Here is a 56,012-nt window from a genome sequence, read left to right as displayed (position 1 = left end):
CAGTTTAGCAGTGACTTGTGCGTGCTTGAAACGGAAACGTCGCAGGTCGATGCGCCCATTTGCGTCAAATTCTACGCCTTCCGCTTCCAGTAAGTGACGTTGGTGTAATTCGCCACCGGGGTACGCACGTCCTAAACTGATCGTGCCTTTGGCGTTGATGACCCGTTGCCAAGGTACATCGCTGAATTCGGGTAAAGCGTGTAGTGCGTAGCCGACCAAGCGTGCATGACCGGGCAAACCTGCCAGCACCGCAATGTCTCCGTAAGTGGCAACGTAACCTTGCGGTATTTGGCGTACTACGGCGTAAATGCGCTGGTGTTTGCTGACGGTGTTAGCGGTATTCATGGAGCAGGGTGTTGCATGATTTCCACCGCATTGTCGTCCGGGTCGCGGCAAAACAAGGCTTGTCGACCGGATTTGCTGCGGCTATAGGCAATATTGGCTGTTTCCAAACGCTGGGCAAGCTGATCCAAATCGTCACACCACAATGCCAAATGGCGGTCACGCCCGCCGTGCGCGGGGCGGATTAACCCGCTTTCGGGGTTGGGGACTTCGAGTAAGTGAATTTGTTGTGCGGCATTAATGTGCAGCCACGCGCCGGGATAACCCAAGTCGGGGCGGCTATCATCTACGTCTAAGCCTAGCAAATCGCGGTAAAAACCCAGCGCGGTTGCGGTGTTGCTCACGATAATGCTGACATGGTGTAAGGCAAGAATACGCATATGAATTCCGAAAGGGCAGGTAAATGCTAGAACGGCTTGCAACAAGATGTGCTATAAGATTAACGCATATTCATCAATAACAGATCAAGGCGCGAAATGATGACAAGGATGTTCAGAAGTAGCAACTTTGGTAGATCGGCACAAACTAGCCACGGTACACCTAATGTAGCAACCTGCCCCCAATGCGGTGGGACAGCACGAGTCGCCCAGCAATCTTGGCTGCGGCGGTTATTCAGTGCGCGTAATTGCGGGCTATTCCGCTGCCATGCGTGCGGAAACTTGTTCCGCAGCACGGGTTAGAACACGCAGCTTACGCTACCTTTTCCCAAGTATCTTTCAAGCCGATGATGCGGTTAAATACTGCGCTGTCGGCATTCGTGTGTTTGTTATCAAGGGTAAAGTAGCCTTCGCGCTCGAACTGGAAGCGGTCTTCTAAGCCAGCGGTTGCTAGACTTTTTTCGGCTTTGCACCCACTGAGGATCACCAAACTGTTGGGGTTCAGGTAATCGAGGTAGTTTTTACCACCCGCATCCGGGGCTACGTCGGTAAACAGGCGGTCGTATAAACGCACTTCGCAATCCAGATTGTCGTGCGCGGCTACCCAGTGGATGACCCCTTTGGCTTTCACGCCATCGGCTGGATCTTTGCCCAATGTGTCTTCAATCACGCGGGCATGGACTGCAATAATATTGCCCGCTGCGTCTTTTACGGCTTCATCGGCTTCAATCACATAAGCATTACGCAGACGCACGCGCTTGCCTTTTACCAAACGTTTGTACTGCTTGTTGGCTTCTTCGCGGAAGTCGTCTTGGTCGATGAAAATTTCGCGTCCGAACGGCAACGCCCGCGTTCCCATGTCTTCACGTTGCGGATGCACGGGCGCGGTAATGGTTTCGGTTTGACCTTCCGGGTAATTGGTCAGGATCACTTTGAGCGGGTGTAATACACACATAGCACGCGGCGAGTTGTCGTTTAAATCGTTGCGAATCGCGTGTTCCAACATGCTGATGTCGACCACGCCTTCGACCTTGGTTACACCTGCCATTTCGCAAAAATCACGCAACGCTTTGGGGGTATAGCCGCGCCGACGCATCCCCGCGATGGTGGGCATACGCGGGTCATCCCAGCCAGCGACGTGGTTTTCATCCACCAATTGCTTGAGTTTGCGCTTGCTGGTGACGGTGTAATTGACGTTGAGGCGCGAAAATTCGTATTGATGCGGTTCCGCAGGCACAGGTAAATTTTGAATGCACCAGTCATACAACGGGCGGTGCGATTCAAATTCGAGGGTGCAAATCGAATGGGTAATGCCTTCAATCGCGTCACTTTGCCCGTGGGCGTAATCGTAAGATGGGTAAATGCACCATTTATCGCCAGTTTGGTGATGGCTGGCCTTTTTGATGCGGTACAACACCGGGTCACGCAAATTGATATTCGCGGAAGCCATGTCGATTTTGGCACGCAAACAGCACGCGCCTTCCTCAAATTCGCCCACCCGCATTTTTTCAAACAGCGCGAGATTGTCTTCAACAGAGCGGGTGCGGAACGGGCTTTCCTTGCCGGGTTCGGTCAGTGTGCCACGGTATTCGCGCATTTGTTCGGCGTTTAAATCGCACACAAAGGCTTTGCCTTGTTCAATTAAATACACCGCCCAAGCGTGTAACTGATCGAAGTAATCCGAAGCGTAATGCACTTCACCATCCCACTGATAACCGAGCCACTGCACATCGTGCTGGATGGAGTCGACGTATTCTTCCTCTTCCTTGGCAGGGTTGGTGTCGTCCATCCGCAGGTTGCATTTGCCGCCGTAGCGTTGCGCCAACCCAAAATTCAGCCAAATGGATTTGGCATGACCCAAATGCAGATAACCGTTGGGTTCGGGCGGAAAACGGGTACGAATTGCGGTGACTTTACCGCTGTTAAGGTCTTCTTCGATGATTCGTTCAATGAAGTTGAGGGGTCTGACAGTCTCGCTCATGGCTCTAGCTTCTTGTGTGTTATTTCAATGGGGGAATTAGACTATTAAGCGTGGGTGATGTCCAGTCACGAATTTCTTGAACAGTTCGGTTGCTGGTGGGAGTTAGTGTTTAGCTATAGGGGAAAACTGTCGTGTCACCACCCCGGCAAATTTCTTCTGCCACCTCAGCCGGAACATGTACCGCAGCATGTAGGCTAAGCAACGGCTCAAGCGTACCCCACGCTGCGACTAGCGCAATCAGTGGACTGGTATTGATAACGATGATTTTCTGTTCAAGCATTGGCGAGGTCTGCCTCCAGTTCATCCATCGGCAAATCCAGCATCGGCACGCCGTAATGGTGCAGGTTCAGCAAAAACGTTACTCGTTCCATGCCCGCCAGTTGAGCCGCCATACCAGACGACAGCGGAATGTTCCCCTATCAAAAAACCTGCGCGGATTTGCCCACATTTTACATTGCACACTTCTGGTGCAAGTGGGAATATAAAACCTACACTTCATACGGAAAAGGAGACGCGCATGACCACCAAAATCTACCTGCCTGAAAACGAGATGCCAACCCATTGGTACAATGTGATTGCTGATATGCCCAACCCACCTTCGCCCTATTTGGGGCCAGACGGCAAGCCAGTTCCGCCCGAAGCGATGTTAGCTATTTTCCCTGAAGCCTTGGTCATGCAAGAGGTCAGCACCGAACGCTGGATCAAAATCCCCGACCCGGTGCGTGAAGCCCTGACCATGTGGCGACCATCGCCGCTGTATCGCGCTCATCGCCTTGAAAAGCTCCTCAACACCCCCGCGAAAATTTACTACAAAAACGAAGCAGTTAGTCCGGCGGGTTCGCACAAACCCAACACGGCGATTGCGCAAGCCTATTACAACCAGCAAGCAGGCATCAAACGCTTATCCACCGAAACGGGGGCGGGTCAATGGGGTTGTTCATTAGCCTTGGCGGGGCAAATATTTGGTATTGACGTGCGGGTTTACATGGTCAAAATCAGCTACGAACAAAAGCCCTACCGCCGTTCCATGATGCAAACGTGGGGAGCAGAAGTTTTCGCCAGCCCCACCGATATGACCGCATCTGGGCGTGCCATTTTGGCGGCACATCCCGATTCCAATGGCTCATTAGGGATTGCCATTTCCGAAGCGGTGGAAGAGGCCGCCAGCCGCGCGGACACCAATTACGCCTTGGGTTCTGTCCTCAATCATGTATTGCTGCATCAAACCATTATCGGGTTGGAAGCTAAAAAACAACTGGCGATGGTCGGTGATTACCCCGACATGATTTTCGCGCCTTGCGGCGGTGGTTCCAACTTTGGTGGTGTTGCGTTCCCGTTCTTAGCCGATAATGCAGCGGGTAAAAATGTGCGATTGGTGGCTGTCGAACCCACGTCCTGCCCAACGCTGACCAAAGGCATTTACACCTATGACTACGGTGATACGGCTGGTCTGACTCCGTTGATGAAGATGTACACCTTGGGGCATGATTTTATGCCGCCGGGAATTCACGCAGGCGGTTTGCGTTACCACGGCGAATCCGCGCTGGTGAGTCAGTTGTATCACGAAGGTTTAATCGAAGCCGTCGCCGTTCCGCAACTGGAAACCTTTGCTGCCGGGGTGCTGTTTGCGAAAAGTGAAGGGATTATCGCCGCTCCTGAATCCTGCCACGCGATTGCCGCCACAATTCGTGAAGCGCAAAACTGCGCAAAAACGGGCGAAGCTAAAACCTTGTTGTTCAACCTCTCAGGTCACGGGCATTTCGACATGACCTCTTATGACCGTTACCTGCAAGGTGATTTAACCGACTTCGATTACCCGGAGGAAGCGATCAAGGAATCACTCGCTCATTTGCCGAAATTCGGTTAGTCAGGCTGCGGCAAAATCCCTCGGATTTGCCACCAACCCCGCCACAATGCGCTACAATCCACCGATTGTACGCAGTGGAGGTGGAACATGTCGGTAGTGGCTTGTCGGGTGACGAAAGAGGGGTATGAGATAGCGGCGGACTCAATCACGGTGCGTGGGCATACGCAGACACGCGGGCAAAATACCAGTCATTCCAAGTTGTTTGAAGTGAATGATTTGGTGGTTGGTGCGGTGGGTTCGGCGGAAGAGAGCAGTTTATTGCGCCTGTTCGTGTTGACGCGCAAGCCAGCGGCAGCGACGGAGCAGGCGTTGCTGGAGTTTTTGTCTGAGTTTTCCGAGTGGAAAAACAAGAAAGCCAATCACGCCCGCATCGAGAATTCCTACCTCATTGGTTTTGAGGGGAAAGTCTTCGCGGTCGAGCATTGGCTTATCGAAGAAGTGTTGACCTATGAGGCGATTGGCGCGGGCATGGATTTCGCACTCGCCGCCCTGCATTTAGGACATTCCGCGCAAAAGTCGGTGGAAACGGCGATTGAGTTATCCATTTTCTGCGAATCGCCGGTCGTGGTTATTAGCAAAGTACACGCCAGTTAACCACGCCAGCTTGGGGGAATTATTCCCCCAAAATCACGCGCCCGAACAGCGAAGGGTTGCGCCAGGCTTCATCTTCCCGCGCTCGCCATGTGAGTTTGCCTTTGCGCTGTGGTGTGCCGTCGTTGTCATTGACGTGTACATCCAGCCCAATGCGCATTCCGGGGCGCGGTGACATTCCCACCGCATTCCAAGGTAGCGTGATTTCCAGCACATAGCCTTCCCCTTCACGAATAACCCGCTGATTCATCGCAATGCGTTCTTGCGGCGGGGAATTTTTACCAAGTGCGACTTTGCCGTTAGCCATGTCAAAGATAAAGTGGAAGTCGTTGCGCCCGTCGTATTGGCTGTTTAATGAGCCATCAGCATCCAAATACACTTCGACGGAATCGTTATTCCAAGGCACGGGTGTATTGGCGACAAAGCGGTTATCTTCCACCCCAATGCGCAGGTAAAGGTTATTTTGATCCCAGCTTGCCTGCCATAACGCCGCGAGGTCTTGCGTGCCGTCAATTTTGCCGTGTGCCACGGTGCGCAATACGTAATGCGCCGCGCCTTGCCAAGGGTCTGCTCCATTACGCCGCAAATTAATCAGTGCGTTACCGCCGTTGACGTAACGTTCAGCGGGGGAAGCCCGCATTGACACTAACAGCCGTTGCGCTGCTGGGGGCGGATTGACGGGGGCGTTGCCGCTGAACTCTTGTTCCGGTGTGGTATTGCCCATCGGGAACGGTGGCGGTTCGCCATGCACTGGCTCGTGTTGTGGGGCAGTGGCATCCAGCGGTTCCGACTGAGTTTTCATCGCCTCCAACGTGGTGGCGGGTTTGGTGTGGCGCACCAAGGTATTGCCGGAACACCCTGCCCACCAGCACGGATTGCTGCGTGAAAAATTGATCATCGCCTGGTGTTTCGGTGCTTTTCCATCGGGTTGGGTAATAAACTCTTTCGCCCCAAAGCTGCCGTATTTTTGGTAAATGCGTGGTGAGGTGTAATGCACAAACAATTTACCGCCCGCTTGCCGCCAGCCTTCCAGCAAGCGTTTGTAAATCACCCCCATCTGTGGGTGGCGATTGGCTTGGTAAAACAAGTTATTAGGGTGTTGATCGTTGGATTTGGTATTCCAGTCAACCAAGTGTTGCCCGCCTTCGTAAGCGATTAAATCGACCCCAAAACTGCGGGTAACATCCGCCTGTTTACGAATCAACTCAATCTCATTGGGTAACGAATGCGGGTATTTCGGGTCGGTCATAATGCGGAAAATATCGCTGACGCTACGGGCTTGACGCAATGCATTGGTGTCGCCGTACACATACGGGGCAACCGCGTAAGCATCGGTGGAGCGATACGCGCCATTGTGACTTAAAATGGTTTTGCTCATTTGAGTGCTGCCCACTAAGCCACCCATCACGCGCACCAAACGCTCGTTACTGCCAAATAATTGTTCCCAGATACGGAACACTTCCACTGAGCGTTGTGAGTAGAACTTATAAGCTGCCTGTTGCGGGTCGGGGTCAAGCCCCAAACGCTGCCCTTGCTGCTTGACGTAAGCGTGTTGGTTGAAAATGCCGTTCCAAGCTTCGTTGGTGTATTCCACATACACTTTCAGCGAGGGGTCGAGATGCACTTTCACGTAATCGGCAAAGCGGCGGATAAAGTCGTCACTGGCGGCGTGCGGCAATGAAAACCACGGGTCGGCGTGCAACCGGTTCGCCAGCTCCACCATCACTTCCATCGGTGCGCCGCGTATGCCTTCCGCGCCACCCCACGTGGATTGGTCAATGCTGGCGCGGTCTTCCCACGCATACACCGGGTTACGGGTAATGCCGCTCATATTCATAAAGCGGATCACGCGGAAATCACGCATGTATTTCAGGTAATCCGGGTTGAAAATGATTTTGCTGGAATGCTGCTCAAACGACCAGTAATCGCCTTGGCATTGCCCTGCGCTGGCGACGCGCTGAAACGGGTTGCTCGCACAAATCCCACCCTGCGGCAAAATACGGATATTGCGTAAATGGTTGGCGGGGTTGGTGGCTTTGATGTACAGCGTGGCACTGAGTTCATTGTCGGTGCCGGGGTCAATCAAAATCACATCGCGCCCCGGTGTGTGTTCCACCAGCGAAGCGTCGTTGCCGTATTCGAGCTTGCCTTCGCCTTCGTAGAGTACGCTGTAAAAGCCACGCGGAATCGTGCCAGCAGGGAGTTTATTGAGGATGCGTGTGCCCGCTTGCCCGCCGGGTGCAATGCTGCGCGGCCAGCCGTAGCGGTCGTATTGCACTTCGCCTTTAGTGAGAGGGCGTGCTTCACGGAATGGCAGCGACATTTTCATTAAATCAATGAACGGCGCACTTGCGTCATCTTCCATGATTTCGTTGGTATTCGTGCCCAGTGCCGATGTGCTGTTGTAAAACGCATTCGCATGGTGTGTTGCTGTTAAGCCCAACAGCAGCAAGAAGGGCGCAAGGATGCGACTCCCCCTTGGGCGGCGTAATTTTGCCATCATTGATTGTGACCCCAGTTTTGTTTTTACCGTTTGACACTTTGCTTGCCCTCGCCGTGTCAAATCAGCTCCCCAATGTGCAAGATTAGAAGCGTTTCGCGCCCGTTTAGTTCCGTAATGTTGCCTTAAGACAGAAAGTTTGTGCTACGCGATGAATCCGCCAACAATTTTCGCTATTATTCCATCCTTTTGCTGACAAGCGACTGAATCGGATCTTAATACAATGCAAAAGCTGATTATCGAAGGCGGGCTGGCTCTGGATGGGGATGTAGAAATCTCCGGCGCGAAGAATGCCGTTTTACCGCTGCTGGCTGCCACGCTGTTGGCAGAAACTCCCATGACTATTCGTAATGTTCCGCGCCTCAAGGACGTTTCCACCTTGGCTGCGGTGATTGCGGGCATGGGCGTGACTGTGGAGACGGATGAACACAACAATGTCCATACCGACACTTCCACCATCCAGCATTTTGTCGCGCCGTATGATTTGGTGCGTACCATGCGTGCCTCCATTCTGGTGTTGGGGCCAATGGTTGCACGTTACGGTGAAGCCGAAGTGTCCCTGCCCGGTGGTTGTGCGATTGGTTCGCGCCCCGTCAATATCCACCTCTCTGGCTTGGAAGCGATGGGGGCGAAGATCGTGGTCGAAGAAGGCTACATCCGCGCCACCGCTAGTCGCCTCAAGGGTGCAAAAATCGTCATGGACATTGTGACCGTGACGGGGACAGAAAACCTGTTGATGGCAGCGGTCTTAGCGGAAGGCACAACCGTTTTGGAAAATGCGGCGCGTGAGCCGGAAGTGGTTGACCTTGCCAACTGCCTGATTGCAATGGGCGCAAACATCAAGGGTGCTGGCACAGACAAAATCACCATCGAAGGTGTAACCAGCCTCAAAGGTGTCGATTATTCCGTATTGCCAGACCGCATTGAAACCGGCACGTTTTTAGCAGCGGCAGCGATCACGGGCGGGCGTGTAAGGACTTTAAAAGCAGCACCTGATACACTCGATGCTGTATTGCACAAATTTACCGAAGCGGGTGCATTAGTCACTAGCGGTGCGGATTGGATTGAAGTGGATATGCGTGACCGCATGTTAAAAGCGGTGGATATTCGCACTGACCCGTACCCGGCATTTCCGACCGATATGCAGGCGCAATTCATGGCAATGAATGCAGTATCACGCGGCATTGGGGTAATCGTTGAAACTATTTTCGAGAACCGCATGATGCACGTGGCGGAATTGATGCGTTTAGGGGCGAATATCCGTTTGGAAGGTAACACCGCGATTGTGGCGGGGATGCCGTCATTAACGGGGGCGCAGGTCATGGCTACCGATTTACGCGCGTCTGCGTCCTTGGTGCTGGCGGGTTTGGCGGCGCAGGGCAAAACTACGATTGATCGTATTTACCACACCGACCGTGGTTACGAACGCATCGAAGAAAAACTTTCCCGACTGGGTGCGCGTATCCAGCGGGTCAATGGATAAGATTGTGAAAGATACCTTGACGATCGCGCTCTCGAAAGGGCGCATATTTAAAGATACCGCGCCGCTGTTAAAAGCCGCCGGTATCGAACCCTTGGACGACCCTGAAACCAGCCGTAAACTGATTCTCGACACCAATCGTGAAGACGTGAAACTGGTGATTATCCGCGCTACCGACGTGCCGACTTACGTGCAATACGGCGCGGCTGATCTCGGTGTGGCGGGTAAAGACGTGCTGATGGAACACGGTGGACAAGACTTATACGAGCTGGTCGATTTGAAGATTGCGCGTTGTAAGCTGATGGTGGCGGGTTTTGCTGACCGTCCGCTACCGGAATCAGGCTTGAAAGTTGCGACTAAGTTTGTGAATTGCACCCGTCAGTATTTCGCCCAGCAAGGTCGTCAGGTCGATGTCATTAAGCTGTATGGGTCAATGGAGCTGGCTCCGTTAGTAGGGTTGGCGGATTGCATTGTGGATGTGGTGGATACCGGCAATACCTTACGCGCCAACGGTTTAGCCCCGCTGGAGCACATGGCAGACATTACTTCGCGCCTGATCGTCAATAAAGCCTCATTGAAATTGAAACATGCCCCCATCCGCGAGTTGATTGCTCACATTCAGCACGCGGTCGAACAAAGGAACGCCTCATGAAATACCAGACTGATGATTTGCGCATTATTGGTATGCACGAATTAGCTCCCCCGATGGATTTACACCGGGAATACCCGCTGACTGATGCGGCAACCGAAACGGTTTATCTTGCACGTCAGACTGCGCATGATATTTTGCACGGTAAAGATGATCGTTTGCTGGTCGTTACCGGGCCTTGTTCGATTCATGATGTGGATGCGGCGTTGGAATACGCGGCACGTTTGCAGCATTTGCGTCATTCCCTGAAAGATCAGTTACACATCATTATGCGGGTTTACTTTGAAAAGCCGCGTACTACGGTTGGCTGGAAAGGTTTGATCAATGACCCGGATATGGATAACAGTTTCCACATCAACAAGGGTTTGCGTACTGCGCGTAAGTTATTGCTGGATTTGAATAATCAGGGTATGCCAGCAGCGACTGAATATTTGGATTTAATCAGCCCGCAATACATTGCTGATTTGATCAGTTGGGCGGCGATTGGGGCGCGGACGACCGAAAGTCAAGGGCATCGCGAATTGTCTTCGGGGATTTCCTGCCCGATTGGGTTCAAAAATGGCACCAATGGTAATCTGAATATCGCAGTGGATGCGATTGGCGCGGCGTGCCGTCCGCACCATTTCCTGTCAGTTACGAAGGAAGGGCGCACGGCGATTTTTGCTACCAAAGGCAATGAAGACTGCCATGTGATTTTACGCGGCGGGCGCGAGCCGAATTACGATGCTGCCAATGTTGCCGCTGCGGTGGAAAGCCTGAAAAAGGTGAATTTGCCACCGTATTTGATGGTCGATTTCAGCCATGCCAATAGCTACAAAGATTACCGCCGTCAACCGGATGTCGCGACGGATGTTGCAGCGCAAATTGCAGGCGGTAGCAAAGCGATTGCCGGGGTCATGATCGAAAGCCATTTGGTCGAAGGCAATCAAAAAGCTGACGGCAAAAAGCGCGAGGAATTGGTTTACGGGCAAAGTATTACCGACGCTTGCGTTAACTGGGATACGACTGACGCGATGTTGCACCAGTTGGCGGAAGCTGTTGAAAAACGTAGAGGGGTTTGAGTATGTTAACGATCAAACAGTTAAATGCGGGTGACGCGAACTTCTGGCAAGACTTGGACGCGATGCTGGCGTGGGATAGCGTTTCCGATGACGCGGTTTTCAACACGGTTAACGGCATTCTCAAAGACGTGCGCAAACGCGGTGATGACGCGGTGGTGGAATACACCAACCGTTTTGACCGCATGAGTGTGGCGGGTATGGCGGAGTTGGAAATTCCGTTGGCGCGTTTACAAACTGCCTTGACAGCGATTCCGGCGGCGCAACGTGCGGCATTGGAAGAGGCCGCGCAACGCATCCGGGCGTATGCGGAACACCAGAAAATGGACTCGTGGAGCTACACCGAAGCTGATGGTACATTGCTGGGTCAACAGGTCACGGCGTTGGATCGGGTGGGTTTGTATGTGCCCGGTGGTAAGGCGGCGTATCCTTCCTCGGTGCTGATGAATGCTGTGCCTGCGAAAGTCGCGGGCGTGCCAGAGTTGATTATGGTCGTGCCAACCCCGGATGGTGAAGTCAACGAATTGGTGTTGGCGGCGGCGGCGATTGCGGGTGTTGACCGGGTATTTGCTATCGGCGGGGCGCAGGCAGTGGCGGCGTTGGCTTACGGTACGCAAACCGTGCCGCAGGTGGATAAAGTGGTCGGCCCCGGCAATATTTATGTGGCAACCGCGAAACGCATGGTGTACGGCACGGTTGGTATCGACATGATTGCGGGGCCTTCCGAGATTCTGGTGGTGTGTGACGGTAAAACCAACCCGGACTGGATTGCGATGGATTTATTCTCGCAAGCCGAACACGACGAAGACGCGCAATCCATTTTGGTATGCCCGGATGCGGATTTCATCGAACAAGTGAAAGCCAGTATCACACGCTTGCTGGAAGAAATGCCACGCAAAACCATTATTTCCAAATCGCTGGAAGGTCGTGGGGTGTTGATTCAGGTGCAGGATATGGATGAAGCGGTGAAAGTCGCCAATTATATCGCGCCGGAACACTTGGAGCTTTCAGTGGAAAATCCGCGCGAAATGGCAGCGCAAATTCGTCACGCCGGAGCGATTTTCATGGGGCGTTACACCGCAGAAGCCGTGGGCGATTACTGCGCGGGGCCAAACCACGTATTGCCGACTTCGCGTACCGCACGTTTTTCCAGCCCGTTGGGGGTTTACGACTTCCAGAAGCGTTCTTCGTTGATTGATTGTTCTGCGCAAGGGGCTTCGGCACTGGGCAAAATCGCTTCGGTGTTGGCACATGGCGAAGGCTTGACGGCACACGGGCGTTCGGCGGAATACCGGATTATTGAGTCGTAAGCACGGTGATAATACGGCTAAAGGCTATTCATGCCATTACTTGATTGGCTGAATAAACCCGCATCCCTCCAGACGGCGCGGCATGTGCCATACCGTTTGCTGGAATGCGTGCCTGCGTTGGGTTATGGCGCAATGCCGAACCCTAATTTGCTGATTCAGGGCGATAATCTGGAAGCACTCAAAGCGTTGTTGCCGTTGTATGCGGGGCGGATTAAGTGCATCTACATCGACCCACCGTACAACACGCGCTCCGCGTTTGAGCATTACGACGACAACCTCGAACACAGCCAATGGCTGTCGATGATGTACCCGCGCCTCGAACTCCTGCGTGACCTCCTCGCCGAAGATGGCAGTTTGTGGGTGTCCATCGACGACCACGAAGGCCACTACCTCAAAGTCATGCTCGACGAAATTTTCGGGCGCAAAAACTTCATCGCCAACGTCGTTTGGCAAAAGCGCATTTCACCTGACAATGACGCAACATTTCTATCAGGAACAAGTGACCATATTGTTGTGATGTCGAAAGATATTTCGCGCTGCACCATGAATCGTTTGCCCCGAACAGAAGAACAGGATGACCGTTACCAGAATGTTGATAATGATCCACGCGGCATTTGGACAAGCAGCGATTTAACGCGCAGGGAATACCGTGAGCGAGATTATTACCCGATAAAACTTCCATCAGGACGTGAGGTTTTGCCTGCTCGTGGTCGTAGTTGGTCAATTCCGCGAGATAGTTTTGAAACGCTGATTCGGGAAAACCGGATTTATTTCGGCCCGAATGGTGATGCGATGCCTCGGCGCAAGCGGTTTCTTACTGAAATTCGTGGTGGGCTTGTGCCTACCACTTGGTGGAGTGGTGATGTTGCCAAAAATGAAGATGGCAAACGTGAATTGAAAGCACTCTTTCCTGAAGAAAGAAATGTGTTCGCAACACCGAAGCCGGAGCGGTTGATTGAGCGGATTTTGCATATTGCGACGAATCCGGGCGATTGGGTGCTGGATTCGTTTTTGGGGTCAGGCACGACCGCAGCGGTAGCGCACAAAATGGGGCGGCACTACATCGGCGTAGAAATGGGCGACCACGCGGTGACGCATTGCCAGCCGCGCCTGCAAAAAGTGGTGGACGGCGAACAAGGCGGCATTTCCAAAGCCGTCAACTGGCAGGGCGGCGGCGGATTCACCTTCTGTCGCCTCGGCGCAACCGTATTCGACGAGTACGGCATGATCGACAAAGCCATTCGTTTCCCCACCCTCGCCGCCTACGTCTGGTATCTGGAAACCCGCACCCCGTGGATCGCCCCAGACACGCTTTCCCCCTTGCTTGGCATCCACGACGGCACAGCGTATTACTTGCTCTACAACGGCATCCTCGGCGACCGCCGCCCGCAAAGTGGCAACGTCCTCACCCAAACCGTGCTGGACGGGTTGCCCAAACACCCCGGCAAGCGCGTGATTTACGGCGAAACCAGCCGCTTCGGGGCAGGGCGACTGGCAGCGGAAGGAATAACGTTTAAGCAGATACCGTATGATGTGCGGGTGGGGTGAATTAGCTGATTCCTGTAAAACTGGCTATCATGAGCCAATAGATTGTAACCGAGGAAATGACGATGCAACTCACGATTGAATTGCCTAACGACATCGGCAACAGGGTAGCCCAGCTACCGAATCGAGATAATTTTATTCTCAATGCCTTACAACTTGCGCTGCTGATGTTGGGGGATAAGCGTAACTTGGACGAAATAGCGACGGAAATGACCGCCGAAGCCAAACGAAATGGGTTAACTGACGAAAAACTGCAAGAGCTGCTGCAAGACTGACTCGTTGTCGAAAAGGAAAATAAATGCCTGCTTTTGTTGTTGATACCAATATTCTTATCAGCTACGCCTTGTCAGTCCATTCCACGCCCGGTCAGGCTGTTCAAAAAGCCTTTCGGCAGGGAAGGGTTATTTACAGCGCAGCAACCTTGCAAGAGCTTATTGCTAAATTGGCGTTGCCCAAATTTGACCGTTACGTTAGTACCAAAAATCGCGCAGCGTTTATCCAGCGATTTGCGCTGCAAGCCCAACAAATTGAGCCAACCCTTGAGGTGAGAGCTTGCCGCGATCCGAAAGACGATATGTTTTTGTCATTAGCGGTGGCTAGTCAAGCGACATACTTAATCAGCGGTGACAAGGACTTGCTGGATATGAAGGTATTTCAGAGTATCCCCATCGTGACGGCGAAAGCATTTCTCGATCTTTAACCCACAGCAGGTTTAAGCAGATACCGTATGATGTGCGGGTGGGGTAATTTGGTAAAGTCTAAGAATATCAAGGGACAATAAATGCCAACACTATTAGTTGAGGAGGGTTTCAGGTTCTTCTTCTATGCGAACGAACATGACCCGAAACACATTCATGTGATGAAAGGCGACAGTTTCGCTAAAATCGAGTTGGGTACATTGCTGGTGACAAATAGCCACATGAAACCCAAAGAGCTTAAAAAGGCACTTGCCATTGTTGAAGCAAACCAAGATGAATTCGGGAGAAGGTGGGATGAGTACTTTAACCAAGGGTAAATCAGTCAGATTCGACGAACGTTATTTGCATGTGGAGCTTGATGATGGGCGGGTAATCCTAACCCCCATGACCTGGTATCGGGAGTTGCAGCAGGCTTCTGTTATCCAGCTAAAAAACTATAATTTTATCTGTCAGGGTACGGGCATTGAATGGCCTGATCTGGATTACCAATTGAGCATTGACAGCATGTTGATGACACAGCCGCAACGCCAAGCTGCCTGATGTTCGAGCTAAAAAACTACCAAAACGAAACGCTGCAAATCCTGCGTGAATTCCTCGAAGAAGCCCGCCTCATGCCCGTGGAGGAGGCGTTCACCCGCGCTCAGCAACGCCAAAACCGCCAGCCGCTGCCGTATTTGCACCACAGTTTCGCGCAAGTGCCGTATGTGTGCCTGCGCCTGCCTACGGGCGGCGGCAAAACCGTGCTGGCTTCTTACGCCGTCGGCATCGCCAAACGCGCCTATCTGGAACAAGATTACCCGATTGTGTTGTGGCTCGTTCCCACCAACACCATCCGCGAACAAACGCTGGAAGCCCTGCAAAAACCGGGACACCCCTACCGCGCCGCACTTGAAGATGAGTTCGGCGTAGACCGTTTAATGGTGCTGGACATCGGCGACGTAACCCGCATCCGCAAGCAAGACATTGGCAACAAAGCCATCATCGTGGTCGGCACACTTGCCACCCTGCGCGTCGAAGACACCAGCGGACGCAAGGTCTACGCCTACCACGAAGATTTCGAGCCACATTTTGCCGGAATCAGCCCCCATGACGCACGTTTGGAAAAAGTCAGCGAAGCCGACCTCAAGCCCAACGGTTTGACTGCTGCGAATCTCGGCAAAATCAAATATTCCTTCGCCAACCTGCTGGCACTCAAACAGCCGCTGGTGATCATGGACGAAGCCCACAACGCCCGCACCAAACTCACCTTCGACACCCTCAAGCGCATCCACCCCGCGTGCGTGCTGGAACTGACCGCCACGCCGGATACCAGCCGCGAATCCGCTTCCAACGTGCTGCATCACGTTTCCGCCTCGCAGTTGAAAGCCGCCAATATGATCAAGTTGCCGATCATGCTCACCGAGCACCACGAATGGGACGGCGCGGTGCGTGACGCAGTGTTGACCCGCAAACAACTGGCGCAAGAAGCGGTAAAATCCGGCGATTCCGTGCGCCCGATTGCCTTGTTTCAAGCCGAAAACAAAAGCGGCGAAGTTACCTTTGAGGTGCTGAAAACCTTCCTGATCGAACAACTCGGCATTGCCGCGCCGCAAATCGCCATCGTCACCGGCAACCAGCGCGAACTTGACGGCATTGACCTGTTCAACCCCGCCTGCCCGATTGAATACATTATCACCGTGGAAGCCTTGAAAGAGGGCTGGGATTGCTCGTTTGCCTACGTGTTCTGCTCGGTCAAAGACGTAAAATCCAGCAAAGACGCGGAGCAATTGCTGGGGCGCGTGTTGCGGATGCCGTATGCTCAACGCCGTCAGCACGAAGCCCTGAACCGCGCTTACGCCCATCTGGTTTCCCCCAACTTTGCCAAAGCCGCTGCCGCCCTGACCGACAAAATGGTGCAAAGCATGGGTTTCGACCCGCTGGAATTGCCGCAACACCTGCAACACGGCAACCAGTACAGCCTGTTTGATAACACGGAATACCCGTCATCACGCCCTGCGATTGCCGAAGAATTCAGCGAATTCATCCTCAACAACGGAGAACAACTCGCGGTTACGGGCTTGATTGACGAACCGACCGCAACGCTGATCCTGCAAGGCTTCACCGGCAAACAAAAGGCGGAAGTCCAGCAACAGGTGGAACAGCACAACCTGCGCGTCAAAGCCCAGCTTGCCCCGGCAATGCGCGGCGAAGTGTTCGCCCCATTGCCCTTGCTGTGTGTGCGCGAAGAAAACCAACTGCGCCTGCTCGAACCCGAATCCTACCTTTACACCAAAGGCGGTTGGTCATTGCTGGATTTCCCGGTGGAACTGCCACAGTTTGAAATCCGTGAGTCCGGGCGCGTGTTTGAAGTATTCCTGCAAGGCGGTCACGTCAGTTACAAACTGGCAGAGCAGGGCGAAACCCCCAATCTCAACCTGATCGAACTCGACATTGACGACACCGTGCTGGTGCGTTGGCTGGATCGGGAAGTGCGCCAAGCCGATGTTAGCCCAAGCGAGATGATCCGCTGGCTGGTGCAATTGGTTGGGCATTTAACCAAGGTGCGCGGCTTTTCCCTCACTGCTTTGGTGCGCAGCAAATTCCTGCTGGCGCGTGCCATTAAAGACCGCATCGCGTTTTGCCGTCACAAGGCGGCGGAGCGGGGTTTCCAGCATTGGTTGTTTGAAGATTCCAGCTTGTTAGGCGTGTCAGAAACGTATCAATACACCTTTAAACCCGATGTGTATCCGGCACGAGTGCCGTTTTACCGGGGCAAATATGCGTTTACCAAACACTATTACCCGGTGATCGAAGACCTGAGCAGTAGTGGCGAAGAATTTGAATGTGCCCAAGCCCTCGACCAGCATCCGCAGGTCAAACACTGGATACGCAACTTGGTTAACCGCGAAGCGGCATCGTTCCGTTTGCCCCTTGCTCGCGGCTATTTCTACCCCGATTTTATCGCCGAACTCCACGACGGGCGTACTGTGGTAGTGGAATACAAAGGTGAATACCTGCAAACCGCTGACGATGCCCGCGAAAAAGCGGCGGTTGGTCAACAGTGGGCGCAACAAAGTGGCGGATTATTTCTGCTGGCCTTGGCAAAAGATGCGCAAGGCAAGAACATTTACCAACAACTTAATCAGCTTTTTCATTAGGAACACACATGGCTTACAGCGGTAACACCGGACTCACCCGAATCATTAAAGCAGCCCAATATTCATGGCAAGGTTTCCGTGCTGCCTATAAACACGAGGAAGCATTTCGCCAGGAGGTGTGGTTAATTATCCTTGCCATTCCGCTGGCTTTGTGGTTTGGCGAAAATAGTGTGGAAAAAGCCTTAATGATAGGCAGTGTTTTGCTGCTGTTGATCGTGGAGTTGTTGAATTCTGCGGTGGAGGCAGTGGTGGATCGTACCGGAATGGAACCTCATAAACTCTCAGGACGTGCCAAAGATATGGGGTCTGCTGCGGTTACTTTGGCTATTTTAAATGCAATCTTAATCTGGATTTTCATGCTTTCTTGATCTAGGTCAAATTAGAGGCGCGATGCTTTATATACCCCAATGGAGTGTGTGTTTTCACGCAGTATTAACGTTTTCTTAAGTGGTTTTTTGCTGTATGCTTGCCGAGTTATACAACTTTTCCATTTTTCAATCTTGTTACTTGAGGGCATACGATGGCTCATAGTGCTGCACTCTCCTCGGAGCAATACAACTATGATATCGTGAAGAAATTCGCGATAGTTTCAATTATCTGGGGTATTCTTGGCATGACTGCCGGGGTCTATATCGCGTCAGAATTGGCATGGCCTTTCCTGAACTTTGATGTGGCTCAGATCACTTTCGGGCGGTTGCGTCCGCTGCACACCAGTGGTGTTATCTTCGGTTTCGGTGGTAACGCACTGTTTGCGACTTCTTACTATGTTATCCAACGTACTTGCCAAACTCGTTTAGCAGGCGGCACTTTCTGGCCTAACTTTACCTTCTGGGGCTGGAACTTATCTGTTTTAGTGGCTGGTTTGTTGTACCTGCAAGGTTACACTCAAGGTCGTGAATACGCAGAGCCAGTTTGGTTCGTTGACATTGCGATTACTGTGGTTTGGGTCGTTTACTTCCTGATCTTCACTATCACCTTGATGAAGCGTAACCAGCCTCACATTTATGTGGCTAACTGGTTCTATATGTCGTTCATCTTGGCAACGGCATTGCTGCACATTTTCAACAACTTGGCAGTGCCCATTAGCTTGACTTCGCCTGTTTCTTACAGCTTGTTCTCCGGTGCGCAAGATGCAATGACACAGTGGTGGTATGGTCACAACGCAGTAGGTTTCTTCCTGACAGCGGCATTCTTGGGGATGATGTATTACTTCGTACCTAAGCAAGCTGGTCGTCCGGTTTATTCTTACCGTTTGTCTATCATCCACTTCTGGGCATTAAGCTTCATGTATATGTGGGTAGGTACTCACCACCTGCACTGGACTGCAATTCCTGACTGGACGTCTACCTTGGCAGCGACGTTCTCTATCCTGCTGTTGATGCCATCTTGGGGTGGTATGATCAACGGTATCATGACCCTTTCTGGTGCATGGGATAAATTGCGTACTGACCCAATCATGATGTTCATGATCACAGCATTGTCGTTCTACGGTATGTCTACGTTTGAAGGCCCGATGATGTCATTGAAGAGCGTTAACGCGCTGTCTCACTACACTGACTGGACTGTTGGTCACGTTCACTCCGGCGCATTGGGCTGGGTGGCTATGATCTCTATCGCTTCCTTCTATCACATGATTCCACGTCTGTGGAACACTACGCTGCATAGCATGAAGTTGGTTTACACGCATTTCTTCTTGGCGACTATCGGTACTATTTTGTACATCACAGCATTGTGGGTATCAGGTATCGGTCAAGGTTTGATGCTGCGTGCATTCGATGAGTACGGCAACTTGGCGTACACCTTCGTTGAAACCGTCGTCTTCATGCATGGCCCATTGGTTGCGCGTGCGGTAGGTGGCTTGTTCTTCCTGTCTGGTATGTTGATTATGGCTTATAACATCTATATGACCGTAACCCGTGCGAAGCAAGAAGAGAGCGTTTCTGTTGCTGCTGCGGCTAAAGCGTAATTAAGGGAGAGTTGAGATATGTTTAAACATGAAAGTATCGAAACGAACTCTGGGATGTTGATCGTCCTGACGTTGGTTGCGATTAGTATCGGTGGTTTGGTTGAAATTGTTCCATTGCATTACATCAATGAGACAGTCGAAGACGTGAAAGATCCGGTAACGGGTTTTGACGTGGTTCGTCCTTACTCACCATTGGAACAACGTGGTCGTGACATTTACATCCGTGAAGGTTGCTACACTTGCCACTCTCAGATGATTCGTCCGTTCCGTGATGAAGACCTGCGTTACGGTCACTATTCACTGGCGGCTGAATCCAAGTACGATCACCCATTCCAATGGGGTTCCAAGCGTACTGGCCCGGACTTGGCGCGTGTTGGTGGTAAATACTCTAACGAATGGCAAGTACAGCATTTAACTGCACCTCGTTCGGTTGTGCCTGAGTCCATCATGCCTAACTACCCTTGGTTGCAGAAAACGGCATTGGATACCTCTGACATTCAGGATCGTATGATTGCGTTGAAGCGGGTAGGCGTGCCTTACTCACAAACAACTACTGAATACGAAGCCAATGTGAAGAAGTTTGGTGAAGCGGTTGCGAAAACCCTCGACATCAACACGGCAGAAGCTAACTTGTTGGCTCAAGCGCAAGCGGGTAACTACGATGGCAATCCGGCAAACGTCAGTGAAATGGACGCGCTGGTTGCTTACCTGCAAGTGTTGGGTACGATGGTTGATTTCAGCAAGTTCGATGAAGATCACTTCATCCAATTCCGTTAATTTGTGCTACTGGATAGTGGCTTCTGCTGACAAAGTGAGGATCAAATGCTGACAGAATTCTGGACATGGATCTTAGATCTAGGTAATAGCAAAACTGTTGCGTTGCTGATTTTTTTCACGACCTTTGTGGGCATCGTCATTTACGTGTATTCCAGTCGGAAACGTAGCGAGCGGCTTGAGTCGTATCGCTACGTCCCGCTGATGGACGAAGACGAGGCAGACCGTAGGGTAAAAGCCGCAGAAGCTTCCCAAGCTAAAGGTGAGAAATAGTTATGGCTACTCCTGTAAAAGACCCGTTAACCGGCGCGGAAACTACCGGGCACGTTTGGGATGATACGCTGCAAGAATTTAACAACCCGCTGCCACGCTGGTGGTTGTGGACATTCTACGGCACGATCATTTTCGCAATTACTTATTGGGTTATGTACCCGTCTTGGCCGATTGGCAAGACTTACCTGAAAGGTGTGGGTAATGAAATTACCTATAAAACCGATGCAGGCGAAGAAAAGTCTACTCACTGGAACATGCGTGCGCTGTTGGCTCACGATATGCAAAACGGTGAAGCAGCACTGAAGCAGAAAGAATATTTGGACAAGGTAGGCGCGGCTTCTTATGAGCAAATCGCCTCTGACGCTGATATGTCTTCTTTCGTGCGTTCTTACGGCGTGGGCATGTTCGGTGACAACTGTGCGGCTTGCCATCAGGCAGGTGGTCAGGGTGTTGTCGGTCAATTCCCTAACTTAGTGGATGATGACTGGTTGTGGGGCGGCGATACCACAACGATCGAAACCACTATCCGTAACGGTCGTTTGGGTTATATGCCTGCTTACAGCAACGTGTTAGACAATACCCAACTGGGTCAGGTTGCTAACTACGTGTTGAGCATGTCCGGTGAAACGGTTGATGCGGCAGCAGCGGCTGAAGGTCAAAAAATCTTCCAAGGTGAGACTGGCGGTTGCTATATGTGCCACACCAAAGAAGGTAAAGGTCTGCACGCTCAAGGTTCAGCAAACCTGACTGATAAAGTCTGGACGATTGCGAATCTGCCAGCGGCTGAAACCCCAGAAGCTAAGCTGGAAGCTGTGAAAGCGGTTATCCACAATGGTGTTAAACGTCAAATGCCAGTATTCGGTGCGGATGGTCGTAACCTTTCCGATACTGAAATCAAAGTATTGACTGCTTACATCAAGCAAATGTCATCCGCAGCAGCAACACAGTAAACTTGCTATTGTCGATGATGCTAAAAAGGCCGGGATTCCCGGCCTTTTTGCGTTATTTTGAGCATACGCAAGGTAAAAGGCATAAACTACCGTATGATGTGCCAGATGAAAAGCGTGATGGGATAACCACGAATTATGAAGACCGAATCAGTTATTGAACCTAAATCTACTCTGCAACCGCGCTCGGTTGAAGGGCGTTTCCGTAATGCTAAAACGGCTATTTTAGTATTTGCCTATGCTGTATTTTTCTTATTGCCGTGGGTGCGTTGGGAGCGTGCAGTAGGCCCTGATCAGGCAATTTTGTTTGATATTCCGGGTCGGCGTTATTACATGTTTGATTTGGTTATGCACGCTCAGGATATTTTCTGGTTAACGGCTTTGCTATTTTTGGCAGCGGTTTTATTGTTCTTTGTTACCACATTGTTTGGGCGTGTTTTCTGTGGTTATTTTTGTTTCCAAACGTTATGGACAGACGCTTTCCGCTTTTTTGAAAAGTTTATTCAAGGTGATCGTGTAGCGCGTTTACGTTTGGATAAGCAACCCTGGAATGCAGAGAAACTCCTGAAAAAGGGTTTAACGCATCTTTCATGGTTGATGCTGGCTTTATGGACAGGTATCAGTTTCGCTTTGTATTGGGGTGATGCCTTTGAATTGACCACCGCATTCTTTACCGGTACTGCACCGTCAGCCATGTACGGCACGGCGATTATTCTGATGACGACGACCTACCTCACTGCCGGGTGGGCGAAAGAGTATGTGTGCTTACATATGTGCCCGTATTCACGTTTCCAAAGCGTCATGTTTGACCAGGATACCATCATTGTTTCCTACGATATGAATCGTGGTGAAGGTAGTGCAGGGCGTGTGAAACCCATTAAAGAGATGCGTGACCAGCAAGTGCGTCAGTCGGCGGGGCATGGTGATTGCGTTGATTGCGGCTTGTGTGTGCAGGTTTGCCCAACAGGTGTGGATATTCGTAAAGGTTTGCAAATCGGTTGTATTCACTGCGCGTTATGCATTGATGCCTGCGACGGTATTATGGATAAACAGGGCTGGAAACGCGGTTTGATTCGTTACACCTCTGAACACGGTTTGGAAGGCAAGAAAACCCAGATTTTGAAATTGCGTACTGTAGGTTACGGTTTGGCGACATTATTAGCCACGGTATATCTGGTATGGAGTATCGGCAGCAGTAAATTGCTGGAAGCCACCGCCGTACAAATCCGTAGTCCATTATTTGTGCAGTTATCCGACGGTCGTATTCAAAACAGTTTTGAAGTGAAAGTGAATAACAAAGCGATGGAAGCGGCGCGTTATCAATTGGTGTTGGATAATTTCCCCGGCGCGGAATTGGATTTAGGGCAATTCAGCGATATTCAGCTTAAGCCAGACACCAGCATACGCATTCTGGCAAAAGTCCGTTATAATAAGCTGCCCGGTGATACACAGAAAAACCGCGAATTCCAGTTCAGGCTCACGCCGTTGGAAGGCAAGGTTAAAGAGGCTGTGATCATTCCTTCGCACTTTATTACACCGTGATGGTTGAATGGAAAATCAAAGCTTATTGCTGACACTAGGGGTGGGCGTATTTGCATCGTCCGCCTTGTTTTTTATCTTTCACAAAGGATTCGGTTGGGCAGGTCGCTTGGCTGCCTTGTTGAGCATCCTGATCGTACAAAGTATCTACATCCCGCTGGCTGCGATGAATTGGGCGGGGTTGGATGTGTTCGCTATCCACTTTGGCTTTTTCACGATGGCAGCAGCGTTGCCCGGTATTATTGCTGGTAACGGTGATGCGCAGCCTGCATCCGTTGATGCTAATGGCAAAAAACGCCGTTTCCACTGGGTTCCATTAACGATTGCAGGGTTTTTCGTGATCTTGGCAACCGTGGATGCAACCATTATTACCTTGGCAAACAAGGGTGCGAGTGCTGAATTTATTCGTCAGTTTTTGCCTGAACCGCGCCGCGAAAGTGCCGTCAATGTCACTTCCAGCTTCCCCGGCACAGTCTCAAACAATTTCCAGAAAAAATACGATCAGTACAATAATTACCTGTCACAGCTTAAAACCCAAACTGAGCGCGGTTGGAAAATTGGCGAAGGTTGGTTAACCAAACCCTACATCAATCAGCCGAGTATGTTTCGGATTAAAGTAACCGATAAAGCGGATCAACCAGTGACGGGTGGTAAGGTACAATTGTCTTTCCTGCGCCCTGCGAATAAAGCGTTGGATCAGCAATTTCAGTTACAGGAAACCGTGCCCGGTTATTACGAAATGCCCGTGAGTTTAGCCGCCCCCGGTTTATGGAATATGGTGCTGACGATTAGTCGTGGTGAAGAGTTCCATGAAGTAAAAGGTGAAACTTGGATTGAGGCGGTGAAATAAGTGTCTTCTGATTGTTTTCACTGTGGTCAGCCGGTTCCAGTGGGAGCGCATTACGCGGTAAAGATTGACGATCAAACCCGCGAGATGTGCTGCACTGGCTGTCAGGCAGTAGCGCAGGCGATTGTGGAAAATAATTTAACCGATTATTACCGCTTTCGTACCGAAATCAGTGGTAAGGCCGAAGATCTAGTTCCTGACGCTTTACGCCAATTACAGGTCTACGATTCGGTTGAGTTGCAAAAATCGTTTGTGCGCGGCACAGATGCGACAATTCGCGAAGCCTCCTTGATTTTAGAAGGTATCGTGTGTGCGGCATGTGTCTGGTTAAATGAAAATCATATTAAACGCCTCCCTGGTATTCTTGAATTCCGCATTAATTACTCCACGCATCGCGCTACCTTAAAATGGGATAACAGCATTATTCATTTGAGCGATGTATTAAAAGCGGTTTCTGAAATCGGTTATCACGCGCATCCTTTTGATCCCGGTCGTCTTGAATCCTTACAGAAAAAAGAAAAATCAGCAGCATTACGGCGGATTGCAATTGCCGGTTTAGGCATGATGCAGGTCATGATGATTGCCGTGGCGATGTATATTGGTGCGGTTTCCGATATGGATACGGAAATGCGCGGCTTTTTACGCTGGATTAGTTTGGTTATGACCACACCCGTGGTGTTTTATTCAGCACGGGTATTTTTCACTTCGGCATGGCGTGATTTGCGGCGCGGACGTTTTGGCATGGATGTACCCGTGTCACTCGCGATTGGGATTGCCTTTAGTGCCAGTGTGTGGGCGACATTAACTAATGGTGGGGAAGTGTATTTTGATTCCGTCACCATGTTTACGTTTTTCCTGCTGAGTGGGCGTTATTTAGAAATGGCGGCTCGTCACAAAGCAGGGCAGGTGGCGGAAGAATTGGTGCGCTTGATGCCTGCTACCGCTACACGGGTGCGTGACGGTGTGCAAGAAGTGATTCCGGTGAGTCAACTGGAGCGCGGCGATTACGTGCTAATCAAGCCCGGTGAAGTAGTCCCGGCGGATGGTCTCGTTATTGATGGCACGAGCAGCACCAACGAATCGCTTTTGACTGGTGAAAGTTTGCCTTGCCAAAAACATACGGGTGACACCTTGGTGGGCGGCACGGTAAATATCGAAAGCCCCTTAACCATGCAAGTGGAAAAAGTCGGCGATAACACCGTATTGGCCTCGATTATCCGCTTGCTGGAGCGTGCGCAGGCAGAAAAACCGGAACTGGCGCGACTTGCAGAAAAAGTAGCTTCGCGGTTTGTGCCGATTATTTTGGTGACAGCGACAGCGGTATTTGCTTGGTGGTATCAACACGCCCCGGATGAAGCGTTCTGGATCGCATTGTCGGTGTTGGTCATTACTTGCCCGTGCGCATTTTCGTTGGCAACCCCGGCCGCGTTAACGGCGGCTACCGGCCTGCTGACTTCCAAAGGTGTGCTCACCACACGCGGACACGCGCTGGAAACGCTTGCCCGTATTAATCACATGATTTTTGATAAAACCGGCACGCTGTCCTATGGGCATCTGGAAGTGACCGATTTTAAAACCTTGGGCAATGCAACCAGCAGTTTTTGTAAGCACGTCGCAGCGGGTTTGGAAAGCGCGTCAGAACATCCGGTGGCACGAGCCGTAACAAAACTAAGTGATAACCCGGCGAGTTTTACGAATTTGACGGCTGAATCCGGGCGTGGCGTAAAAGGAATTTACCAGCAAAAACGTTACCGCATTGGTACGGAAGCGTTTGTACGCGAATTGGTGGGTGTGGCTTTACCGGAAAATGCGGGGCAATCTGCGCATTCGGAACGTTCGGAAATTTTCCTCGGTTCTGAAGAAGGTTGGTTGGCACGTATCGGTTTAGCCGATGAATTACGCAAAGATGCCGCCAATGTGATTCAGGAACTGCGTGCTTTGGGCATTGATGTGACCCTGTTAAGCGGCGATGCCCCGGCTTTGGTTGAGCACGTTGCGCAGCAGTTAGCTATTCCTCACGCGCTAGGTGGGCAGTTGCCCGATGGCAAACTGACTTACCTGAAACAGCAACAAGCGCAAGGTGCAGTGGTAGCGATGGTCGGTGACGGGGTGAATGATGCCCCGGTGTTGGCAGGTGCGCAGGTGTCGATTGCGATGGGCAGCGGTTCACAGTTAGCGCAAGCCAGTGCGGATATGGTGTTACTGTCCGAAAATCTGCATCAGTTACCGTTTGCCGTTAAAACCGCACGGCGGATGCAGGTCATTATCAAGCAAAATTTTGCTTGGACAATTTTGTACAATTTAATCGCAATACCTTTGGCCGCCAGTGGTGTTATCGCCCCTTGGATGGCTGCAATTGGCATGTCAGCCAGTTCCCTCGTCGTGGTTTTAAATGCGTTACGCCTGAAAAATTAAGCGTTTAGCCGTATAATCAACTTCCTTCTTCTTGATGGGTGAGTAGCTAATGGATGCTTTGTATATGTTAATTCCGATTGCACTCGGCGTTATGATAGTGGTGGTAGTGGCGTTTATTTATACCGTTAAAAGCGGGCAGTACGATGATTTAGAAGGCCCCGCCCACCGTATATTAATGGACGATGACGACCCGCGTATTCCGGGTGCAAAGAAAAATACTGAAAAAGAATCTGATTAATTATTAATCTTCAACGCCATAATATGCCGGTTAATACGCTTATTACTACGCTCTGTCTAATTTTCTGAGTATATTGTAGGCATAGGCGGGCATACTTCAGGAATTGTTCTATCCTTGAATGTGGAACAAACACGTAATATCACAATGCTAGATGAACAAGTGTTTTTAGTCGGTAGATTTGGGTGGAATATCCGGTAATGGAAGACCGGCGAGGAAATTCAGGCGTATAAAAGCACAGATGATTGCTGTCGGGGTTCCTTGGGCTGGATGACGTTGATTAAGGAGTATAGGTAGCCGTATGTCGGACAGAAGATTACAAGTCTTTCACGCAGTCGCTAGGCTGTTGAGCTTTACCAAGGCGGCAGAAGTACTGCACATGACGCAGCCTGCGGTGACGTTCCAAATTCGTCAACTGGAAGAACAGTTTGACACCCGTTTATTTGACCGCACCCACAATCGCGTTTCCCTGACGGAAGCAGGGCGCATTGTGTTTGAGTATGCGGAAAAAATCTTTGAGCAATACGCCGAGATGGAAAATGCCATTCGTGAAATGACGGATGACATCAGTGGTTCCTTGACCATTGGGGCGAGTACCACCATTTCTGAGTATATGCTGCCCGCGTTATTGGGTGAATTCAACTCCAAAAACCCGGATGTGCGGTTGCGCTTGCGCGTTTCCAACACCGAAGGGATTGTGTCGATGGTGGAAAATAACATCATTGATTTGGGCGTGGTTGAGGGCTTGGTCAACAATAAAAACTTGTTGGTCGAAGTATGCCGTCAAGACGAACTGGTGTTGATTGTGCCGCCTAAGCACGAGTTAGCTAAGAATGAGAGCATTAAACTCAAAGACATTTTGAATTATCCGTTCATTTGCCGTGAGGAAGGCTCTGGTACTCGCGAGGTTATCCTCGACTACTTGTACAGCTTAGGAATGGATAAGCACGCGATGAATACGTGCTTGGAATTAGGCAGCCCTGAAGCGGTAAAAGGTGCGGTTGAGGCTGGCATGGGTCTTACCATTGTTTCCAGTGCCAGCATCACCAAAGAGCTGAAGCTGGGGTCATTGGTATCCATTCCGCTAGATCCGCCACTGTCACGCGACTTCTCCTTTGTGCGCCAACGCCAGAAGTTCAAAGTCCGTGCGATGGAAGAGCTGTTGGAGTTTGCCCGCAGTTATTGCGAAAAACACGCGAAGGACTAAGCGTTTATTGTTAACATGCTCCCTGATTTTTAGCCTATTACCGCTAATCAGGGAGTTATGATGTTACCCGGTATGCCTCAACAATCCGGCGGTTCTGCCGAAGAAAAGCGTTTGCGTAAATGGTATCGCGCCATGAACCCGCAAGATCAAGTCACTTTGATGCGCTTTGCTGAATTCCTCGCTAATGATCCCAGTAGCAATGACCCGCCAATGACAGTATTTCCTGAGCCTGAAGCGATTGAACGTCCTGAACAGGAAAGTGTGGTCAAGGCAATTAAACGTTTAACTAACACTTATCCCATGATTGAGCGTGATCGTTTGTTGAATGAAACCTCCAGCTTAATGACTGCGCACGTGATTCACGGCAAAACGGCTCCGGCGGTTATTGACGAGTTGGAAGCGATGTTTGCTAAGCATTACGCTAGCTTGAAGGCCGAATTTGTAGAGACGCAAAATCTTGCGTCTCTACCACCTGCGGACAATACTTGATTTAAGCTAACCCAAACACCCGCGCCCGAATCTGGGCAATTTGATCGCGTACTGCTGCGGCTTGTTCAAACTCCAGATTTTTGGCGTGCTGGAACATTTTCTCTTCGAGTTTTTTGAGCTGTTTCAGTGCCTGATCAGGGGTTAAGCTGCGGTATTCTGCCGCCTCTTCCGCGACTTTTTTATCGGCACGGGTTTTGCCTTTGCCGCGTGTGGCATTCGCGTAAGCTCCTTCCATGACATCGGCAATGCGTTTGCGGATGGTTTGCGGGGTAATGCCGTTTAAGGCGTTGTGGGCGAGTTGTTTGTCGCGTCGACGTTGGGTTTCACCGATGGCTTTACGCATGGATTCGGTGATTTTGTCGGCATACAAAATCGCCCGACCTTCAGCGTTTCGTGCTGCACGCCCGATGGTTTGGATTAACGAACGTTCAGAACGCAAAAAACCTTCCTTGTCAGCGTCCAAAATGGCTACCAAGGATACTTCGGGAATGTCCAAGCCTTCGCGTAATAAATTGATGCCCACCAGCACGTCGAACTCACCTTTGCGCAAATCTCGGATGATTTCTACTCGTTCCACCGTGTCAATGTCGGAGTGCAGGTAACGCACCTTGATGCCATGTTCCATCAGGTAATCGGTTAAATCTTCCGCCATGCGTTTGGTGAGGGTGGTGACTAACACCCGTTCATTGCGTTGGGCGCGAAGAGTGATTTCCGACATGGCATCATCGACTTGTGACAATACTGGGCGAATTTCTACCTGCGGGTCAACCAGCCCGGTAGGACGAACCACCTGTTCGGCGACGTTATCGGAATGCTCCATTTCATACGCGCCCGGCGTTGCCGAGACGTGAATCGCTTGCGGAATCAATTGCTCAAATTCATCGAAGCGCAGCGGGCGATTATCCAGTGCGGAAGGCAGCCGAAAACCGTATTCCACCAGCGTTTCCTTACGGGAACGGTCGCCTTTATACATCCCGCCAAATTGCGGAATGGTGACGTGCGATTCGTCCACAAACACGATGGCATTTTTCGGCAAGTAGTCAAACAAACACGGTGGCGGCGAACCCGCAGGGCGTTTTGACAGGTAGCGTGAGTAGTTTTCAATGCCGGAACAATAACCCGTTTCCATGATCATTTCGATGTCGTACTGGGTGCGTTGTTCGAGGCGTTGCGCCTCCACCAGACGGTCGTTATCGCGTAAGGTATTCAGGCGGTCTTTGAGTTCGACTTTGATGTGTTCAACCGCAGCAAGCAATACTTCACGTGGGGTGACGTAATGGGTTTTGGGGTAAACCGTCAGGCGTGGTACGCGCCGTAACACTTCGCCGGTCAGCGGGTCAAAATAGCTCAGGTTTTCGATTTCGTCGTCAAACAATTCAATCCGAATGGCTTCTTTATCGGATTCCGCCGGATGAATGTCGATGACTTCGCCACGTACCCGAAATGTGCCGCGTTGCAGATCCAGATCATTGCGGGTGTATTGCATTTCCGCAAGGCGACGCAACAAGGTGCGCTGATCAATCTTGTCACCGCGCACCAAAATCAGCAGCATTTTCAAATAAGATTCGGGGTCGCCCAAGCCGTAAATCGCCGATACCGTAGCCACAATAATGACATCTTTGCGCTCGAATAAATTACGGGTAGCAGATAGGCGCATTTGTTCAATGTGATCGTTTACCGCCGAATCTTTTTCAATGTATATATCTTTGGACGGCACATAGGCTTCAGGTTGGTAATAATCGTAATACGAGACGAAATATTCCACCGAGTTTTGCGGGAAAAACTCCTTCATTTCGCCGTAAAGCTGCGCCGCCAGCGTTTTATTGTGCGCCAAAATAATCGCCGGACGCTGGGTTTGCTGGATGATATTCGCCATCGTAAAAGTCTTGCCCGACCCCGTTACCCCCAGCAGGGTTTGATGCACCAAGCCATCTTGCAAACCCTCCACCAAGGAACGTATGGCTTGCGGCTGATCACCCGCAGGCTGGTATTGGGTATTCAAATAAAAGCTGTCTGCTTCCGGCATGGCACTCTCCCGTTTCAGATGCACCTATCTTAACACGGGAGAGCTGATCCGTGACTTATGGGCAAAAACTGGATGGTTTGATCAAGCTTTTGTCGGCGAAATGCCAGCCACTGGGGTTCCACAGTACGCCGGGTTGAGTACCGTAATACTTCATTTTACCGAGTGCGGTGTCCATTTCCTCGCCCACGGTGCTACCTTTTACCGCATTACCGTCACGCAACAACACACCGTGCTGCCCCTCACTGCGACTGCCTTTGGCGCGATACCAAATTTGCAGTTCCCACGCTTCCGCTCGCAAGATCTTTTCCGCAGGCTGGCTCATGTCCACACCAACACCTTCGCCCGGTAAAACGGGGGCAGGCTCTGCAATGCACAGCGGCGCGATCAGTACCAAATGTAACAACGACCAACGTAAGGCTTTCATTTTGAAACTCCTGTCACCACGGGGGAAAACGCTCCCTCACGATTTTAGGTTACGCTGCCATGCCGCTTGGCATGTTGATAAATCTCAGGTTATGAACGGGCTTGCGAAAAAACTGAATACGCGCTGAACTTGTGCTTTTCTTAAGGTCAAAGCAGGTAGGCCACAAGGTTGTGGTGAGTTGTCATGTGAAATACGAGGAAGCAAATCAATGAAAACGAAAATTGCAACGGGAGTTGTGTTGGCAGCCGCATGGTTGTTCGCGAGTGCGCAGGTGTATGCAGATTGCACATTGTATGATTATTCCGCTTTACGTGGTGATCCACGTTCCTTGGGAGCAGGGGAACGTTTAGGCAACTTGGGAGCGCGTTGGGATAACCGCACTTCTTCGGTGGACGTGAGCAATAATTGCAAGCTGACATTGTATTCCGATGCAAATTTTCGCGGTGACAGTAAGGTAATCAACGCTTCTACCCACTATTTAGGCAGCCTGTGGGATAACCAAGCATCGTCGGCAATGTGTACTTGCCCACCGCCGCCGCCCGAAGCGGGTGGTCATCATCGGCGCGATAATCGTCATGGCTGGCATCGTCCGCCACCACCCGCTCTTCAAGCCTGTCGCTTATACCGTGAAATGGATTTTGGCGGCGGTGAGTTGCAGTTGAGTCCCAATAATAGCTACGGCGACTTGGGTTATGGGATGAATGATCAAACATCTTCCGTTAAAGTCCCTGTCGGATGCAGTCTGACGGTTTACAGCCGCGATAATCTCACGGGACGCAGCAAAGTGTTTCTGGAAGGGGATTATAATTTCGTGGGTGAACATTGGAACGACCGCATTTCCTCAGCAGAATGCGCGTGCCGTTAAGCCGCCACTAAAGAACGTAATCGTAACAGTGTGGACACTTACCTGTTGGGTAGGGTGTCCGCCACTGCGATTGCATGGCACGAAAGTGATCTACCCCGCAAATAGTGGACAGTACTAAAAGCGAGTATTCTCCCCCCGACAGAGAGGTACTTGAATGACCACGACGAAAGCATCCGGCAAAAAAGCCACGTACATACGGCACAGCCAGGAATACAAGGGCGAAGCCCTGAAACTGGCAGCCGATCTAGGCATAGCCAAGGCAGCCAAGCAATTAGGTTTACACGAATCGCAACTGTACGCTTGGCGCAAAGACAGTGAACACGCTAAAACGGCGAGTGACCGTGAAGCGGCCTTGGCAGCCGAAAACGTCCGCCTGAAACGTCAACTCGCCCAGCAGGCGGAGGAGTTGTCGATCCTAAAAAATGCGGCGACGTACTTCGCTCAACAACTCAAGCGAGGTACGAATACATGAAAAATCATCGGGTTGAGTATTCTATTGACGGGATGTGTGCGTGTTTTGGTGTCTCGCGCAGCGGTTACTATGCATGGTTACAGCGCAAACCCAGCCAACGTGCCGGACAACGCCAACAATTGGATAACCGCGTCAAAGCATTGTTTGAACGGCACAAATGCCGTTACGGTGCCAAGCGTATCCAGCAGCAAATCCAACAGAATGATCAGCAGCACTACAACCTGAAAACGGTCGCTGCCAGCTTGCAACGTCAACGTCTGGTTGCCAAAGCCGCCCGTAAGTTCAAGGCAACCACCTACAGCAAGCACAACTTGCCAGTGTTTGATAATCTGTTAAATCAGGACTTTAGTACAACAGCCCCTAACCAGAAATGGGTCGGTGACATCACCTACCTGTGGACAGAAGCCGGTTGGTTATATCTGGCCGTCATCCTTGACCTGTACTCCCGTCAGGTGATTGGCTGGTCAATGTCCGAACGGATGACCGCTGACCTAGTGTGTGATGCCCTGCAAATGGCTATTTTCAAACGCAAACGCCCCAAAGGAGTGATCGTGCATTCCGACCGTGGCAGCCAATATTGCTCACATGCCTATCGCGAACTGTTGGAAAAACACCAGTTACAGGGCAGCATGAGTGCCAAAGGCAACTGCTATGACAATGCCTGTGCCGAAAGCTTTGTCCACTCACTGAAGGGAGACTGTAAACTGAACTGTGTAACTGCTATATAACGTGAATCCCAAGAAGGAGCAGTAACATGGAACGCCTCGACCCGAAACTCATGGATGACTTACTCAGCGATTGCAAAACGCCTGCTGATGTCAAAAACCTTTACAGCCAGCTCTTGCAGCGGATGATCAACCGCAGCTTGGAAGCCGAATTGGATGTGCACCTAAACTACGACAAGGGTGAGCGTAGCGAAGCCGGGCAACGGCGCAGCAATACCCGTAACGGCAAAGGCAACAAGACCATCAAAGGCGAATTTGGTGAGTTGCAGGTAGAGACACCGCGTGACCGTGATGGCAGCTTTGAGCCGAAGTTGATACAAAAACGCCAAATACGGTTAGCAGGGATGGAAGAACACATCCTGACGCTGTACGCCAAAGGCATGACCACCCGCGACATCGAAGACACGATCAAACGCCTGTACGGGGTGGACATCTCGCATACGCTGATCGCGGAAGTAACCGAAGCCGTTCAGGGCGAAGCTAAAGCGTGGCAGACGCGAGCACTGGATAATATCTACCCGATTGTCTGGCTCGATGGGATTGTCGTTAAAGTTCAACAAGATAAGCAGGTCATCAATAAATCAGCCCATGTGGTATTGGCGGTCAACTTACGCGGTGAAAAGGACGTGTTGGGCATCTGGTTGGCAGAAAATGAAGGTGCCAAGTTCTGGTTATCGGTCTTGACGGAACTACGCCACCGGGGCGTACAAGACATCTACGTGGCGTGCATGGATGGCTTAAACGGCTTGCCTGAAGCCGTCAACGCGGTCTTCCCCAAAACGCTGACCCAGTTGTGCATGGTACACATGGTTCGCGCCAGCTTGCGCTACGTCACCGCCAAGGATACCAAAGGTGTGGTCGCTGCCCTCAAGCGCATTTACCAGTCCAGCACTGCTGAAGAAGCCGAACACGAACTGGAAGCCCTCGACACCGAATGGGGTAACAAATACAAAGCAGTCGTGCGTCTATGGCGCGGTAACTGGGCGAATGTCATCCCGTTTTTCCAGTTCCAGCCGAGACTGTAAAGAAATCTGTGTAACTGCGTTTTGCTCATAAATCAAACAAAGTCTTTGAGCCTGTCTTCAAACAGGAGCATAAAGCGGTTGAGTGCCGATTTCCAGTTATGGATGGGCATCGTCCATTTGCGCGAAGCCTGTTCAATGGCAAGGAAAACCACTTTTTTGGCAGCATCTTCGTTAGTAAATACCTTGCGCTTGTTCACCGCCTTGCGCACCACGCTGTTGAGGGATTCGATGGCGTTAGTGGTGTAGATGGCTTTGCGGATGTCCGCAGGGTAAGCAAAGAAGGTGTTGAGGTTTTCCCAGTGGTTGAGCCACGAACGGCTGATTTGTGGGTATTTGTCATTCCAGCGTTCACCAAACTGCTGGAGGGCGAGTTTCCCTTGGTCTTCGGTGCTGGCTTGGTAGATGTCCTTGAGGTCGGTGGTGACGGCTTTGTAATCTTTCCATGCCACGAATTTCAAGGAGTTGCGTACCATGTGGACGATGCAAAGTTGGATGTCAGTTTTGGGGAACACCGCATTGATGGCATCGGGGAAGCCTGTCAGCCCATCCACGCAGGCAATCAGGATGTCCTGGACACCCCGATTTTGCAGTTCAGTCAAAACGCCTAACCAGAATTTCGCACCTTCATTTTCGGACAGCCATAGCCCCAACAGTTCTTTATGCCCTTGCAAGTTGACCGCCAATGCAAGGTAGACTGATTGGTTAACCACTTGTTTTCCCTTGCGGATTTTCATCACCATCGCATCAAGGTAGACAATCGGGTAGACCGGGTCTAACGGGCGGGATTGCCATGTTGTCACCTGATCCAACACCGATGCCGTGACACTGGATACCAAGGTCGGGGAAACCTCTGCCCCGTACAGCTCTTGGAAGCAATCCACGATTTCACGCGTACTCATGCCTTTGGCATACAGGTACAGGATTTGGTCATCCATCTTGGTGAAGCGGGTTTGGTTTTTCTTCACCAGTTGCGGGCTGAAACTGCCATCACGGTCACGCGGGGTTTGGATTTCAACCGTGCCTTGGTCGCTTTTCAGCAGCTTGCTCATGTAACCGTTACGGCTGTTCCCTACCTCTGGGGTTTTCGCATGGCGGTCATACCCTAGATGGTCATCCAATTCCGCGTTTAAAGCAGCCTCTACCGTCATCTTCAGCAGGAGTTGCGATAGTTGCTTGAGGTCTGCTTCCGTCTTGATGCTTTTTGCCAAGTCTTTGGCTAGAGCTTGGAGTTGTGCCTGTTCCATTGTGTCGTACTCTCTCATCGTTACCCGCATTAGGGTAGCCTATCAGAGCAGTTACACAGTTTGGTTTACAGTCTCTTCCAGCCGGAGATCCGCAAAGTGATTTACACCACCAATGCGATTGAATCCCTGAACATGAGTTTGCGCAAGTTTACCCGCAACCGGCGCATCTTTCCCAATGACAGTTCAGCCCTCAAAAGCCTGTATTTGGCGGTACGCGAAGCCTCGCAAAAGTGGTCGGTCATTCACCACTGGAAACCCGCTTTGCAGACTTTTTTACTTATGTTCGGTGAAGAGCGGGTTCCGCTCTCCGCCCTATGAAAAACGTGTTACACAGTTTATTTGACAGACTCGCCTCGCAAAAGTGGTCGGTCATTCACCACTGGAAACCCGCTTTGCAGACTTTTTTACTTATGTTCGGTGAAGAGCGGGTTCCGCTCTCCGCCCTATGAAAAACGTGTTACACAGTTTATTTGACAGACTCGGTAGACTTTGAGGCAGATTTTTACCAACAGCTCGCTTCTTGATGTGTCCATTTTTGATGGGGTAGATCAGTTACACAGTTTGGTTTACAGTCTCCATTTTTATTTGTTCTCTTGTCTTCTTTTTTTAATATATTCTCTTTCCTTTTCAGCTTCCTTTTCCCATATCGAATCAGCTTTCTTCATTGCTTTCTTCCAACCTTCTTTTAGATTTTCTTCTTCTTTAGTTTTATCCAATTTTTTTTCATCTGATTTCTCTGTTGGCTTTTGTTGATAACCTCTGACATAATACTTTCTCTTTCCATTAGTATGGTCTATATATTCCCCATCCCAAATAATCATTAGCTTTTGATTAGAAACAAGTTTGAAACATGAAGGAGGCATTATGGATTGGTAATAAGAAGTATTTCTAGTAAAATCACCTTTTCTTCCATCAATTATTTTATTCCTTTGTTCTTGCGTTAGGCTTTTTCCAATTGATTTTTCAGCTTCAATATAGACTTCATCTGGTGTTAACAAAATAAAACTAAACTCATCGGTGTCAATTTTTGCATGGAATCGGCTAGTTTCACACGAATTGTATGCAGCTGTTATAGTTGCAACAGGAACGTCGCCAATGACGGTGATTTGTTTTTCGACGCTGGCGGTTTGCCCGATATTGTCCTTGATCTTGAAAGTAACGGTAGTTTTGCCGGGTTCGTCGGGAGCCTGCCAATAGGCGAGCGCACCAGTGGGTAGAGCCAGCCCTTCGATATTGGTTGTGATGTAGTCGGGGATCCCGCCGCTGACACTGATCTCATAGGTTTCGTGTGCGCCAGCCTTGACGGTATCCGGGCCATCGACAGCCAGTTTGCCAAGCGGACTGGCGTTGTTGATCAGCTTGTTGATGAACGCTTGTAAGGCTTCGACTTTTTCCAGCGTGGTTTTGAGTTCGGGGTAATCGCGCAGGGATTGTTTCAGGATTTGCCGGGCATCTTCCACATAGGTCAGGGCCTGTGTCAGGTTGCGCCCCTGACGAACCCACTGGAAGCCTGCCATGTAAGGAATACGGGCTTCGGCAATGATCGCGTTGGCTTGTTGCAGTCGCCCGGCATTGTCGATGTTGTGTTCCAGCTCCTGCATTTTTTCGTACAGGCCATCGCCGGGCATCTGGTGTTTGAAGTAAAACTGTTGCACTTTGGCGAGGTAGTTGCTGGCTTTTTGCAGTTCACCTGCCTTGATCAGTTCGTCGACCCTGATCATGCCACGGATGACATCCATGCGCAGTTCGATGTCAGCCCAGCGTTCTTTTTCGGCTGCATTGGCGCGATCCTGTTGCAGCAGGATGATTTCGGCAACCAGCTCGTTCACTTTGCCCGCCGACCAACTGAGTACCAGCCCGTGCAGGAAACCGCCGCCCAGTGCCTGAATGGCGAGGCCGCCGCTGGCCTCCAGCCCGTAACCAACCGCAGTGCCGGTCGCTTTCGCGGCTTTTTCGGCGGCGCTGTCTTCGCTGACGACGATATTGTAGGCATCCCAAAGCACAAAGCCGCCATCAACAGCGGTGCCAATGTGTTCGCGGATGGGTTGCCATGCGCCTTTGAGTTTGTCGGCGACCAGTTTACGGGCCGCTTGCGCCCGACTTGGTGGCAATTGCTTGATGGCATCCGTGAGCTTTTCGGTGAGTTGGGCCGGAACTTTGCCCTTGTTCGCCACGATTGCGTCGATTTCACTGAGGGTATTCAGCGTTTGTTTGCCTGCCTGATCGATGCCGTCGTCACTCAGTCCGATCAGTTTTTTCAGGCTGCTTTCGCTGGCACCATGCAGGCTGGAACTGCTTTCGTCCAGTACAACCTGGGCAAACGCCTGTACCCGTTTGTTCTGTACGAGTTGTTTCAATTTGTCAGCCCCTGATTGGGACATGCGCTTGATGCCTTCGACAAATTGATCCGCAGCCTGGGGGTTGTTTTCCAGTGTCAGCAGGGCTTCCCTGATCTGTTCCATGGCTTTTTGTTTGAGTTCGGGGTTGTCCAGTTCGGCAATATAGGTGGCGGCCTTGGCGAGTTTCTTGGTAATGGCCTTGTTGGTGTCGCGCACCACTACCTGTTGGGCGTATTCCAGCTCAGTTTTGCTTTCGATGGCGCAAGCCGGTTGCAGGATACTGGGTGCAATACACAGTAACGGGATGATCCACTTAAGTTTATTCATGACTTTCCAGCTCCCATTCAGCCAGACGGGAACCCAGTTTGGCAGCTTGTGTGCGCAGGGTGTTGGCTTTGTTGTTGTCCTGTTTGATCCATAAGCCTGATTCGTATTCCTCAGCCAGCGCAACCATGGCGTTGGCATCGCCTGCCTTGGCGGCTTGCTTGAGCAGTTCAATGGCGCGGTATGGGTCAGCCTGCCCGCTGTAGCTGGATTGATACGTGAGCGCGAGTACTTCCATGGCTTGCGGGTTGCCTGCTTGCGCCTGTTTTTCCAGGGCAGTTTTATCCGCTGGCGCTGATTGGGGCGCTGTTGTGGGGTCTCCGTCAATACTGACAATGCCTTCAATACCGCTGGTGTCGAGGCTGCCCGCTTCGCTTGCCGTTTGAGGTTCAGGGGGATGGCGGGCGGAATTACTCAGCGTCATGTAGCGGATGTGAGCCTGTTTGTATTCCTCCAGTGCCTGAAGCACATCACCCGCACCAGCATCAGTCGTGACCAGTTGGGTGTAGCGCTCGAAGGCTGCATCGTAGGCCGCTTTGGCTTCATCCAGCTCCGAAGCCAGCACCGGAGAAATGGCGAAAGCCCCCAACAGGATGATGGAAGTCAGAAGATTGCTGCGCAACATGTTTATGCCCTCGCTTGCTTGCTGTTGGTCTTGTCGCGATCGGCTGCCCCGGTTAGCAGGCATTCCCTGACCGCTTCTGCAACTTCCGGGTATTGTTCGGGTGTGCAATGCAGACGTGCGACAGAACGCCAGCCGTTAAACAGGGTGATGGTGTGTGCATCGGGGTAGTAGGCCGCTTTATGCAGGTCTCGCCAGTGGTAGAAAGTCGTTTCCCTCGATTTTGCCAGTAGGCTGGCTCCTGCAACCGTGGGGTTAGCACTGAGCAGGCCGAGCACGATGCTCGTCCGGTTAGCCCAGCGGGAGCGTTTGCCGAGGATTTCTGAAGTAACGCCCTTGCTGTTGAGGGTGTAACGTATTGGCATACGGTTGACGTAAAACACCAGCATAATGAACATCAGGCTAAGTGCGATGAGCGGTACAACGACGGCGAATACTTGTGCCATTTGCCAGCCAAGTCCCATTTCCCCGGTGAACAAGCCGAGCAATGAAAACAGCACGACAATGAGCGCGTAGGTGATGCTCATGATCTTGAAAAGATCAAACAGGACAAAACGATTGGTCAGCAGGGCAACATTATGTTCCCAACGGAGTTCTGGGGTCGGCTGATTGTTCATGTTATTAAACCTCTAACGGATCAGCCTAACACCGTGACAGTGGTCTGATGATGACGAATATCAAAGTCCGTTATGAATGCGGATTAATGACTCTCTTCCAAATCGCCGGGGATGAACGATTTCACCAGGTGTTTGACGGTTTCATCGTATTCGTCTTTCATGGCGGTAGGGTATTGCAGGTAGAGGCTGTTGATTGCGTCGCTGCCTACCCAGCTTTTGACGTACAAGATATTGTCGTCCTTGTAGCCTGACAGGGCATACCAGTTGTCTTGCTGCTTACGGTAGGTAACGTTGTCGAAATCGTCTTCTCGGCTTTTCATCTCGCTTTTCACTGTGCCGTCGAGCACATTGTTGATGCCGCTGGCAGTCATACGGAAGCCTTCACCATCATAGAAAACCCGCCCGTCATTGTTGACGGGGGCTGGCTCCATGCCGAAATTGGCTGGGTAATCGACGCAGAATCCGTAACGGCTGTTGCAGTAGTTCGTGTAGCCGGAAGCAAAGACCGGGATGGCAAGCGCAAGTGCCAGCACGGCAAGGGGTTTACGTAACATGGTTTTCTCCTTTCAGCCTGATTTCAGAAAACAATTTGCCAGACTTTCATATGTATCATGTTTTGTAGGGTCACGTTCATTACGCTGGCACACGTAGTCTAGTACCAAACTCTGTAAATAAGCTAGGTAGGATTTTTTGGCAAACTTGGGATTATCAAAAGATGCTTGACGCTTGTCAATAGAAACCACGTACAAACGACCTATTATGAATACTGTAGATGCAATGGAAGACTAAAGTGTTTAGTGTGAGTTTTTGTGCTACCCGGTGCTTTAGTAGGCAATAATTTATGACTAATGAAGATTAGGGAGTAAAAGTCATGAAACGTTTTTTTAGCATTCTGCTTAAAATAATCGGTGGTGTTGTTGTATTTATAATCTTGATATTGGTGATTGCATTCTATTCGACCTCTGGCATTGTGGATGTGGCAGATGAGTTTTTCCAAGCGGTAAAAGAAAAGAATATCGCCAGAGCCCACAGCTATCTTGCTGAAGATTTTAAAGCCAGCACCGACGAAGCTGCGTTGAGCGATTTTTTGTCAAAAGGCGCAATCCTCAACTACAAAGACAGCAGTTGGTCTGAACGCAGCGTTGAAAACGGACAAGGTAAACTGAGTGGCTCCGTCACCACAGAAAGTGGTGGCACTGTCCCCATCGAAATGACGTTTACCAAAGAAAATGATGCGTGGAAGATTTACTCCATTCAAAAACAAGCCGCTGGCTTACAGTCAGTCAGTGATGTGGGAGAGGAAACTACGAGAACTGCTGCGCCACCTAGTGATGCTACTTCTAGTATCCCCAGCAAGGCTGAGCAAATTGCCTTGGTGAGTCAATCTATGCATGATTTTGCCATTTCTATTAATGCTAAAAGTATGGATCATTTTCGCAAAGGCATTGCAAAAATGTGGCGAGACCAAGCATCTGTTAAAGACCTCAATGAAATCTATGGCAGTTATATTAAGGCGGAAGCTGATTTGAGTATTCTGGATAATTTGGAACCCACTATCGAAGATGGGGTGAAAGCTGATGAAAATGGGATGATTTCCCTTAAAGGTTACTACCCAACTAAACCCAAGCGCGTTAATTTTGAGCAGGGGTATATTTATGAAGGTGGCGAATGGAAACTGGTTATGTTTAATGCACTGATAAAATAAATAGGAGAAAGTATCATGCCCATCAATATTATCATTGGTTTGCCATTTATATTATTAGGCATACTATTTCTTTTCTTAGCAAAAAGGAATGCCAAACGTGCAGAGGAAAGTCTGGCGTGGCTTTCTACACGCGGCGTAATTACATCGTCGATGCTGGCAAGTTTTGATTCGGACGATAGCCCAACGACTTATCAGCCAAAGGTGGAATATGAATACACCGTCGCCAATCAGTCATATACCGGAAAACGCATTGCCTTTGGCATTGCTGGCTCTAGCAGCGAAGCCGCAGCACGGAAAGTGGTTCTTCAGTACGCCATCGGTTCGGCAGTTGAAGTGTTTTACAATCCCGCTAAGCCCAGTGATGCGGTGCTTGAAAGAAGTGCTGCAACGTCCAATAAAGTTTTCTGGATCATGGGTGGTGTCTTTATCGTCGCTGGCTTGCTGACACTGCTTATTTGAAGGATAGTCAGGGTACACCTATGCAATACAACGTAATTATCTCAGGTGGCAGGATTGTGGGGTTGGCGGTAACGCTGCTTCACGCGGTTTCCATGCCCGCATTTGCAGGGAGTGCCGTTTTTCCTGAAAATGGCCTTATCGAACTGGTTACATGGGAAAACGGGCAAGATGCCTACAAAATTGTCCATACCTGCTCACTTTCCGGCAAGTCCATCCATTGTGATGGCAGCATAACAATTCCAGAAGGTCAGGTAAAAATGTCCTTTGCCCTTGATGGGACGGTCAACGGGGGCAACGTTGAGTTGATGGGGGTAGGAACGACGCGCTATTCAGCAGAAGCCTGTTCAGCCACTGCAACTTCGCAGGACGGTTTCAAATTGGAACTGGACGATAGCGGACATGGCAGCGGTACTTCCGCTCCGGGGACACTCACATGGACAGGAGCGAGTGCAAAATGCGCAATCTTGGTTGGCAAAACAGAGCAACAGCCCTCCGCCCCTATGCTCGCAACATGGCGCATTCTCGACGGAGTACCTGATGATGGCTTCGGCGACCAGCAAACCAAATCCGCACTATGGAAACAGCTTGGACAGGCCGAAGGGCCGCTTGCCCGCAAATGCTTCGAGGAAACGTTTGCCAAGCTCAAGAAACCGGATAATGCGGAAATCAAGGGGCGAATCGAAACCGCTGCTTACCAACAGCACATGGTGGAAGTGGCGATAGAAGCCGCCACAGCAGATGATTTTGATCCAAACTGGCTGGAGTCAGCCAAAAGCATAGGCGGTTCTGGCGGTACAAAACAACGGGTAACGGATACGCTGGCAAAAGGTTTGCCGGGATTGTTCGGGACGTTGGTGCGGCTTTCGCAAAAAGCTTACCGTCTCTCCAACGGTATTAATGAAAAAGCACTGCTGCCAAAGCTCAAAGGTAAGCTCTATGATGCCTATGCTGCGGAGCGTACCCAACGCCCGAACGATTCACCTGTCGAAGTTTTAAAAGATGCCAGCACCCATGTCGGCAGTTGGGAAAAAGTGAAAACCGATCTGATTAAATATTTCCCCGGTACGAACGATAACGCCCGTGAGCAGGCGATGGCGGAGTATCTTGCTGCCCGCTTCGATTTTTTGGCAAAGGTGCGTGAAGTTGCTGCTAACAAGGAAAAACATCTGGCAGATGCGTGGAAAAATGTCGCCAATGACATTGCCCGTATCAGGAGTGATACACTCGATTGTATGGTGAGGTAGGGGTATGGCTTTCAAGAGACTTACCCCGCACACCAAGGCTCACTGAAAACTTGGTTGTCCGTTGCTGAGTAGGTATAGCAAACACGTTGCGTGACTAAGAAAGTCAAAAAAACTACTAAAACGAAAAAGGGCTGCACCTGTTAGGATGCAACCCTTTGAATTCTTTGGTGGCTACACCTAGATTCGAACTAGGGACCCCATCATTATGAGTGATGTGGAATGACTAAATCAATGACTTACATTGAACGGCAATGGACAAGCCAAGTCACGCAAGAATGCGGGTTACAGCGGGTTAAGGTCATTTCAGCGTGTCCAATAATGCACAATTAGATTCAATCCTAGCCAGCAAATCGCGTGACTAAGCGCGTGACTAAGAAATACAATGATGTGAACTAGGCAATAACGGCGGTTTAGTCACATGGCATTCACAATCAAACTTCTCGATTCACTCACCCCGAAAGAAAAACCCTATCGACAATTTGAAGGCAAGCAGAGGGCAGGCTTTGGGGTGCAAGTTTCATCGGGCGGCAAAGTCACATTCATTTACCTGTACCGCGAACCGATAGCCAATAAGCAACGTGTTATGACTCTAGGCAGCTATTACGGCGTAGATCGTGACGGGCAAGCCAAAAATGGCGGTTTATCCCTGAAAGAAGCCTATGCCGTGTATGCCGACGCAAAGCGCATCCATGAAGAGGGTAGAGACCCGCAAATAATCCGTGATGAAAGGCTAGTACAAGAAAACGCGGCTCGACGTGCCGAACTTGACCGGCTTAAACGTGAGTCCGCTATGGGCAATATTCAGCAGTTGCTTAATGCTTATGTCGCTGACATGAAAGTGCAGGGAAAGCGTTCATGGGCTGATGTTGAACAATGCCTAAACAATAACGTCTATGCCGCCATTCCAGCCACCACCAAAGCAAAAGACATTTCACCAACTGACATTAGGGCGGTATTGGCTGCGATCATCACGCGCGAAAAAATGACGATGGCAAACAAAGTTCGTGCATACCTAAGTGCAGCTTTTGCCTTTGGTATCGAATGGGATAACGACGCTAAACGGCATTTTGAGGCGTTACGCTTTGGTATCAGCACAAACCCCGTGCGCGATGTGCCGAAGCCTGACAAGCACACTCACGCACGGGATAGGGCATTATCGGGCGAAGAAGTAAAACAGCTTTGGGATTTGCTCGACAATTACGGCTTGCATCCAAAAACGGCGGCGGCAATTCGCTTGCTATTTGCTTTGGGCGGTCAACGTGTTGAAGAAATACTAGGGCTTCATGCCGATGATGTGGATATGCAAAATCAATACGTGACCTTGCGCGATACAAAGAATGGGACAACTCACGTTGTGCCGTTTGGTGAAGTTGCACTTCCTCTGCTGCAAGAGCGGCTATGTGATACCAGCACCAGCGGCGCACTGTTCGGAAAGATAAAAGGCGATAGTGCCGATGATATGGGATACCACACAATCAGCAGGGCAGTGAACCGCATTTGTAAACGTACCGGAATGAATCCATTTGTGCCTAAAGATATTCGACGTACCGTGAAAACACTCATGGGGGCGGCGGGTATCAGTAAAGAAGATCGTGACCGCTTCCAGAATCACGCGCTCACCGATGTTTCAAGTAAGCATTATGACCGTTACAACTACCTTGCCGAAAAACGGCGCACGATGGCGGTGTGGGATGCGTATTTGCAAAACATCCTTGCAGATTTACCACAAGCAAACGTGGTGCAGTTGCGGGTAGTTGGTGCATAAATTCGTATTTACAAATTAAATACAAGAGACTATAAATCATGGATGTGATCTACGCCCTAAACGGGATTACTTTTGTTTGGAATGCCGACAAAGCCAACGCCAACAAGCACCGACACGACGGCATAGCTTTTGAACAAGCTGCACAAGCATTCTTTGACCCATTTCTAAGAATGGTGGATGCAAGCCGCAACGACGAAAACAGGGATGCAATCATAGGCATGGATAAATCTTGGAATCTGTTGTTTGTGGTGAATATCCAGATAGAAGATGACCGTATTAGGCTCATATCCGCACGAAAAGCCACTAAGCAGGAACAGCGATATTATGAAGATTGAACAACTGAAAACGCGCCTAAGCAAAGATCGACCTATGACCACCATCACGCTAAGAATGCCCGTTGATGTGCTGGAAGACCTAAAGCGTATTGCTCCCGTATTGGGCTTTAACGGCTATCAGGGCTTATTGAAAGCGTATGTGGGGCAAGGGTTGCGGCGTGACCTTGAACGGCTGGATAACGACGCTGTGACCGCTCTTGTATCCAGCCTAAAGCGGCATGGTGTGAGTGAATCGGTGATTACTGAAGCATTGAATGAAGCCGCGCATGGGTGAACCCGCCATGATTGAGGAGGTTTTAGAATGGGTATTACGATGATAGATAACCCGATAGGCAGTGACCCAACGCACGACCTTGGAGCACCTTTTACGCTGAATGCAACAGACTGGGAGGCATTCATAGGGGTGTTAGAGAATCCTCCTGAACCAAGTGCAGAACTGAAAAAGGCATGGTGTGCATACCATGCTGAAAAGGACGCTGACACGAAGTCCTAAAGTTTCTTCCAGCATCTAGCCCGACGGGGCGAAAAGCGGATACCTTCAACCGCCTGATGCTGGATTCTTCTTTGAGGGTTGCACGGTGAAGGTGTGTTGTGACAGATGATCGAATTAAAAATAAAGCTGCAATAAATCAGCTTGTCAGTGAATTTTTAAAACTGCAAATTGTTGAAATCTCAGAAAAGCCGGATAGCAATAAACAAAGAGAGCGTTATTTTCGCTTGATTGATATTGCAGAGCGAGTGGGAAGTGGAAATTATGACTATGTTGAAATAGTTAATTTATTTATTACATTAGAAAATAAAGCAAATGAGATGGTTAATCAGTTAATAGCATTATCCCATGCGACGGATTTAGAGGGATTGGATAAGTCTGGATCGTTAGGGTATGTAGATAATAGGCTAATTGATGCAGCAGACAATGCACACAAGCATTACATAAGAAAGCGTGATAGCAATAGAAGCTCAAATGCCGGAAAAGCTAAGAGTGACAAAGAATTAGAAAATGCAATAAATAAATTAGAGCCGCTATTTGAGAAGTTTCATAGCCCTGAAACAAAGATTTTGGACGGAAGGGGTAATGAAATTCCACGTAGTAAATGGGGAGCTGAAACATTTTTTAATTTTTGCACGGAAAAGTCAGGTACAGGGTTCGGAAAAAAAATGATCAAGAAGGCGTACAAGGTTCTACAGGGCAAAGCCTCTGCAATGTAAGGGGTAAGCCTCTGCTTAGCAGGGGGTAAGCCTCTGCTAAGTAGGGGGTTACGCCCCCAACCCAGCACAATGCAATCATGTGTCCATCGTCAATCACATAGGATTAGTCATGGACAATCAGGCAGTTATCTATCAGGTCACACAACAGCCGACCCGCAAAACGGGCGTGGCAAATATCGCCCAAGCATTAGCACACGCTGGCGTAACCAGTCGCACCACATTGATTGCGTGGGAGAGGGCGGGCAAATACCCTAAGCGCGTAAGTTTGGGCGGTGGGCGCGTCGGCTGGCGGTGGAGTGATCTATACGCATGGTCGGACAATTTGACCGCAAAGGAGGGTTAATAATGGACAATAAAAAAGCCGACCCCGCTACAGAGTCGACCCTAACAAATTTACCCGCCGATAATACCGCAATCCGTATTGCTTGCCCATATGAGCATCGCTTGTTGTCGCAACTTTTGCGCGGTCAAACAAGCCGTAAAATACTAGACGGCATCATCGGCACGACAAATACCCCTGAGTATGTCCGTCGCTTGCGTGAGCGCGAAAAGGGCGGCATTTATATTGCTATGGAGTGGGTGAGTGGGCTTAACCGTGACGGGCGCAAAGTGCGATGGGGTGAGTATTACTTGCTACCTGATGACTATGACCGTGTGCGGTTATCGCTGGGGGTGTGATTAATGGACTCACCACAAATCGACCAGCGTATTCACAAGCTCACCGAAGTTATGCGCCTTTCGGAGCAAACCCGCGTGGAATGTATGGCGTGGGCATTTGAACACCTGAAAGCGGCGGCATTTTGGGAAAATGAATATCGACACCATGCTCGTGAATTGCACGTAACCCTGATTCAAAAATGGAAAGGGGGCGGCAATGAATCCAGCATACGACCCAGATAATCTTTTTGCTGATGCAATCGCGGCGGGATTTGTGCCGGACGCAGCCATAAAACCAAACAAAATACGCTTGCATCGTGGTTCTGATCTGCTGACACCAACCCCGATTAAATGGCTCGTTTCTGGCGTGCTGGAAGCCGGGGTATTGGCGGCGGCATTCGGTGCGCCTGCTAGTGGTAAATCATTCGTTGCTATTGATCTAGCATTATCAGTTGCCAGCGGTCGGGCATGGAATGATCGTGGTGTAAAACAAGGTTCTGTTGTCTATTTTGCAGGTGAGGGCAAGGCGGGGATTAAGCGACGTTTAACAGCGTGGATACAGCGAAATCCTGAAAGCCGAGAATTAATTGCAGAACATTTTTATTTGTCAGATCGTGCGTGCAATCTTCCCAATGAAACCGCGCTCGTATTGGATACGCTGGCAGATGTGAAAAACCTGAAATTGGTAATACTCGACACGTTGCAGCGGACAATGGAAGGTGACGAAAACAGCACGCGGGATATGACCGCCTATATAAAATCGTTGGACGCAATCAAAGCGGCTCACCCTGAATCTGTGGTGCTGGTGGTGCATCACACGGGGCACGGTTCAGCAGATCGTGCGCGGGGTTCATCGGTGCTTAAAGCCAGTTTGGACGCTGAAATATCTGTGAGCAAGGATGATGCTGGCGTTATTACCTTGAAATCATCCAAAGCAAAGGACGCGGAGCCATTCCCGTCGCTATCGTTTCGGCTCGAATCCGTAACGCTGGACGGCTGGCAGGATGAAGACGGGCAACCCGTCACCAGTGCCATGCTGAAACACTTGGAAGACCATCAGCAAGCGCAACAGCCAAGGCGCGGCAAGGTATCAGGTAAAAACCAACTGGCAGCACTGGCGATTCTGAGGGCTTTACAAACGCATTCAGTAACAAACCTGAAAGACGGTGAGTATCCAGAGCATCAAGCCCGTGTGAGGCGTTTTGAATGGCAGGAACAGTGCATAAAAGAAGGTATTGCCCGTAGACAATCCGCGTTTATGGATAGGATTCAACTACCGCTTGTTACGGCTGGGGCAATCAATCTGGATGGTGAATATGTTGTGCCTGTCGATTTTGAGTAGCGACACAATGCCGACACAAACAGCGACACAAAATGACACGAACGGCACAAATTGGGGAAGGGTACGCGACACAAAACGACACACATACTTATAGGTATGTGTCGTTTGTGTCGTGCCACCTGTGATTTTAGTTTGTGCCACGAATCTAAAACTTAACGAGGTAAAACCAATGATCGAACCACCGAAAAACTTACCGCCTGATTTGCAATACGCATGGGTTGTGGCAACAGAATCAGCTTTCATGGAAGGCGTTGAAAAAACGCTGTTACGCCTGCGTAAGCGATTAGGGCGCGACCTAAGTGTAACTGTTGATGCTGAATTTCTTGCGAACACGAACACTGAACAGAAATCACCACAAGTTCTGTTTCTGGACGACTTCCGGTAGGGAAGCATGGGGGAATCCCGATGGAATCCCAGTGGGAAGCATTAGGGAATCCCAGTGGCACGGAAAAACGGTACTGTTCCGTTTTCGGTACTGTTTCAAAACCAGTGGTAAAGCAGCGGTAAACCCGTGGCTTTTATGCAAGTGCATTGCATGAGTAATACAAAAGCATTTCATGAGTATTTCAAATGTCCCGCCTCTGTCCCGTGGGACATTCGCACATTGTCACAAGGCTGTCACTGTGACAGGTGCGTGACAGCCGATAAAAGCGCAAGAAAACGCAAGGTAAAACGTTAGAAAACGTTAGGCAAAACTACCGCCGATTTGACCCCAAAACTACCGGTAACACTACCGCCGATTTTCCGCCGATAAGTAGTTGTTTTTAATGGTGAAATTGGCATTATTTGCCGTTTTTAGCACCTTAAAAAAACTTCATAGAAAGTCAATAAAAGTCAAGGCAAAACTACCGGCAAATCTACCGCCAATTTGACCCCAAAACTACCGCCGATTTGCCACCCGATTTGCCGGTAAATTTCCCTGAAAGATCAACGCACTAACGCGATTTCCTCAGTTTTGAGGTGCTAGGGAAAACTAGAGGTTTTCACCGGTATAAAACGGAATAAAAGCGAACGATTTTAGGGCGTGCCAGCGGTGAAGATGCGCGGCTAGGAAAACACCCTTTTCCCGCATTTGAAATGGAGGTTTCGGCAAACACCCGTAAACACGGGGAAATCCCGCAATTGGAGGGGGCGCGTTCCTGCAAACGACACCAGAACATAAGGATTTTCTAATTTAGTTCCTGGACTAATCAAGCCTTGCGCCTTTGCATGGGAATAGAAAACCCCGTTTCGTGTTCTGGTGCATCCGGCACTAATCCAGCCTTGCTCAATTCATCCCGTATCAGTTCAAGAGCAATACGGCGTATCCGTTCATCATCATTATTGACCATGCCAAGAGAATCACGCAGGCGGTTTACGACCTCAACCTGTAGGGAGTTGCCATTGTTTCGGGCGGATTCTTCCAGCGCACTCCTTAATTCAGAATCAAGGCGAACAGTAAAAGGGGATGTTGTTTGTCTTTCCATGTCTGGAAGTATGAATCTTTTTTGATTCACTGTGAATGAATCATGCTTGCATCACAATTGATGCGGGCTTATGATTGCATCATAAATGATTCACCAATGATGCAAATAAGGAAGGCAGCAAATGACAGAAGCAACAGAAAAGCCGACAAGCCCCTACCCGCTACGCATGGCGGACGATGTGAAAGCATGGATAAAGCAACGCGCGAAGGGGAACGATAGGACTGTTCACGCAGAACTGAACAGAATTTTGAAAGAGGTAATGGAAGCAGACGAACAGAAAAAGCAAGCGGCATAAACAAAAACGCCCCATTACTGGGGCATTCCGGCTGCAAGGGTATCTCACCACCCAAACAGCCAATTTTGAACCATCCCTAACAGTCTAAAATTAATGGAGATTCGCCATGAATCATACACCAAACACGCCCCCAGCGGGCAACATCACTTTACCGCGTGCCGTAGTCCGACAGTGGAACGACGCACACACCGAAAACACAAAAGAATCATGGGCTTATATTGCTGGTTTATTAGCTGGCATTCTGATTTATCGCCCTGACATCACCGAAGAATTAATGCTCCTTATCGGTGTTGCCACCCAACGCGGCGTAATGGTGCGTAAAGGCGGTGTAAAATGAGCCAGCACCAACCCCAACCCCACAACCACGCCGCGCAAATTGCCCACCACAAAGCTGATTTTGAAGCGTGCAGCGCAACAGCGCATGAGTGCCGCAAATGGGCAAGCATCTATCTGGAAGCCGCCTACGTGTACGAATACGCGGCTAGTCATGCCCTGAACCAATTAGCAGCCACCTTGCAAGAAAAGTGGGTTAACGGGGGTGAGGCATGAACCACTACGCCACCGCGCTGCAATCTGGCGCACTTGCCGCATTCTTCCCGGCCTATCACTGCGACATGGTACAAGGCTGGGAACATCACCATTTCACCCACAACAATGGTGAGAACTACCTACACCAACAGCAAGCAATTGCCAAACGCGCACCCGCTACCGATGACGACAGCGACACCCTAAAGGGCCGCGCCATCATTTACGCCGCCAAGTGCAAACAGCTTGCCCCTGAACCCTACCACCTGCCACAACGCGCCCTTGATTATGTGGCGGTTAAGGGAATGCGCTTACCCGTGGTATCGGTCAACACCGTGCGGCATGACGGCACGACCGGCAAGAAAGCCCAAGCCGAAGGCATCCGCCTACGCATCACCTCAGAAAAATGGTGGTATCGCCGCCTTCGCGTCCAGCAAGGCCAGCAACAAGAGCTACAGGCCATCCGTTTGGGTTTGGTCAATGCTGAAAAGCAAGCTTACGTGTCGGACTATGGCCTATCGCGCGTGCTGGCACATCAAGCCAAGTCACTGGAATGGCTCGACAGCATGGAACTGATCGACACCCAAACCGGCGAAGTGCTACCGCTCAAACAAGCTGCTGATGCTGGCGTGAGTAACCCGGTAAATCGCCGCAATGAGATGATGTTGCGCATCGCAGACGGTGAGCGTTATTTCCACCTGAATGGCTATGTCGCGTTATTCCTCACCCTCACCACGCCATCCAAGTTCCATAAGTTCACCAAGACCGGCACGCATACCCGTGTTGACCGGATGGGCGTTAAACGCACTATCGGCGGCAAGGTCATTGCAAACCCTAAGTATCAGGAAACCATTGACGGCAACACCAACACCCCCAAATTAGCCCACGCATGGCTTTCAAAGTCATGGGCGCGTTTTCGTGCGGCTATCCATCACCGTGGCATTTCCGCGCCTTATATGCGCGTTACCGAACCCCACGCCGATGGAACCGAACATCAACACGCCATCGTGTTTGTGCAGCCTGCCCACCTCAAAACCTATACCCGCCTCCTCTGGAAGTATTGGTTGCGTGAAGACGGCGACGAACCGGGCGCAACCCGTCACCGCGTCCAGATCGTCAAGATTGATCTGAGCAAAGGCCGTGCCGCTGGTTACATTGCCAAGTACGTGGCAAAGAACATCCAGACATTAGGCATTGAAGGCGACGACACCAAAGACCACGACACCGGCATGGAAAGCATTGACGCAGCCACCCGTGTTCACGCATGGCGTAGCCGTTGGGTCGTGCGTGCGTTTCAGTTCTCACAGCAGTTCGGGAAGGTCTCATTGTGGCGCGAACTTCGCCGCCTCAAAGACGCAGAACAACCGGATGCACCTTTGCTAAACGTGGCACGGTTTGCCGCTGATACCGGCGATTACTACGGCTTTTTGAAAATCACCCAGCAACACCCTGACACCTTCGCTTTCTTGCTGGAAGACAACGCCAAGCCCAACCGGTACGGCGAAATCACCGAACGGGTACGCGGCATTACTCACGACGCAGGTGCAACCGTCACCAGAACCCACGACTGGGAACTTCACCAACGCGCCACCGATATTGACGAAACCACTACCGCTGATGAATCCGACTGTGATTTTTTGATTCCGGCACTCAGGGCGGTTAGTGACCCTTGGAGTACTGTAAATAACTGTAGACAGGATGTTACCGAAACCTATTTCGGGAACATGGCGGGAGGTGAAGCATGAGCCACCACACCCCAACCACCCCCCACCCGATTGACTGGCGATTAATCCACGCGCTGATTCCGTGGTTAGCAGCCGTGAGTTCATGGCTCATGTGGGCGGGTTTCCTGCTGATTCCGTCTACCTTCGGGCTGCACTATGCCGGAATGTTCCCTGCTGCGAACAATGCGGTTTACGTGATGATGGGGCTAACCCTCACCATCGCCGCCACTATCGCCGCGCAGTCACAACACGGAGTTCATGCAATTCTGTTTACGTTCAGCACCCTATTACTTTCGTACTGGTTCTAAGAGGTCAACAACAATGCAACACACAACCAACACCGCCGCGCCTGCATTCAATGCCGGACTTGCTTACAGCGAATTCCAACAGCGTAAAGCCGCGTACATTATCGCCGCCATTACCGCCTTTCTCATGTCCGCCTATTTCGTGGTGGGCTATTTTGCAGGGCATTTACGCATCTGGGAATGGGACGGTTCCCAGTGGGCGCAAGCCGTGCCGTCGATTGGTTCGGTCGGAGTAATGACCGCCTACCAGTTTTTTCTGTACTCACAAGGCGACGTAGCAGGCGGCAAGAAAGCCACTTACATAGCGGTATTCGTTGCCGTGGCATTTTCCCTGCTGTCTGAAATCGGTCAAGGCATGGAACGCGACAACATCCGCATGGAAACCAAAAGCCAGCAATCCCCCACTTACCTTGCAACGCTGGAAGCCATCAAAGGCGCAACCGGCGCAAGCTACAACCCCTATGCAGCCGACTTGCAAACCGCACAAATGAAACTAGCCCAATGCCAGCAACGCATGGCACAAGGCAAAGAAAAGCATTGTGAAGGCTCGAAAGCGCGTGTGGACGCAGTTAATCAGATGATAGCCACCAGTAACGCCAGCAGCCAACAACGCGCCCTAGCCCTTGCCGGTACTGCCAAAACAATGGAAAAGGACGAAACCAATTACCACCCGCTCGTAAACTTCATTCGTGAAGCCTTGGGCGCAACCGGCACGATTGCCAGTTTCATGCTGTCACTCACCCTAATCAGCTTTTTCGAGTACGCATTTCACTACCTTGGCGGACAATTCGCAAAAGCACGCGCCCACCTGATGAACCACGGCTATGACGTAACCCGCAAACTACGCCAACCCCCACGCCGATTCGATGGAAGCATCACCACTTACCATGAAAGCAACACCGGCAACGCCGCCGCCACTCACAATGCGCCCCCGGTAGCAGCCTTCGCCGATTCCGCACGCCAGACCGTGAGTGAGTACGCCACCAAAGCCGCCGAAAACATCGCTACTGAAAACGCAAAAGCCCAATACGCACGCGCCAACGCCTACAACGTTGCAGGCGATGCGCTGGATAGTGCCGTGCTGAAAGTATCGGGCGGATTCAAACAATCGCCAGAACAACGCCAGAACGCGCTGAACCTTGCAAGCATGGCGAACCCTGCAAGCGCGTTAGTATCCGGCAACAAGGATAAAACACTATCCGGCTCGACCTACCGTGAAGCCTTGCGCAACGGTTCCCAACGCTTTGAAGACGTGCCACTCGACCAACTCACCCAAACCGCCGCCACCCTTCCCCACGATCAACGCAACGGCGCAACAGGTGCGCATAATCCAGCGTTAGGCACGCAGGAAGAACAGCACGCACTACCCCTTTCCAATGTACGCGCACATTCCCAAGAGGGGGACGTACATTCACCCGACACGTACATTCAAACCAATGTACGCGCACATTCACCGGCTAATGTACGTGGTAACAGTGAATTACTTGCAGCCATGAAGGACGCACAAGGCAAAATTGAACCCGACACCCTCAAAGAAGCTTACGGATTGTATGACCAATGGAAGGCGGCATTACTGGCAGGTGAGAAGGTACTAGCGGCGCGTGGTGGTCGGGCATTCATCACAAGCCACCTATGCCAAGCCAGAAAGAAAACCATTACACCATCGGGCATGGATGCACTGTTAAACCTCTGGCGCAAAAGAGCGGCGCGTGAAGGCGTGATTGTGACTAATCCGAAATACACCGGCAACCCACCGCACCCCGAATACTTACTGGTGGGCAACTAAGCAGTAAATCAATGTGCGCGTACATTCCCAAGAGGGGGACGTACATTCACCCGACACGTACATTCAAACCAATGTACGCGCACATTCCACGACACCCAAAACCAAGGAACCAAAACCATGAACGAAACAAACGAACCGACACCAGCAACACCCACCGCCGCCACAACGCAAAAGGTTGCCTATTGGAGCACCGGATTATGGACAGACCCCGACACCGCCGCGTTTGCGGTAGAAATGGGGGAATTCCCCGACGATTACCGAATAGCAGAATTTCCGGCTGATGCTTCACCCGAACTCATAGATTCCGAAGTGCTGGCACTCTTGGCAGAATAGGGCAGACGATCAACCAACCATCAACGAAAGTCGGGCAAGTTCTCGGCTTTTTTATGTTGGGTAGTTGTCCAATCCTAGCAAACAAATTGCGTGACTAAATCCGTGACTAAGAAAGTCAAAAAAACTACCAAAACGAAAAAGGGCTGCACCTGTTAGGATGCAACCCTTTGAATTCTTTGGTGGCTACACCTAGATTCGAACTAGGGACCCCATCATTATGAGTGATGTGCTCTAACCAACTGAGCTATGTAGCCAAGAGGGGCACATAATAACGATTACAAAAAATACTGTCAATAAAAAACCGCTCTCATGGAGCGGTTTTTACTGGCATAAGCGTGTGCGGTTTAACGACCGAACAATTTGCTTGCCAAGCCGATTGCGCCAGAAACGCCACCGACTGCATCCAGCATATTGCCGAGGTCGAGTGCGCCGTCTGGTGATGCTTTATCAACCACTTGTGGGATAGCAGCTTGCAGGCCGCTAACCGCTTGCTCTTGGCTCAGGCCGAGCTGTTGAGCGAACGCTGCGATTTTGTCTGAACCCAGCATTTGAGTCAGTTGACCGCCAGAAATCGGTGCGTTTTCGCCTTTACCCAGCCAAGAAGCAGCGATAGACATCAGATCACCGTTGCCGCTGCCTTGCATTCCGCTCACCATTGACATCAAGCCGCTTAAACCGCCAGCTTGTGATTGGCCTTGACCATTGGACATCAAACCCATCAGGGCTGAAGCAATTTCGGTAATTTCCAGTTGACCATCACGATCTTTGTCGAGCTGGCTTTGGAACATTTGCGCCCCAAGTTGCATGAGGTTTCCCATATCCATGTGTCTGTTCTCCGCTTAAATGTCTTTAGGAATACGAATTTTTTGACCGGGGAAGATCAAATCGGCGTTTTTGATGACTTCGCGATTCACTTCAACAATCTTGGTGTATTTTGAACCATTACCGTAGGCTTTTTCTGCGATTTCCCACAGGGTGTCGCCTTTTTCGATAATGTAAAACTCATCGTCACCACCGACTTGGCTGCCATCAGCAATAGTCATGCCGTCAGCTTTTACTTCCTGGATGCCCATCGCATTGCCAGCCATCAAAACTGCCTTTTCCAGTGCTTCAGCCGAGCTTGCTTCGCCTGTTAAAGTTGCAACGCCATCTTGTACCTGCACTTGTAAACCGCTTACGCCCGGATTGTCTTCGTTAATGTGCTGTTCCAGTGCGGCTGGTGCTTCTTCTTCTTTCCCGAAAATTTTCTTGCCGATATTACGTGCAAAATCAAAAAGTCCCATCTTGTTGTCTCCTTCGGATTATTAGGTGGATCAATCTCCACGAACAAGTATAGCTGGTTTATTTCAAATAAACATCGCATTGCCCGCTTAGTCGCCGAACTGTCACCGAAGGTTCAGGTGTTACGCAAGTATTCGCCCGAATTTTACTAAGCGTTGTTGCCAATAGGTGCGGCTGAGGTTATCAACCGAGACTTTTGCACCGCCCGATGCCGCATGAATAAACTGCCCGCGCCCGGTGTAAATGCCGACATGATTGACGCTGCTGCCACTGGTGCGGAAGAAGATTAGATCACCGGGGCGCATTTGATTAAAGCTGATAGTGCGGCTGGCGCGACTTTGTTCGGCGGCGGTGCGGGGTAGGGTAATGCCGTTGGCGTTTTTGTAAATAAACTGCATTAAGCCGCTACAATCAAAGCCTTCGCGTGGCGTTTCACCACCGTATTTGTAACGAACGCCAATCGTGCGGTGTGCTTCGGCGAGTAAGGCGCGGCGTGCGGGTGCGTCAGCAGGCTCTTGTTGCGGAAAAAAAGAAGAGCCGTTGTTGTAGCTGTTGGGATGATACGAGGCCAGATAGGGTCTGGCGGTGTTGTTTGGTGCGGGCATGTAGTTGGTGTACATGCTAGGTTGTGAGTATGGTTGCATAGGCACGCAACCACCGAGTAATGCCGC

General features: G+C 50.6%; 62 protein-coding genes, 1 tRNA gene and 2 pseudogenes (2 of these 65 only partly in view). 47 read left to right on the top strand and 18 right to left on the bottom strand.

Translation table 11 applies throughout. The features are described from left to right. From J9260_RS11395 to J9260_RS11375, 5 genes are all read right to left on the bottom strand, one after another. Window positions 1–345 carry the 5' portion of an MGMT family protein gene (locus J9260_RS11395; RefSeq protein ID WP_210217885.1) on the bottom strand. The gene continues 15 nt to the left of window position 1, outside the view, so 345 of the gene's 360 nt are visible here — the first part of the coding sequence; it begins with the start codon at window positions 343–345; its stop codon lies off the left edge, out of view. Next, window positions 342–722, bottom strand: a complete 381-nt coding sequence (locus tag J9260_RS11390) for a VOC family protein (RefSeq protein WP_210217884.1) — start codon at window positions 720–722, stop codon at window positions 342–344. Before J9260_RS11390 ends, J9260_RS11395 begins: the two co-directional genes overlap by 4 nt. A 310-nt stretch (window positions 723–1,032) precedes the next feature. Beyond that, entirely contained in the window at window positions 1,033–2,700 is a 1,668-nt protein-coding gene (locus tag J9260_RS11385; RefSeq protein ID WP_210217883.1) for a glutamine--tRNA ligase/YqeY domain fusion protein, read from the bottom strand. A gap of 109 nt (window positions 2,701–2,809) precedes the next feature. Further along, window positions 2,810–2,980, bottom strand: a complete 171-nt coding sequence (locus J9260_RS11380) for a PIN domain-containing protein (protein WP_210217882.1) — start codon at window positions 2,978–2,980, stop codon at window positions 2,810–2,812. Then, on the bottom strand, window positions 2,973–3,092 hold the full coding sequence (locus J9260_RS11375; protein ID WP_210217881.1) for a UPF0175 family protein: 120 nt from the start codon (window positions 3,090–3,092) through the stop codon (window positions 2,973–2,975). Before J9260_RS11375 ends, J9260_RS11380 begins: the two co-directional genes overlap by 8 nt. A gap of 125 nt (window positions 3,093–3,217) precedes the next feature. On the opposite strand from J9260_RS11375, the gene J9260_RS11370 reads away from it, so the two are divergent. After that, a complete protein-coding gene (locus J9260_RS11370) occupies window positions 3,218–4,567 on the top strand; it encodes a TrpB-like pyridoxal phosphate-dependent enzyme (protein ID WP_210217880.1) in 1,350 nt (449 codons plus the stop codon). An 87-nt stretch (window positions 4,568–4,654) separates the two neighbouring features. Then, window positions 4,655–5,161 (top strand): hypothetical protein, encoded by a 507-nt coding sequence (locus J9260_RS11365; RefSeq protein WP_210217879.1) that lies wholly within the window; start codon window positions 4,655–4,657, stop codon window positions 5,159–5,161. A gap of 19 nt (window positions 5,162–5,180) precedes the next feature. On the opposite strand, the gene J9260_RS11360 is transcribed toward J9260_RS11365, so the two are convergent. Further along, window positions 5,181–7,661 carry a CBM9 family sugar-binding protein gene (locus J9260_RS11360; RefSeq protein WP_246499413.1) on the bottom strand — a complete coding sequence of 827 codons (2,481 nt, stop codon included), beginning with the start codon at window positions 7,659–7,661 and terminating at the stop codon, window positions 5,181–5,183. A 220-nt stretch (window positions 7,662–7,881) separates the two neighbouring features. Here J9260_RS11360 and murA point away from each other — a divergent pair, with 220 nt between their 5' ends. From murA to J9260_RS11255, 21 genes are all read left to right on the top strand, one after another. Further along, window positions 7,882–9,141 (top strand): UDP-N-acetylglucosamine 1-carboxyvinyltransferase, encoded by a 1,260-nt coding sequence (gene murA / locus J9260_RS11355; protein WP_210217878.1) that lies wholly within the window; start codon window positions 7,882–7,884, stop codon window positions 9,139–9,141. Window positions 9,142–9,145: 4 nt separating this feature from the next. Beyond that, window positions 9,146–9,790 (top strand): ATP phosphoribosyltransferase, encoded by a 645-nt coding sequence (gene hisG / locus J9260_RS11350; protein WP_246499771.1) that lies wholly within the window; start codon window positions 9,146–9,148, stop codon window positions 9,788–9,790. Beyond that, window positions 9,787–10,848: a 3-deoxy-7-phosphoheptulonate synthase AroG gene (aroG, locus tag J9260_RS11345; RefSeq protein WP_210217876.1), complete on the top strand. Its 1,062-nt coding sequence runs from the start codon at window positions 9,787–9,789 to the stop codon at window positions 10,846–10,848. The genes hisG and aroG overlap by 4 nt, the downstream gene beginning before the upstream one ends. A gap of 2 nt (window positions 10,849–10,850) precedes the next feature. Then, on the top strand, window positions 10,851–12,155 hold the full coding sequence (hisD, locus tag J9260_RS11340) for a histidinol dehydrogenase (RefSeq protein WP_210217875.1): 1,305 nt from the start codon (window positions 10,851–10,853) through the stop codon (window positions 12,153–12,155). A 30-nt stretch (window positions 12,156–12,185) separates the two neighbouring features. Beyond that, the gene (locus J9260_RS11335; RefSeq protein ID WP_210217874.1) at window positions 12,186–13,703 is read left to right on the top strand and encodes a site-specific DNA-methyltransferase; all 1,518 of its coding nucleotides are present in this window, start codon (window positions 12,186–12,188) and stop codon (window positions 13,701–13,703) included. Window positions 13,704–13,765: 62 nt separating this feature from the next. Then, complete coding sequence (locus tag J9260_RS11330; RefSeq protein WP_202716815.1) at window positions 13,766–13,975, top strand: hypothetical protein; 210 nt, start codon at window positions 13,766–13,768, stop codon at window positions 13,973–13,975. Window positions 13,976–13,998: 23 nt separating this feature from the next. Continuing rightward, entirely contained in the window at window positions 13,999–14,400 is a 402-nt protein-coding gene (locus J9260_RS11325; protein WP_210217873.1) for a putative toxin-antitoxin system toxin component, PIN family, read from the top strand. Between the two features lie 81 nt (window positions 14,401–14,481). Continuing rightward, window positions 14,482–14,715, top strand: a complete 234-nt coding sequence (locus tag J9260_RS11320; RefSeq protein WP_210217872.1) for a DUF4160 domain-containing protein — start codon at window positions 14,482–14,484, stop codon at window positions 14,713–14,715. Then, window positions 14,693–14,938 carry a DUF2442 domain-containing protein gene (locus J9260_RS11315; protein WP_210217871.1) on the top strand — a complete coding sequence of 82 codons (246 nt, stop codon included), beginning with the start codon at window positions 14,693–14,695 and terminating at the stop codon, window positions 14,936–14,938. The genes J9260_RS11320 and J9260_RS11315 overlap by 23 nt, the downstream gene beginning before the upstream one ends. Then, on the top strand, window positions 14,938–17,535 hold the full coding sequence (locus J9260_RS11310) for a DEAD/DEAH box helicase (protein WP_210217870.1): 2,598 nt from the start codon (window positions 14,938–14,940) through the stop codon (window positions 17,533–17,535). Before J9260_RS11315 ends, J9260_RS11310 begins: the two co-directional genes overlap by 1 nt. Before the next feature lie 8 nt (window positions 17,536–17,543). Continuing rightward, on the top strand, window positions 17,544–17,903 hold the full coding sequence (locus tag J9260_RS11305) for a diacylglycerol kinase (RefSeq protein ID WP_210217869.1): 360 nt from the start codon (window positions 17,544–17,546) through the stop codon (window positions 17,901–17,903). 152 nt (window positions 17,904–18,055) lie between these two features. Further along, window positions 18,056–19,501, top strand: a complete 1,446-nt coding sequence (gene ccoN / locus J9260_RS11300; protein ID WP_210217868.1) for a cytochrome-c oxidase, cbb3-type subunit I — start codon at window positions 18,056–18,058, stop codon at window positions 19,499–19,501. Between the two features lie 18 nt (window positions 19,502–19,519). After that, on the top strand, window positions 19,520–20,278 hold the full coding sequence (ccoO, locus tag J9260_RS11295) for a cytochrome-c oxidase, cbb3-type subunit II (RefSeq protein WP_210217867.1): 759 nt from the start codon (window positions 19,520–19,522) through the stop codon (window positions 20,276–20,278). A 45-nt stretch (window positions 20,279–20,323) separates the two neighbouring features. Then, complete coding sequence (locus J9260_RS11290) at window positions 20,324–20,548, top strand: cbb3-type cytochrome oxidase subunit 3 (RefSeq protein WP_210217866.1); 225 nt, start codon at window positions 20,324–20,326, stop codon at window positions 20,546–20,548. A gap of 2 nt (window positions 20,549–20,550) precedes the next feature. Continuing rightward, on the top strand, window positions 20,551–21,498 hold the full coding sequence (gene ccoP, locus J9260_RS11285; RefSeq protein ID WP_210217865.1) for a cytochrome-c oxidase, cbb3-type subunit III: 948 nt from the start codon (window positions 20,551–20,553) through the stop codon (window positions 21,496–21,498). Window positions 21,499–21,633: 135 nt separating this feature from the next. Then, window positions 21,634–23,037: a cytochrome c oxidase accessory protein CcoG gene (gene ccoG, locus J9260_RS11280; protein ID WP_210217864.1), complete on the top strand. Its 1,404-nt coding sequence runs from the start codon at window positions 21,634–21,636 to the stop codon at window positions 23,035–23,037. A 7-nt stretch (window positions 23,038–23,044) separates the two neighbouring features. After that, a complete protein-coding gene (locus J9260_RS11275; protein WP_246499411.1) occupies window positions 23,045–23,884 on the top strand; it encodes a FixH family protein in 840 nt (279 codons plus the stop codon). Then, window positions 23,885–26,296, top strand: a complete 2,412-nt coding sequence (locus tag J9260_RS11270) for a heavy metal translocating P-type ATPase (protein WP_281419388.1) — start codon at window positions 23,885–23,887, stop codon at window positions 26,294–26,296. 49 nt (window positions 26,297–26,345) lie between these two features. Beyond that, window positions 26,346–26,534 (top strand): cbb3-type cytochrome oxidase assembly protein CcoS, encoded by a 189-nt coding sequence (ccoS, locus tag J9260_RS11265; RefSeq protein WP_210217863.1) that lies wholly within the window; start codon window positions 26,346–26,348, stop codon window positions 26,532–26,534. Between the two features lie 298 nt (window positions 26,535–26,832). Beyond that, on the top strand, window positions 26,833–27,738 hold the full coding sequence (locus J9260_RS11260; RefSeq protein WP_210217862.1) for a selenium metabolism-associated LysR family transcriptional regulator: 906 nt from the start codon (window positions 26,833–26,835) through the stop codon (window positions 27,736–27,738). Between the two features lie 72 nt (window positions 27,739–27,810). Next, entirely contained in the window at window positions 27,811–28,227 is a 417-nt protein-coding gene (locus tag J9260_RS11255; RefSeq protein WP_246499404.1) for a hypothetical protein, read from the top strand. A 1-nt stretch (window position 28,228) separates the two neighbouring features. On the opposite strand, the gene uvrB is transcribed toward J9260_RS11255, so the two are convergent. Together uvrB and J9260_RS11245 are read right to left on the bottom strand one after the other, a co-directional pair. Further along, window positions 28,229–30,253, bottom strand: a complete 2,025-nt coding sequence (gene uvrB, locus J9260_RS11250; protein ID WP_210217861.1) for an excinuclease ABC subunit UvrB — start codon at window positions 30,251–30,253, stop codon at window positions 28,229–28,231. A gap of 55 nt (window positions 30,254–30,308) precedes the next feature. Beyond that, the gene (locus J9260_RS11245) at window positions 30,309–30,677 is read right to left on the bottom strand and encodes a hypothetical protein (protein ID WP_210217860.1); all 369 of its coding nucleotides are present in this window, start codon (window positions 30,675–30,677) and stop codon (window positions 30,309–30,311) included. Between the two features lie 208 nt (window positions 30,678–30,885). Here J9260_RS11245 and J9260_RS11240 point away from each other — a divergent pair, with 208 nt between their 5' ends. From J9260_RS11240 to J9260_RS11230, 3 genes and pseudogenes are all read left to right on the top strand, one after another. Next, a complete protein-coding gene (locus J9260_RS11240; RefSeq protein WP_210217859.1) occupies window positions 30,886–31,542 on the top strand; it encodes a peptidase inhibitor family I36 protein in 657 nt (218 codons plus the stop codon). Between the two features lie 154 nt (window positions 31,543–31,696). Then, window positions 31,697–32,706: pseudogene (locus tag J9260_RS11235) on the top strand (IS3 family transposase); the annotation flags it as partial. A gap of 62 nt (window positions 32,707–32,768) precedes the next feature. Further along, window positions 32,769–33,761, top strand: a pseudogene (locus J9260_RS11230) (IS256 family transposase); the annotation flags it as partial. 35 nt (window positions 33,762–33,796) lie between these two features. Here the strand turns inward: J9260_RS11230 and J9260_RS11225 are convergent. Further along, entirely contained in the window at window positions 33,797–35,008 is a 1,212-nt protein-coding gene (locus tag J9260_RS11225) for an IS256 family transposase (protein ID WP_210218710.1), read from the bottom strand. Between the two features lie 60 nt (window positions 35,009–35,068). Here J9260_RS11225 and J9260_RS11220 point away from each other — a divergent pair, with 60 nt between their 5' ends. Next, window positions 35,069–35,326 (top strand): transposase, encoded by a 258-nt coding sequence (locus J9260_RS11220; RefSeq protein WP_210217858.1) that lies wholly within the window; start codon window positions 35,069–35,071, stop codon window positions 35,324–35,326. 263 nt (window positions 35,327–35,589) lie between these two features. Here J9260_RS11220 and J9260_RS11215 read toward each other — a convergent pair whose 3' ends face one another. The 4 genes from J9260_RS11215 to J9260_RS11200 form a co-directional block, all read right to left on the bottom strand. Next, the gene (locus J9260_RS11215) at window positions 35,590–37,674 is read right to left on the bottom strand and encodes a hypothetical protein (protein WP_210217857.1); all 2,085 of its coding nucleotides are present in this window, start codon (window positions 37,672–37,674) and stop codon (window positions 35,590–35,592) included. Beyond that, complete coding sequence (locus J9260_RS11210) at window positions 37,667–38,296, bottom strand: tetratricopeptide repeat protein (protein ID WP_210217856.1); 630 nt, start codon at window positions 38,294–38,296, stop codon at window positions 37,667–37,669. The genes J9260_RS11215 and J9260_RS11210 overlap by 8 nt, the downstream gene beginning before the upstream one ends. A 2-nt stretch (window positions 38,297–38,298) precedes the next feature. Beyond that, on the bottom strand, window positions 38,299–38,910 hold the full coding sequence (locus J9260_RS11205; protein WP_210217855.1) for a hypothetical protein: 612 nt from the start codon (window positions 38,908–38,910) through the stop codon (window positions 38,299–38,301). Window positions 38,911–38,993: 83 nt separating this feature from the next. Then, a complete protein-coding gene (locus J9260_RS11200; protein ID WP_210217854.1) occupies window positions 38,994–39,464 on the bottom strand; it encodes a hypothetical protein in 471 nt (156 codons plus the stop codon). Between the two features lie 317 nt (window positions 39,465–39,781). Here J9260_RS11200 and J9260_RS11195 point away from each other — a divergent pair, with 317 nt between their 5' ends. The 13 genes from J9260_RS11195 to J9260_RS11135 all read left to right on the top strand — a co-directional run bounded on the left by J9260_RS11195 (window position 39,782) and on the right by J9260_RS11135 (window position 48,011). After that, window positions 39,782–40,615, top strand: coding sequence for a nuclear transport factor 2 family protein (locus tag J9260_RS11195; RefSeq protein WP_210217853.1), 834 nt, complete (start codon window positions 39,782–39,784; stop codon window positions 40,613–40,615). A gap of 15 nt (window positions 40,616–40,630) precedes the next feature. Further along, complete coding sequence (locus J9260_RS11190) at window positions 40,631–41,074, top strand: DUF3592 domain-containing protein (RefSeq protein ID WP_210217852.1); 444 nt, start codon at window positions 40,631–40,633, stop codon at window positions 41,072–41,074. Window positions 41,075–41,094: 20 nt separating this feature from the next. Continuing rightward, window positions 41,095–42,318, top strand: a complete 1,224-nt coding sequence (locus J9260_RS11185) for a hypothetical protein (protein WP_210217851.1) — start codon at window positions 41,095–41,097, stop codon at window positions 42,316–42,318. 418 nt (window positions 42,319–42,736) lie between these two features. Further along, entirely contained in the window at window positions 42,737–44,083 is a 1,347-nt protein-coding gene (locus J9260_RS11180) for a tyrosine-type recombinase/integrase (protein ID WP_210217850.1), read from the top strand. Between the two features lie 38 nt (window positions 44,084–44,121). Next, window positions 44,122–44,418, top strand: coding sequence for a BrnT family toxin (locus tag J9260_RS11175; RefSeq protein ID WP_246499402.1), 297 nt, complete (start codon window positions 44,122–44,124; stop codon window positions 44,416–44,418). Then, window positions 44,408–44,692 carry a hypothetical protein gene (locus tag J9260_RS11170; RefSeq protein WP_210217849.1) on the top strand — a complete coding sequence of 95 codons (285 nt, stop codon included), beginning with the start codon at window positions 44,408–44,410 and terminating at the stop codon, window positions 44,690–44,692. Before J9260_RS11175 ends, J9260_RS11170 begins: the two co-directional genes overlap by 11 nt. Before the next feature lie 27 nt (window positions 44,693–44,719). Further along, complete coding sequence (locus J9260_RS11165; RefSeq protein ID WP_210217848.1) at window positions 44,720–44,911, top strand: type II toxin -antitoxin system TacA 1-like antitoxin; 192 nt, start codon at window positions 44,720–44,722, stop codon at window positions 44,909–44,911. 98 nt (window positions 44,912–45,009) lie between these two features. Next, complete coding sequence (locus J9260_RS11160) at window positions 45,010–45,627, top strand: hypothetical protein (protein WP_210217847.1); 618 nt, start codon at window positions 45,010–45,012, stop codon at window positions 45,625–45,627. A gap of 109 nt (window positions 45,628–45,736) precedes the next feature. After that, a complete protein-coding gene (locus J9260_RS11155; protein WP_210217846.1) occupies window positions 45,737–45,970 on the top strand; it encodes a helix-turn-helix transcriptional regulator in 234 nt (77 codons plus the stop codon). 2 nt (window positions 45,971–45,972) lie between these two features. Next, window positions 45,973–46,305 (top strand): hypothetical protein, encoded by a 333-nt coding sequence (locus J9260_RS11150; protein ID WP_210217845.1) that lies wholly within the window; start codon window positions 45,973–45,975, stop codon window positions 46,303–46,305. A 3-nt stretch (window positions 46,306–46,308) separates the two neighbouring features. Then, window positions 46,309–46,527, top strand: coding sequence for a hypothetical protein (locus J9260_RS11145; protein WP_210217844.1), 219 nt, complete (start codon window positions 46,309–46,311; stop codon window positions 46,525–46,527). Continuing rightward, a complete protein-coding gene (locus J9260_RS11140) occupies window positions 46,502–47,626 on the top strand; it encodes an AAA family ATPase (protein WP_210217843.1) in 1,125 nt (374 codons plus the stop codon). The genes J9260_RS11145 and J9260_RS11140 overlap by 26 nt, the downstream gene beginning before the upstream one ends. Before the next feature lie 169 nt (window positions 47,627–47,795). Next, a complete protein-coding gene (locus J9260_RS11135; RefSeq protein WP_210217842.1) occupies window positions 47,796–48,011 on the top strand; it encodes a hypothetical protein in 216 nt (71 codons plus the stop codon). A gap of 805 nt (window positions 48,012–48,816) precedes the next feature. On the opposite strand, the gene J9260_RS11130 is transcribed toward J9260_RS11135, so the two are convergent. Beyond that, a complete protein-coding gene (locus J9260_RS11130; RefSeq protein WP_210217841.1) occupies window positions 48,817–49,092 on the bottom strand; it encodes an Arc family DNA-binding protein in 276 nt (91 codons plus the stop codon). 121 nt (window positions 49,093–49,213) lie between these two features. On the opposite strand from J9260_RS11130, the gene J9260_RS11125 reads away from it, so the two are divergent. From J9260_RS11125 to J9260_RS11095, 7 genes are all read left to right on the top strand, one after another. Then, window positions 49,214–49,387: a hypothetical protein gene (locus J9260_RS11125; protein ID WP_210217840.1), complete on the top strand. Its 174-nt coding sequence runs from the start codon at window positions 49,214–49,216 to the stop codon at window positions 49,385–49,387. 106 nt (window positions 49,388–49,493) lie between these two features. Beyond that, window positions 49,494–49,724, top strand: a complete 231-nt coding sequence (locus J9260_RS11120) for a hypothetical protein (protein ID WP_210217839.1) — start codon at window positions 49,494–49,496, stop codon at window positions 49,722–49,724. Continuing rightward, window positions 49,721–49,936: a hypothetical protein gene (locus tag J9260_RS11115; protein WP_210217838.1), complete on the top strand. Its 216-nt coding sequence runs from the start codon at window positions 49,721–49,723 to the stop codon at window positions 49,934–49,936. Before J9260_RS11120 ends, J9260_RS11115 begins: the two co-directional genes overlap by 4 nt. Next, the gene (locus J9260_RS11110) at window positions 49,933–51,657 is read left to right on the top strand and encodes a replication endonuclease (protein WP_210217837.1); all 1,725 of its coding nucleotides are present in this window, start codon (window positions 49,933–49,935) and stop codon (window positions 51,655–51,657) included. The genes J9260_RS11115 and J9260_RS11110 overlap by 4 nt, the downstream gene beginning before the upstream one ends. Then, the gene (locus tag J9260_RS11105) at window positions 51,654–51,944 is read left to right on the top strand and encodes a hypothetical protein (protein WP_210217836.1); all 291 of its coding nucleotides are present in this window, start codon (window positions 51,654–51,656) and stop codon (window positions 51,942–51,944) included. The genes J9260_RS11110 and J9260_RS11105 overlap by 4 nt, the downstream gene beginning before the upstream one ends. A 13-nt stretch (window positions 51,945–51,957) precedes the next feature. Next, window positions 51,958–53,727, top strand: coding sequence for a hypothetical protein (locus tag J9260_RS11100; RefSeq protein WP_210217835.1), 1,770 nt, complete (start codon window positions 51,958–51,960; stop codon window positions 53,725–53,727). Between the two features lie 117 nt (window positions 53,728–53,844). Continuing rightward, entirely contained in the window at window positions 53,845–54,060 is a 216-nt protein-coding gene (locus J9260_RS11095; RefSeq protein ID WP_210217834.1) for a hypothetical protein, read from the top strand. Between the two features lie 177 nt (window positions 54,061–54,237). Here J9260_RS11095 and J9260_RS11090 read toward each other — a convergent pair. The 4 genes from J9260_RS11090 to J9260_RS11075 form a co-directional block, all read right to left on the bottom strand. Then, a tRNA-Met gene (locus J9260_RS11090) sits at window positions 54,238–54,314 on the bottom strand. Between the two features lie 90 nt (window positions 54,315–54,404). Then, entirely contained in the window at window positions 54,405–54,884 is a 480-nt protein-coding gene (locus J9260_RS11085) for a YidB family protein (RefSeq protein WP_210217833.1), read from the bottom strand. Between the two features lie 15 nt (window positions 54,885–54,899). After that, window positions 54,900–55,343 carry a peptidoglycan-binding protein LysM gene (lysM, locus tag J9260_RS11080; RefSeq protein ID WP_210217832.1) on the bottom strand — a complete coding sequence of 148 codons (444 nt, stop codon included), beginning with the start codon at window positions 55,341–55,343 and terminating at the stop codon, window positions 54,900–54,902. Between the two features lie 120 nt (window positions 55,344–55,463). After that, window positions 55,464–56,012, bottom strand: the 3' portion of a protein-coding gene (locus J9260_RS11075) for a C40 family peptidase (protein WP_210217831.1). Its footprint extends 39 nt past the window's final position; the window shows 549 of its 588 coding nt (coding positions 40–588); the start codon falls outside the window, past its right edge; the stop codon is at window positions 55,464–55,466.

This window comes from Thiothrix unzii (assembly GCF_017901175.1).
GTDB lineage: Bacteria > Pseudomonadota > Gammaproteobacteria > Thiotrichales > Thiotrichaceae > Thiothrix > Thiothrix unzii.
Note: the sequence above shows the minus strand (reverse complement) of the source record. Positions and strands in the feature narration are given on the sequence as shown.

Excerpts from the sequence above, each read along its gene's own strand:
- J9260_RS11390 (WP_210217884.1), bottom strand. The coding sequence starts at position 722 with ATGCGTATTCTTGCCTTACACCATGTCAGCATTATCGTGAGCAACACC.
- J9260_RS11385 (WP_210217883.1), bottom strand. The coding sequence starts at position 2,700 with ATGAGCGAGACTGTCAGACCCCTCAACTTCATTGAACGAATCATCGAA.
- J9260_RS11380 (WP_210217882.1), bottom strand. The coding sequence starts at position 2,980 with ATGCTTGAACAGAAAATCATCGTTATCAATACCAGTCCACTGATTGCG.
- J9260_RS11375 (WP_210217881.1), bottom strand. The coding sequence starts at position 3,092 with ATGGCGGCTCAACTGGCGGGCATGGAACGAGTAACGTTTTTGCTGAAC.
- J9260_RS11370 (WP_210217880.1), top strand. The coding sequence starts at position 3,218 with ATGACCACCAAAATCTACCTGCCTGAAAACGAGATGCCAACCCATTGG.
- J9260_RS11365 (WP_210217879.1), top strand. The coding sequence starts at position 4,655 with ATGTCGGTAGTGGCTTGTCGGGTGACGAAAGAGGGGTATGAGATAGCG.
- J9260_RS11360 (WP_246499413.1), bottom strand. The coding sequence starts at position 7,661 with ATGATGGCAAAATTACGCCGCCCAAGGGGGAGTCGCATCCTTGCGCCC.
- murA (WP_210217878.1), top strand. The coding sequence starts at position 7,882 with ATGCAAAAGCTGATTATCGAAGGCGGGCTGGCTCTGGATGGGGATGTA.
- aroG (WP_210217876.1), top strand. The coding sequence starts at position 9,787 with ATGAAATACCAGACTGATGATTTGCGCATTATTGGTATGCACGAATTA.
- hisD (WP_210217875.1), top strand. The coding sequence starts at position 10,851 with ATGTTAACGATCAAACAGTTAAATGCGGGTGACGCGAACTTCTGGCAA.
- J9260_RS11335 (WP_210217874.1), top strand. The coding sequence starts at position 12,186 with ATGCCATTACTTGATTGGCTGAATAAACCCGCATCCCTCCAGACGGCG.
- J9260_RS11330 (WP_202716815.1), top strand. The coding sequence starts at position 13,766 with ATGCAACTCACGATTGAATTGCCTAACGACATCGGCAACAGGGTAGCC.
- J9260_RS11325 (WP_210217873.1), top strand. The coding sequence starts at position 13,999 with ATGCCTGCTTTTGTTGTTGATACCAATATTCTTATCAGCTACGCCTTG.
- J9260_RS11320 (WP_210217872.1), top strand. The coding sequence starts at position 14,482 with ATGCCAACACTATTAGTTGAGGAGGGTTTCAGGTTCTTCTTCTATGCG.
- J9260_RS11315 (WP_210217871.1), top strand. The coding sequence starts at position 14,693 with ATGAGTACTTTAACCAAGGGTAAATCAGTCAGATTCGACGAACGTTAT.
- J9260_RS11310 (WP_210217870.1), top strand. The coding sequence starts at position 14,938 with ATGTTCGAGCTAAAAAACTACCAAAACGAAACGCTGCAAATCCTGCGT.
- J9260_RS11305 (WP_210217869.1), top strand. The coding sequence starts at position 17,544 with ATGGCTTACAGCGGTAACACCGGACTCACCCGAATCATTAAAGCAGCC.
- ccoN (WP_210217868.1), top strand. The coding sequence starts at position 18,056 with ATGGCTCATAGTGCTGCACTCTCCTCGGAGCAATACAACTATGATATC.
- ccoO (WP_210217867.1), top strand. The coding sequence starts at position 19,520 with ATGTTTAAACATGAAAGTATCGAAACGAACTCTGGGATGTTGATCGTC.
- J9260_RS11290 (WP_210217866.1), top strand. The coding sequence starts at position 20,324 with ATGCTGACAGAATTCTGGACATGGATCTTAGATCTAGGTAATAGCAAA.
- ccoP (WP_210217865.1), top strand. The coding sequence starts at position 20,551 with ATGGCTACTCCTGTAAAAGACCCGTTAACCGGCGCGGAAACTACCGGG.
- ccoG (WP_210217864.1), top strand. The coding sequence starts at position 21,634 with ATGAAGACCGAATCAGTTATTGAACCTAAATCTACTCTGCAACCGCGC.
- J9260_RS11275 (WP_246499411.1), top strand. The coding sequence starts at position 23,045 with ATGGAAAATCAAAGCTTATTGCTGACACTAGGGGTGGGCGTATTTGCA.
- ccoS (WP_210217863.1), top strand. The coding sequence starts at position 26,346 with ATGGATGCTTTGTATATGTTAATTCCGATTGCACTCGGCGTTATGATA.
- J9260_RS11260 (WP_210217862.1), top strand. The coding sequence starts at position 26,833 with ATGTCGGACAGAAGATTACAAGTCTTTCACGCAGTCGCTAGGCTGTTG.
- J9260_RS11255 (WP_246499404.1), top strand. The coding sequence starts at position 27,811 with ATGCCTCAACAATCCGGCGGTTCTGCCGAAGAAAAGCGTTTGCGTAAA.
- uvrB (WP_210217861.1), bottom strand. The coding sequence starts at position 30,253 with ATGCCGGAAGCAGACAGCTTTTATTTGAATACCCAATACCAGCCTGCG.
- J9260_RS11245 (WP_210217860.1), bottom strand. The coding sequence starts at position 30,677 with ATGAAAGCCTTACGTTGGTCGTTGTTACATTTGGTACTGATCGCGCCG.
- J9260_RS11240 (WP_210217859.1), top strand. The coding sequence starts at position 30,886 with ATGAAAACGAAAATTGCAACGGGAGTTGTGTTGGCAGCCGCATGGTTG.
- J9260_RS11225 (WP_210218710.1), bottom strand. The coding sequence starts at position 35,008 with ATGGAACAGGCACAACTCCAAGCTCTAGCCAAAGACTTGGCAAAAAGC.
- J9260_RS11215 (WP_210217857.1), bottom strand. The coding sequence starts at position 37,674 with ATGAATAAACTTAAGTGGATCATCCCGTTACTGTGTATTGCACCCAGT.
- J9260_RS11210 (WP_210217856.1), bottom strand. The coding sequence starts at position 38,296 with ATGTTGCGCAGCAATCTTCTGACTTCCATCATCCTGTTGGGGGCTTTC.
- J9260_RS11205 (WP_210217855.1), bottom strand. The coding sequence starts at position 38,910 with ATGAACAATCAGCCGACCCCAGAACTCCGTTGGGAACATAATGTTGCC.
- J9260_RS11200 (WP_210217854.1), bottom strand. The coding sequence starts at position 39,464 with ATGTTACGTAAACCCCTTGCCGTGCTGGCACTTGCGCTTGCCATCCCG.
- J9260_RS11195 (WP_210217853.1), top strand. The coding sequence starts at position 39,782 with ATGAAACGTTTTTTTAGCATTCTGCTTAAAATAATCGGTGGTGTTGTT.
- J9260_RS11190 (WP_210217852.1), top strand. The coding sequence starts at position 40,631 with ATGCCCATCAATATTATCATTGGTTTGCCATTTATATTATTAGGCATA.
- J9260_RS11185 (WP_210217851.1), top strand. The coding sequence starts at position 41,095 with ATGCAATACAACGTAATTATCTCAGGTGGCAGGATTGTGGGGTTGGCG.
- J9260_RS11180 (WP_210217850.1), top strand. The coding sequence starts at position 42,737 with ATGGCATTCACAATCAAACTTCTCGATTCACTCACCCCGAAAGAAAAA.
- J9260_RS11175 (WP_246499402.1), top strand. The coding sequence starts at position 44,122 with ATGGATGTGATCTACGCCCTAAACGGGATTACTTTTGTTTGGAATGCC.
- J9260_RS11170 (WP_210217849.1), top strand. The coding sequence starts at position 44,408 with ATGAAGATTGAACAACTGAAAACGCGCCTAAGCAAAGATCGACCTATG.
- J9260_RS11165 (WP_210217848.1), top strand. The coding sequence starts at position 44,720 with ATGGGTATTACGATGATAGATAACCCGATAGGCAGTGACCCAACGCAC.
- J9260_RS11155 (WP_210217846.1), top strand. The coding sequence starts at position 45,737 with ATGGACAATCAGGCAGTTATCTATCAGGTCACACAACAGCCGACCCGC.
- J9260_RS11150 (WP_210217845.1), top strand. The coding sequence starts at position 45,973 with ATGGACAATAAAAAAGCCGACCCCGCTACAGAGTCGACCCTAACAAAT.
- J9260_RS11145 (WP_210217844.1), top strand. The coding sequence starts at position 46,309 with ATGGACTCACCACAAATCGACCAGCGTATTCACAAGCTCACCGAAGTT.
- J9260_RS11140 (WP_210217843.1), top strand. The coding sequence starts at position 46,502 with ATGAATCCAGCATACGACCCAGATAATCTTTTTGCTGATGCAATCGCG.
- J9260_RS11135 (WP_210217842.1), top strand. The coding sequence starts at position 47,796 with ATGATCGAACCACCGAAAAACTTACCGCCTGATTTGCAATACGCATGG.
- J9260_RS11130 (WP_210217841.1), bottom strand. The coding sequence starts at position 49,092 with ATGGAAAGACAAACAACATCCCCTTTTACTGTTCGCCTTGATTCTGAA.
- J9260_RS11125 (WP_210217840.1), top strand. The coding sequence starts at position 49,214 with ATGACAGAAGCAACAGAAAAGCCGACAAGCCCCTACCCGCTACGCATG.
- J9260_RS11120 (WP_210217839.1), top strand. The coding sequence starts at position 49,494 with ATGAATCATACACCAAACACGCCCCCAGCGGGCAACATCACTTTACCG.
- J9260_RS11115 (WP_210217838.1), top strand. The coding sequence starts at position 49,721 with ATGAGCCAGCACCAACCCCAACCCCACAACCACGCCGCGCAAATTGCC.
- J9260_RS11110 (WP_210217837.1), top strand. The coding sequence starts at position 49,933 with ATGAACCACTACGCCACCGCGCTGCAATCTGGCGCACTTGCCGCATTC.
- J9260_RS11105 (WP_210217836.1), top strand. The coding sequence starts at position 51,654 with ATGAGCCACCACACCCCAACCACCCCCCACCCGATTGACTGGCGATTA.
- J9260_RS11100 (WP_210217835.1), top strand. The coding sequence starts at position 51,958 with ATGCAACACACAACCAACACCGCCGCGCCTGCATTCAATGCCGGACTT.
- J9260_RS11095 (WP_210217834.1), top strand. The coding sequence starts at position 53,845 with ATGAACGAAACAAACGAACCGACACCAGCAACACCCACCGCCGCCACA.
- J9260_RS11085 (WP_210217833.1), bottom strand. The coding sequence starts at position 54,884 with ATGGATATGGGAAACCTCATGCAACTTGGGGCGCAAATGTTCCAAAGC.
- lysM (WP_210217832.1), bottom strand. The coding sequence starts at position 55,343 with ATGGGACTTTTTGATTTTGCACGTAATATCGGCAAGAAAATTTTCGGG.